General features: G+C 74.3%; 45 protein-coding genes (1 of these 45 running past the window's edge). 23 read left to right on the top strand and 22 right to left on the bottom strand.

The genetic code is table 11. The features are described from left to right. Both ABT118_RS25675 and ABT118_RS25680 read left to right on the top strand, forming a co-directional pair. A protein-coding gene (locus ABT118_RS25675; RefSeq protein ID WP_350673264.1) for a sugar transferase crosses the window boundary here: on the top strand, positions 1-289 show its final stretch. 365 nt of this gene lie to the left of the window's left edge; the window shows 289 of its 654 coding nt (coding positions 366-654); its start codon lies beyond the left edge, outside the window; its stop codon occupies positions 287-289. A gap of 52 nt (positions 290-341) precedes the next feature. Then, positions 342-950 carry an acetyltransferase gene (locus ABT118_RS25680; protein WP_350673267.1) on the top strand — a complete coding sequence of 203 codons (609 nt, stop codon included), beginning with the start codon at positions 342-344 and terminating at the stop codon, positions 948-950. Positions 951-957: 7 nt separating this feature from the next. Here the strand turns inward: ABT118_RS25680 and ABT118_RS25685 are convergent, their stop codons facing one another. Beyond that, on the bottom strand, positions 958-3714 hold the full coding sequence (locus ABT118_RS25685; RefSeq protein ID WP_350673270.1) for a tetratricopeptide repeat protein: 2757 nt from the start codon (positions 3712-3714) through the stop codon (positions 958-960). Here ABT118_RS25685 and ABT118_RS25690 point away from each other — a divergent pair. Next, on the top strand, positions 3713-4207 hold the full coding sequence (locus tag ABT118_RS25690) for an NUDIX hydrolase (protein ID WP_350673273.1): 495 nt from the start codon (positions 3713-3715) through the stop codon (positions 4205-4207). The two genes, ABT118_RS25685 and ABT118_RS25690, sit on opposite strands and share 2 nt — an antisense overlap. Before the next feature lie 7 nt (positions 4208-4214). Here ABT118_RS25690 and ABT118_RS25695 read toward each other — a convergent pair whose 3' ends face one another. Both ABT118_RS25695 and ABT118_RS25700 read right to left on the bottom strand, forming a co-directional pair. Further along, positions 4215-5144: an NAD-dependent epimerase/dehydratase family protein gene (locus ABT118_RS25695; protein WP_350673277.1), complete on the bottom strand. Its 930-nt coding sequence runs from the start codon at positions 5142-5144 to the stop codon at positions 4215-4217. A gap of 130 nt (positions 5145-5274) precedes the next feature. Continuing rightward, on the bottom strand, positions 5275-5796 hold the full coding sequence (locus ABT118_RS25700) for a PTS-dependent dihydroxyacetone kinase phosphotransferase subunit DhaM (protein ID WP_350673280.1): 522 nt from the start codon (positions 5794-5796) through the stop codon (positions 5275-5277). A gap of 269 nt (positions 5797-6065) precedes the next feature. Here ABT118_RS25700 and ABT118_RS25705 point away from each other — a divergent pair, with 269 nt between their 5' ends. The 3 genes from ABT118_RS25705 (at position 6066) to ABT118_RS25715 (ending at position 8910) form a co-directional block, all read left to right on the top strand. Beyond that, positions 6066-6305 carry a DUF397 domain-containing protein gene (locus ABT118_RS25705; RefSeq protein ID WP_350673417.1) on the top strand — a complete coding sequence of 80 codons (240 nt, stop codon included), beginning with the start codon at positions 6066-6068 and terminating at the stop codon, positions 6303-6305. Positions 6306-6972: 667 nt separating this feature from the next. After that, a complete protein-coding gene (locus tag ABT118_RS25710; RefSeq protein WP_350673285.1) occupies positions 6973-7467 on the top strand; it encodes a hypothetical protein in 495 nt (164 codons plus the stop codon). A 303-nt stretch (positions 7468-7770) separates the two neighbouring features. After that, the gene (locus ABT118_RS25715; RefSeq protein WP_350673287.1) at positions 7771-8910 is read left to right on the top strand and encodes an acyl-CoA dehydrogenase family protein; all 1140 of its coding nucleotides are present in this window, start codon (positions 7771-7773) and stop codon (positions 8908-8910) included. 33 nt (positions 8911-8943) lie between these two features. Here the strand turns inward: ABT118_RS25715 and ABT118_RS25720 are convergent, their stop codons facing one another. Next, entirely contained in the window at positions 8944-10092 is a 1149-nt protein-coding gene (locus tag ABT118_RS25720) for an aminoglycoside phosphotransferase family protein (protein ID WP_350673290.1), read from the bottom strand. A gap of 454 nt (positions 10093-10546) precedes the next feature. On the opposite strand from ABT118_RS25720, the gene ABT118_RS25725 reads away from it, so the two are divergent. After that, complete coding sequence (locus ABT118_RS25725) at positions 10547-12028, top strand: DNA-binding protein NsdB (RefSeq protein ID WP_350673293.1); 1482 nt, start codon at positions 10547-10549, stop codon at positions 12026-12028. Here ABT118_RS25725 and ABT118_RS25730 read toward each other — a convergent pair. Beyond that, complete coding sequence (locus ABT118_RS25730; protein ID WP_350673296.1) at positions 12016-12318, bottom strand: PAS domain-containing protein; 303 nt, start codon at positions 12316-12318, stop codon at positions 12016-12018. The two genes, ABT118_RS25725 and ABT118_RS25730, sit on opposite strands and share 13 nt — an antisense overlap. A 297-nt stretch (positions 12319-12615) precedes the next feature. Between ABT118_RS25730 and ABT118_RS25735 the strand changes: the two genes are divergently transcribed. Next, a complete protein-coding gene (locus ABT118_RS25735) occupies positions 12616-14031 on the top strand; it encodes a HEAT repeat domain-containing protein (RefSeq protein WP_350673298.1) in 1416 nt (471 codons plus the stop codon). Positions 14032-14125: 94 nt separating this feature from the next. Continuing rightward, entirely contained in the window at positions 14126-14872 is a 747-nt protein-coding gene (locus ABT118_RS25740) for a DUF1775 domain-containing protein (protein ID WP_350673302.1), read from the top strand. A gap of 18 nt (positions 14873-14890) precedes the next feature. On the opposite strand, the gene ABT118_RS25745 is transcribed toward ABT118_RS25740, so the two are convergent. Further along, entirely contained in the window at positions 14891-15739 is an 849-nt protein-coding gene (locus tag ABT118_RS25745) for an undecaprenyl-diphosphate phosphatase (RefSeq protein ID WP_350673422.1), read from the bottom strand. A 150-nt stretch (positions 15740-15889) separates the two neighbouring features. After that, complete coding sequence (locus ABT118_RS25750; RefSeq protein WP_350673306.1) at positions 15890-17515, bottom strand: CocE/NonD family hydrolase; 1626 nt, start codon at positions 17513-17515, stop codon at positions 15890-15892. A gap of 97 nt (positions 17516-17612) precedes the next feature. Here ABT118_RS25750 and ABT118_RS25755 point away from each other — a divergent pair, with 97 nt between their 5' ends. Genes ABT118_RS25755 through ABT118_RS25770 form a run of 4 tightly spaced genes read left to right on the top strand, consistent with a single transcriptional unit; the run spans position 17613 to position 20514 of the window. Beyond that, positions 17613-18320, top strand: a complete 708-nt coding sequence (locus ABT118_RS25755) for a TetR/AcrR family transcriptional regulator (RefSeq protein WP_350673313.1) — start codon at positions 17613-17615, stop codon at positions 18318-18320. A gap of 25 nt (positions 18321-18345) precedes the next feature. After that, entirely contained in the window at positions 18346-19221 is an 876-nt protein-coding gene (locus tag ABT118_RS25760; RefSeq protein ID WP_350673316.1) for an aldo/keto reductase, read from the top strand. Continuing rightward, complete coding sequence (locus ABT118_RS25765; protein ID WP_350673319.1) at positions 19218-20045, top strand: DUF3626 domain-containing protein; 828 nt, start codon at positions 19218-19220, stop codon at positions 20043-20045. Before ABT118_RS25760 ends, ABT118_RS25765 begins: the two co-directional genes overlap by 4 nt. Positions 20046-20088: 43 nt before the next feature. Next, positions 20089-20514, top strand: a complete 426-nt coding sequence (locus ABT118_RS25770; RefSeq protein WP_350673322.1) for an ASCH domain-containing protein — start codon at positions 20089-20091, stop codon at positions 20512-20514. A gap of 27 nt (positions 20515-20541) precedes the next feature. Here ABT118_RS25770 and ABT118_RS25775 read toward each other — a convergent pair whose 3' ends face one another. Beyond that, positions 20542-21429 carry a LysR family transcriptional regulator gene (locus tag ABT118_RS25775; RefSeq protein WP_350673325.1) on the bottom strand — a complete coding sequence of 296 codons (888 nt, stop codon included), beginning with the start codon at positions 21427-21429 and terminating at the stop codon, positions 20542-20544. Positions 21430-21528: 99 nt separating this feature from the next. On the opposite strand from ABT118_RS25775, the gene ABT118_RS25780 reads away from it, so the two are divergent. Together ABT118_RS25780 and ABT118_RS25785 are read left to right on the top strand one after the other, a co-directional pair. After that, positions 21529-21903, top strand: a complete 375-nt coding sequence (locus ABT118_RS25780) for a YybH family protein (protein ID WP_350673329.1) — start codon at positions 21529-21531, stop codon at positions 21901-21903. 65 nt (positions 21904-21968) lie between these two features. Next, a complete protein-coding gene (locus ABT118_RS25785) occupies positions 21969-22499 on the top strand; it encodes a gamma carbonic anhydrase family protein (protein ID WP_350673333.1) in 531 nt (176 codons plus the stop codon). A 7-nt stretch (positions 22500-22506) separates the two neighbouring features. Here ABT118_RS25785 and ABT118_RS25790 read toward each other — a convergent pair whose 3' ends face one another. The 4 genes from ABT118_RS25790 to ABT118_RS25805 all read right to left on the bottom strand — a co-directional run bounded on the left by ABT118_RS25790 (position 22507) and on the right by ABT118_RS25805 (position 25492). Then, a complete protein-coding gene (locus ABT118_RS25790) occupies positions 22507-23364 on the bottom strand; it encodes a 5-oxoprolinase subunit C family protein (RefSeq protein WP_350673337.1) in 858 nt (285 codons plus the stop codon). Then, positions 23361-24005, bottom strand: a complete 645-nt coding sequence (locus tag ABT118_RS25795) for a 5-oxoprolinase subunit B family protein (protein ID WP_350673342.1) — start codon at positions 24003-24005, stop codon at positions 23361-23363. The genes ABT118_RS25790 and ABT118_RS25795 overlap by 4 nt, the downstream gene beginning before the upstream one ends. Continuing rightward, complete coding sequence (locus ABT118_RS25800; RefSeq protein WP_350673344.1) at positions 24005-24769, bottom strand: LamB/YcsF family protein; 765 nt, start codon at positions 24767-24769, stop codon at positions 24005-24007. The genes ABT118_RS25795 and ABT118_RS25800 overlap by 1 nt, the downstream gene beginning before the upstream one ends. 180 nt (positions 24770-24949) lie before the next feature. Beyond that, positions 24950-25492, bottom strand: a complete 543-nt coding sequence (locus ABT118_RS25805; protein WP_350673347.1) for a hypothetical protein — start codon at positions 25490-25492, stop codon at positions 24950-24952. 162 nt (positions 25493-25654) lie between these two features. On the opposite strand from ABT118_RS25805, the gene ABT118_RS25810 reads away from it, so the two are divergent. The 4 genes from ABT118_RS25810 to ABT118_RS25825 all read left to right on the top strand — a co-directional run bounded on the left by ABT118_RS25810 (position 25655) and on the right by ABT118_RS25825 (position 33072). Next, positions 25655-27190, top strand: coding sequence for a hypothetical protein (locus ABT118_RS25810; RefSeq protein ID WP_502884668.1), 1536 nt, complete (start codon positions 25655-25657; stop codon positions 27188-27190). 192 nt (positions 27191-27382) lie between these two features. Further along, a complete protein-coding gene (locus ABT118_RS25815) occupies positions 27383-28255 on the top strand; it encodes a hypothetical protein (RefSeq protein ID WP_350673350.1) in 873 nt (290 codons plus the stop codon). A gap of 46 nt (positions 28256-28301) precedes the next feature. After that, positions 28302-32846 carry a coiled-coil domain-containing protein gene (locus ABT118_RS25820; RefSeq protein WP_350673354.1) on the top strand — a complete coding sequence of 1515 codons (4545 nt, stop codon included), beginning with the start codon at positions 28302-28304 and terminating at the stop codon, positions 32844-32846. A gap of 46 nt (positions 32847-32892) precedes the next feature. Then, entirely contained in the window at positions 32893-33072 is a 180-nt protein-coding gene (locus tag ABT118_RS25825) for a hypothetical protein (RefSeq protein ID WP_350673357.1), read from the top strand. Between the two features lie 45 nt (positions 33073-33117). On the opposite strand, the gene ABT118_RS25830 is transcribed toward ABT118_RS25825, so the two are convergent. Then, positions 33118-33447: an ArsR/SmtB family transcription factor gene (locus ABT118_RS25830; RefSeq protein WP_350673360.1), complete on the bottom strand. Its 330-nt coding sequence runs from the start codon at positions 33445-33447 to the stop codon at positions 33118-33120. A gap of 92 nt (positions 33448-33539) precedes the next feature. On the opposite strand from ABT118_RS25830, the gene ABT118_RS25835 reads away from it, so the two are divergent. Further along, positions 33540-34634: an NADH:flavin oxidoreductase/NADH oxidase gene (locus ABT118_RS25835; RefSeq protein ID WP_350673363.1), complete on the top strand. Its 1095-nt coding sequence runs from the start codon at positions 33540-33542 to the stop codon at positions 34632-34634. On the opposite strand, the gene ABT118_RS25840 is transcribed toward ABT118_RS25835, so the two are convergent. Then, positions 34610-34951, bottom strand: coding sequence for a hypothetical protein (locus ABT118_RS25840; RefSeq protein ID WP_350673366.1), 342 nt, complete (start codon positions 34949-34951; stop codon positions 34610-34612). The two genes, ABT118_RS25835 and ABT118_RS25840, sit on opposite strands and share 25 nt — an antisense overlap. A 99-nt stretch (positions 34952-35050) precedes the next feature. Next, a complete protein-coding gene (locus ABT118_RS25845; RefSeq protein WP_350673369.1) occupies positions 35051-35515 on the bottom strand; it encodes a hypothetical protein in 465 nt (154 codons plus the stop codon). Between the two features lie 399 nt (positions 35516-35914). Here ABT118_RS25845 and ABT118_RS25850 point away from each other — a divergent pair, with 399 nt between their 5' ends. Beyond that, a complete protein-coding gene (locus tag ABT118_RS25850; RefSeq protein WP_350673374.1) occupies positions 35915-44800 on the top strand; it encodes a polymorphic toxin-type HINT domain-containing protein in 8886 nt (2961 codons plus the stop codon). Between the two features lie 300 nt (positions 44801-45100). Here the strand turns inward: ABT118_RS25850 and ABT118_RS25855 are convergent, their stop codons facing one another. Next, the gene (locus ABT118_RS25855) at positions 45101-45799 is read right to left on the bottom strand and encodes a FadR/GntR family transcriptional regulator (RefSeq protein WP_350673377.1); all 699 of its coding nucleotides are present in this window, start codon (positions 45797-45799) and stop codon (positions 45101-45103) included. A gap of 112 nt (positions 45800-45911) precedes the next feature. Here ABT118_RS25855 and ABT118_RS25860 point away from each other — a divergent pair, with 112 nt between their 5' ends. Then, positions 45912-46466, top strand: coding sequence for a gluconokinase (locus tag ABT118_RS25860; RefSeq protein WP_350673383.1), 555 nt, complete (start codon positions 45912-45914; stop codon positions 46464-46466). Beyond that, positions 46463-47830, top strand: coding sequence for a GntT/GntP/DsdX family permease (locus ABT118_RS25865; RefSeq protein WP_350673385.1), 1368 nt, complete (start codon positions 46463-46465; stop codon positions 47828-47830). Before ABT118_RS25860 ends, ABT118_RS25865 begins: the two co-directional genes overlap by 4 nt. Before the next feature lie 40 nt (positions 47831-47870). Here ABT118_RS25865 and ABT118_RS25870 read toward each other — a convergent pair whose 3' ends face one another. From ABT118_RS25870 to ABT118_RS25895, 6 genes are all read right to left on the bottom strand, one after another. After that, positions 47871-48851, bottom strand: coding sequence for a hypothetical protein (locus tag ABT118_RS25870; RefSeq protein WP_350673388.1), 981 nt, complete (start codon positions 48849-48851; stop codon positions 47871-47873). Continuing rightward, positions 48848-49207 carry a PadR family transcriptional regulator gene (locus ABT118_RS25875; RefSeq protein WP_350673391.1) on the bottom strand — a complete coding sequence of 120 codons (360 nt, stop codon included), beginning with the start codon at positions 49205-49207 and terminating at the stop codon, positions 48848-48850. Before ABT118_RS25875 ends, ABT118_RS25870 begins: the two co-directional genes overlap by 4 nt. 71 nt (positions 49208-49278) lie before the next feature. Then, a complete protein-coding gene (locus tag ABT118_RS25880) occupies positions 49279-49665 on the bottom strand; it encodes a hypothetical protein (RefSeq protein WP_350673394.1) in 387 nt (128 codons plus the stop codon). 78 nt (positions 49666-49743) lie between these two features. Continuing rightward, a complete protein-coding gene (locus ABT118_RS25885) occupies positions 49744-51339 on the bottom strand; it encodes a glycerol-3-phosphate dehydrogenase/oxidase (RefSeq protein WP_350673398.1) in 1596 nt (531 codons plus the stop codon). A gap of 131 nt (positions 51340-51470) precedes the next feature. Beyond that, positions 51471-52991 carry a glycerol kinase GlpK gene (glpK, locus tag ABT118_RS25890; RefSeq protein ID WP_350673401.1) on the bottom strand — a complete coding sequence of 507 codons (1521 nt, stop codon included), beginning with the start codon at positions 52989-52991 and terminating at the stop codon, positions 51471-51473. Positions 52992-53085: 94 nt separating this feature from the next. Next, the gene (locus ABT118_RS25895; protein ID WP_350673405.1) at positions 53086-53805 is read right to left on the bottom strand and encodes an MIP/aquaporin family protein; all 720 of its coding nucleotides are present in this window, start codon (positions 53803-53805) and stop codon (positions 53086-53088) included. Positions 53806-54135 lie beyond the last annotated feature (330 nt).

Below are 54135 nucleotides of genomic sequence, written 5' to 3' on the forward strand. Positions count from 1 at the left end.
GGCGATCCGGCCCGGGCTGACCGGGTGGGCCCAGGTCAAGGGGCGCAACTCGATCAGCTGGCCGGAGCGGATCGAACTCGACCTCTGGTACATCACCAACCGGACGGCCGGACTCGACCTCCGGATCCTCCTGATGACCGCCCGTCAGCTGCTCCGCCCGGCCGGCATCACCGCCGTCGGCGGCGTCAACCCCGGCTTCCCGATCCCGGTGCCGGCGGCCACCACCACGCGTATCGTGCTGCCCCGGCAGGCCACCGGACCACGCATCCCGGTGGAGGAGGCGTCCTGACCGGCACCCGCCGGTGCCGTCGTGGGACAGGGCAATCTGAGCAGGAGTACGGATGATCTGGATCGCCGGAGCCGGCGGCGTCGGCCGGGAGGCCCTGGACACGGCGCTGGCGGCCGGTGTGCCGGTGGCCGGGTTCCTGGACGACCGGGGGCAGGGCGGGACGGTCCGCGGGCTGCCGGTCCGGGCACCGAAGGAGCTGGCGGCCGGGGAGGCGTACCTGATCGGGATCGCCGACCCGGCCGTCCGGGCCCGGCTGGCCGCGCTGCTCGACGGGCTCGGCGGCCGGGCCGCCACCCTGGTGCACCCCCGGGCGATCGTCGCGCCGGAGACGGAGCTCGGCCCGGGCTGCCTGGTGATGGGCGGCGCGTACGTCTCCAGCAGTGTCCGCCTGGGCGCGCACAGCCAGGTGCACTACAACGCCACGGTCGGTCACGACACCGTGCTGGCCGACCTGGTGACGGTCTATCCGGGCGGCAACGTCTCGGGTTCGGTGCAGGCCGGCGAGGGCGCGACGGTGGGCAGCAACGCGGTGGTGCTCCAGGGCCGCAGGCTCGGGCGGTACGCCTTCGTGGGTGCCGCCGCCGTGGTCACCCGGGACGTGCCCGACCGGACCACGGTGGTCGGCTCCCCGGCCCGTCCGATGGCCGGCCGGGGGGCCTGACCCGGGTTCAGGGGCCGCCGACCGCGCGTTCGGCCGCCCGCAGCTCGGCGACCAGGGCCTCGACCTCCGGCCGGTCCCCGGACTCCTGGTCATGCGAGTCGGCCAGACCGTCGGCGAGCGTGGTCAGGAGCGCGCGGGCGCCCGGCTGGTCGCCGAGCGCCTCCAGGCAGGCCGCCGCGGCCTGCACGACCTCGACGGCCTCCGGCAGTTCGCCCTCCGCGTGCAGGTGGGCGTGGCCCACCTGCACCAGCAGCTCGGCGTCGAGCTGCCGGAAGGCCGTACCGGCGGCACCCCGCAGCAACCGCAGGGCCCGGTCGGGTTCGCCGAGCCGCCGGAAGGCCCCGGCGAGTTGCAGCCAGGCCCGGCCGGTGAGCCGGTGGTCGCGGCTGGTCGAGGCGGCGAGTTCGGCGGCCTTCAGGACCTCGACCGCCTCCGCGGGCCGGTCCGCCGCGACCAGGGCCTCGCCGAGCCGGATGCGTACCCGGATGGTCGCCGGGGTGTGCTCGTGGTGCTCGTGGTGGTCGAGCGCCGTACGCAGGACGGTGATCGCCTCGGCCGGCCGGCCGAGGACCGTGAGCGCCTCGGCGGCGCCCAGTGCGGTCTCGTCCCGGGCCTCCCGGCCGGGCAGGGCGAGCAGCTCACGGAACTCCCGCAGGGCCTCCTCGGGCTCCCCGGAGCGGAGCAGGACCTTGGCCAGCATGGTCCTGGCGGCGGCCGACCGGCGGGGCAGGTCGAGCCCGGTGAGCAGCGTGACGGCCCGCCGGTGCGCGGCCAGGGACTCGTCGAGCCGCTCCAGGCCGGACAGGGCCTGCCCGAGGCCGGTCAGCGACCGGGCCTCGCCGAGCAGGTCCTGGTCCTCCCGGGCGGAGACGAGTGCCTCCTCGAAGCAGCCGAGCGCCTCCGCCACCCGCCGGACGTCGAGCAGGGCCGCACCGAGCGAGTTGAGCGCGTCCCGGAGCACCGGACGGAACGGCATCCCCGCCGCCACCTCCGGCACCAGCTCGGCGGTGGGCAGCTCCCGGGCGATCTCCACGGCGAGCAGGGCGTTCCCGACCGCGTACCCGATCAGGTGCCGCCGTTCGAAGTACTCCTCCAGGCCGTGGCAGAGCAGCAGCCGGAGATCCGCCGGGCCGTCACCCCGGGCCAGCCGGAAGGCCGTCGGCCAGTTGTGGTCCAGCCACTGCAGGGCCCGGGTCCTGAGCACTGCGACCGGCTGTCCGGCCCGTGGCCCGGTGGCGGTCAGGTCCCGCAGGACCGCGTGGACGGCTTCCACCCAGTACAGCGTCAGCCGGGTCAGTGCCTCCCGCGCCTCGGTGCCCTGCCCGGGGAGGCCGAGCACGAACAGCTCGGTCAGCAGCGGCAGCGACCACCTGGTCTCCGGCGAGCCGCCGCTCTCCACCAGGTGGGCCCTGACCAGGGCGCGCAGCAGCTTCCGGGCGGCCTTCTCCGAGCTCCCGTTCAGCATCGCGGCGTCGGTGATGCCCACCGGGCCGCCCGGGAGGGCCAGCAGGCGCAGCAACCGGGCCTGGTCCGGCGGCAGCTGACGGTAGGACAGCTCGATCAGCGTCCGCAGGGTCTGCTCGTCGTCGGCGATGTCGTCCAGCAGGGTGCCGAGGTCGGCCAGCTCCGCCGCCAGCTCACCCAGCGGCCGGTCCCGGTCCTGGGCGATCAGGGCACCGAGCATCCGGAGCGCCACCGGCAGGTTCTGGCAGAACCAGGTCAGTTCGGCGGCTGCCCCTGGCTCCCGCTCGAACCGGCCGTCGGGCCTGCCCAGGACGGCCCGGACGGTCAGCCGGAGCAGGTCGAGCGCGGCCGGCCCGTCCAGCGCCGCCAGCTCCAGCAGCTGTGCGCCGGACGGGGCGAAGGAGTGCCGCGAGGTGACGATCACCCGGGTCAGCCCGTCACCGGGCAGCAGCGGTTCGACCTGACCGGCGGAGGCGGCGTTGTCGAGCAGCACCAGGGTGGGCCGCCCTTCGGCCGCCCGCTCGGCCAGCAGCGAGCGGTACAGCTGGGACCGTTCGGCCTCCCCGTCGGGGAGGTCGGTGGCGGAGACGCCCAGCGCGACCAGCAGGACGCCGAGCGCCCGGACCGGGTCCAGGCTCCGGTCCGGCCGGTAGCCGTGCAGGTCCAGGAAGAGTTCACCGCCCGGGAACAGCCTCCCGGCCCGGGCCAGGTGGGCGGCCTGGAGGGCGAGTTCGGTCTTGCCGACGCCGGCCGGGCCGGTCACCAGCACCACCGAGGCGGGGTCCGGCTCCGGGGCCGGACCGGCCGGGGCGTCCGCCCCGGGCTGCTCCCACAGTGCGTGCCGGATCGGGAGCAACTGGCCGGACGGGCTGCGGACGGCGAACATCCTGAGGTCGTCCGGGATCGGTACCAGGCGCCCGTCCGGGGTGGCCAGCTCCCAGATCAGGTCGGACGCGTCCCCCTCCGGCCCGGTGGGCGGCCACGGCTCCAGTCCGTGGCGCTCCATCAGCTCCGGCAGGGTCGACCCGGGGCGCGCCGCCGGTGCCGGCGGCGGCCGGGTGTCGTCGGGGGCGAGCAGTGCCAGCAGCGCGGCCAGCTCCTCCGCCCGCCCGGCGAAGGTCCGGCTGCGGGCCGGCAGACCGGCCGCCGCGATCCGGCCGGTCTGCGGGGCGGTGACGGTGAGCCGGTCGATCCGGCCGGCCTGGATCACGTCCCGGGCGGTGACCCGGCCGTCGATCAGGTTCCGGATCCGGTCCGAGCCCGGCGGGGGTGGTTCCCCAGCACGTAGGCTCGGCTCCATGGCCATTCCTTCCTTCCTGGCGGAGCTGCGCTCCCTCGTCGGCACCCGTCCGCTCTGGCTCTCCGGCGTCGGGGCGGTGGTCCGGGACGAGCAGGGCCGGGTGCTGCTCCACCGCCGCTCCGACTCCGGCCGCTGGTCGATCGTCGGCGGCATCCTCGATCCGGGGGAGCAGCCCGCGGACGGGCTGGTCCGGGAGGTGTTCGAGGAGACCGGGCTGGTGGTGGAGCCGGAGGCGCTGACCTCGGTGACCGTCTCGCCGCAGCTGAGCTACCCGAACGGGGACCGGGCCCAGTACCTGGACCTGACCTTCCGCTGCCGCCGGGTCTCCGGCGAGGCCAGGGTGAACGACGACGAGTCGCTCGAGGTGGCCTGGTTCGCCCCGACCGAGCTGCCCGAGCTGGACGACTACGCCCGCTACCGGCTGGAGCTGGCGCTGGCCGGGAAGACCGAGACGGTGTTCTCCTTCACCCCGCCCACGGGCGACCCGGCCTGACCGGACGTCAGAGCGTCCGGAACCACTCGGCCGTCCGTTCGATCCCCTCGCGCAGCGGCACCGGCACCACCTCGGGGAACAGCTCCCGCAGCCGGGAGTTGTCGGCCTGCGAGTCGCGGACGTCGCCGGGCCTGGGGTCGACGTGCTCGGCGGACAGCGGCAGGCCGAGCACCGAGCCCAGCTCGTCGATCAGCTCCAGCAGGGTGGTCCTGGTGCCGAAGGCGAGGTTCACCGGGTCGGCGTGCACCACCCGGCGCACCACGGCCTCGCTGATCACCTGGGTGACCGTGCCGACGTAGGTGAAGTCCCGGCTCTGGCCGCCGTCCCCGTGCACGGTCAGCGGCCGCCCGGCCAGCGCCGCGTCGAGGAAGGCCGGCAGCACGGCCGCGTACGCGTGCCCGGCCGGCTGGAGCGGGCCGAACACGTTGAAGAAGCGCAGCGGCAGCACGCCCAGCCCGTAACAGTGGTGATAGGCCGCCAGGTACGCCTCGGTGGCCAGCTTGCTCACCGCGTACGGGCTCATCGGCGCCGTCCGCATGGTCTCCCGCTTGGGCAGCTCCCGGTTGGCCCCGTAGACCGAGGACGAGGACGCCGCCACCAGGTAGCCGACGCCCGCCCGGCGGGCCGCCTCCAGCACCTCCAGGGTGCCGGTGGCGTTGGCGTGGTGACTGGCCAGCGGATCGGCCACCGAGCGCGGCACCGAGGGCAGCGCGGCCAGGTGCACCACCGCGTCGGCGCCGGCGAACGCGGTGTCCAGCAGGGCCGGGTCCAGGATGGTGCCCTCGTACAGGGCGACGTCCAGTCCGGCCAGGTTGGCCTTGCTGCCGGTGCTCAGATTGTCGACCACACCCACCTGGTCGACCTCCGGCCGGGCCAGCAGGGCCCGGGCGAGATTGGCTCCGATGAAACCGGCTCCGCCGGTCACGACCACTCGCATGTTGCAGCTCCCCCCACCGTCGGCCCGCGGCCTCCCCGCCCCGGGCGCACTGCGCGGAATGCTATCGGCGCGACCGGCACCGATGTGTGCATCCGGTGAACTCCGCTGCGCCGTGGGGCGGAACCCGCCGTCAGAGCTTGCGCTGGCGGTACATCTCCTCGGCCGCGTCCAGTACCGCCGCCAGGTCCCCGCCCGCGCCGGCGGTGGCGATCGCGGCCACCGCACCCTCCACGAACGGGGCGTCGGCCAGCCGGACCGGGAAGGGCAGGCCGTGCTCGTCCGCGTCGGCCAGCAGCGCCCGGACGGTGTCGACCGCGCTGCCCAGGTCGGCCAGCACCGCGACCCCGTGCCCCTGGTCCACCCGGCGGGCCGCCGCGGCCACCAGGACCGCGCTGGTCCCGAGCCCGTCCGCCAGGCTGCCCCCGGTGGCGGCCACCGGCGCCGGGTCCTCGCTCCGGGTCAGCCCGACCGCGAGCGCGGCCACCGCCTCGGCCAGCCGCTGGCTGTGCGACACCAGCACCACACCGACCCGCCCGAGCCCGGCCGGCCTGGGATGCCGCGGCAGCCCGGGCTCCGGTTCGTCGGGATGCGGCGCGGAGGGGGCGTGTGAGATCGGAATCACATCGGCCCGGGGGTCCTCCCGGCGTGCCATGACTGCTCCTCGGGGCCGATGGGACAGGTGATCTGACGGATCGTGGGACAACACTCTCGCAGTCGTACCCGGGTCGCGACCGGATCCACCCCCGGGTGGGTCGGACCAGCCACTAGCACAGCGACTGTCGGCCAGGAGGGGGAACGGCCGGATCGGCACCGGTCGGAGCGGGGATCGCGGCAAGCGCTTCCGCGTCGGGACGGGCTGGATACGCTGGGGTTTCGTTCGACAGGGAGGAAGCACCAGTGGCGGCCGACAGCGGTACCGGCGTGGCGGGCGGGAGCGGGGCGGGGGCCCCGGGGCACGGCCCCAAGCCGATCCTGGACCTGACCGGGGCGGAGTGGCTCTCCAGCAGCCAGGGCGGCGGCGAGGTGCAGATCGCCTTCGTCGGGGAGTACATCGCGATGCGGGACGGGCGCGAGCCGGAGGGGCCGGTGCTGGTCTTCACCCCGGCCGAGTGGCGGGCCTTCGTCCTGGGCGCGCGGGACGGCGAGTTCGACCCGGTCTGACGGGGACTCCGTCACCTGATCGACACGGTCAGATCATCGGAAAGAAATCTGATGGCCCGATAGTCGTTGACTGTTCGACAAGAAACGGCCCACAGTTAGAAGCAGACAGACGCCGTGCCCAACGCCCCCACGCGTCCAGGCACGGCGCCTGCTGTACGGTCCGGGCACAAGTGCCGGACCTCCTCCCGAGGTAGAACCCCGGACGCACCTGGGTGCGCCGTCGCCGGGAGGCGTGGCCCCGGTTCCGAGAGCGACTCGGACGCCGGTGCCGGGTTGCCCGAGGATCCGCACGCCCCCACGCGGCGGTGTCCCGGGCAGGTTCGCGAGCTGCGACGGGCCGGGGCCCCGCGAACCTGGTCTATGGGTGTTGTGTGTCGTACTGGTGGTGCTGCTCTGCTTGACGCTACTCGACGGTCGACGGACAGCGGAAAGTGCATGAGCAGGTGGCGCAGGTGTGTCGCACGACGATGTGCAGTGAGGGAACGCGCACGCGGGCGCGCTGCGACAACACCGCCCCCCGGTGGATCGAACCCACAGCGGCTGTCGTGCTGAACCGAACGTAGCCCGGACGGTTGCTCAGAGTCAACATTGGTCTCTGAGCGTGGATCTCGCCCCGGCCACCCACCCGCCCCGTGAGCAGGGCGTGACCGCACCGTACGATGGTGTCATGTCATTTCTCCGCCGCCGTTCCGGCTCGCCCGCGGGACCGGACTTCGACGTGCTCGCGATGGATCCGGGCGATTGGCCGGGCGACTTCGGCGCCATGATGATGAGCGGCCCCGACGGCTCCTGTCAGGGCATCTTCCTCCGGTACGACCTGTTCGGCGGCCGCGGCCCCGCGATGTTCATCGGCAACCTGCCCGAGGGATCGCCGGCCCGGGACACCGAGGACGGGGTGCCGTTCGAGATCCGCCAACTGCTCACCGCGCTGGAGCACGAGGAGCCGGTCGAGTTCGTCTCGGCCGAGGACTTCCCGGTCATGCTCGGGGACGACCTGCTGATCGTCCGCAAGGTCAAGATCAGCGAGGAGCGGGTGTTCTGCGCCCAGTTCGGCCGCAGCGACGGCGTCCAGGTCACCATCGCGTCCTGGGACCGGCCGATCGCGGACGACCTCTACCAACTGCTCAAGCCGCTCCCGGCGGACATGTTCCAGCAGGGCTGATTCCCGGCGGTCCGACCAGGTCTCCGGGGCCTGCTTGACGGTGACGATCAACGCTTCGTACAGTCACCAGCATGTCGTGTCGCCGCCTGCTGCTCACGCGCCGCAGCTATCTCGACCTGCGGCGCACCGCGAGCGCGGCGTGTCCGGGCTGCTGAGGGGGAAAACTCTCCCCCGGCGGCCCGCCTCCGGCTGATTCAAGCCGTTCTCACGAGGTCCGCCGCCTACGGTTCCGCGCACCCCTTCCGCCGTGCGCCCGCCCGCAGTTCGCCGTGCACCACGCTGCCGCCCGGAGGCATCCGCACCATGACCGTCACTGATGGCACCTCACCCGTCGCGGACGCCCTCGCCCGACTGCCCCGAGTGGTCGACCTGCTCGCCGCCAGAGCCGAGGAGCACGACCGGGACGCCACCTTCCCGTACCAGGGCATCGAGGCCGTGCACGAGGCCGGGCTGCTCACCCTGACCATCGGTCAGCGCTACGGCGGTCCCAGCGCGGGCCTGCCGGACCTGGTCCGGCTGCTCGGCCAACTCGGGCGCGGCGACGCCTCGGTGGCGGTGCTGACCGCGTTCACCCTGCTTCAGCACGCCGAGCAGGCCCGCAACGGCGGCTGGCCGGCCGCGGTGTACCGCCGGCTGCTGACCGAATCCCGCCGGGGCCCGGCCCTGGTCAACACCCTGCGCGCGGAGCCCGGCGGCCGGCTCGCCACGGTGGCCCGCTGGGACGGCACCGGCTGGCGGCTGAGCGGCCGGAAGACGTTCTGCGCCGGCGCCGAGGCACTGGCCTGGCTGGCGGTCTGGGCCCGGACCGACGAAACGATTCCGCGGGCCGGGCTGTTCCTGGTCCGCGGCGACAGCCCCGGCATCGAACTCGATCCGGTCTGGGACCAGTTGGGCCTGCGGGCGAGCGCCGGGCACGACGTGCTGCTGACCGATGTCGCGGTGCCCGCGGACGCCGTGATCGGGCTCGGCCGCCCGGCCGCGGAGGAGTCGCCCGCCGAGCGGCTGGACCGCGCCTGGCGTGAACTCGCCCTCTCCGCCGTGCACCTGGGCGTGGCCCGGGCCGCCCAGGAGTGGCTGGTGCGCTTCCTCGGCCAGCGGACTCCGGCCAATCTGACCGAGCCACTGGCCACCGTGCCCCGGTACCGCTCGGCGGTGGCCGAGATCGAGGTCTCGCTGATCGGGGCCGAGGAACTGCTGCACGGCCTGGCCGCGCGGGTGGACCGGGGCGACCAGGCGGCGGCCGGGCGGTCGGGGGCGGCGCAGCTGCTGATCAACCGCACCGCCACCGCCGCCGTCCAACAGGCCGTCACCCTCACCGGCAACCCCGGCCTCAGCCGCCGCCACCCGCTGGAGCGCTACCTCCGCGACGTCCTCGGCGGACGCACGCACCTGGCCCCGGAGGACCTGGTGCTCGACGCGGTCGCCGACGCCGCCCTGGGGTGACGCACCCGGTCCGGGGGGCGCCGACGACGGGCCCTAGCGGGTGCCGACGGCGGTGCGGACCGCGCGGCGGGCGAGGGCGGCGTCGTCGTAGAGGCGGCGGATCATGATGCGCTGCTCCTCGCCGGCGCCCGGCACGTCGTGCAGGCGGATCTCCCGCATCAGCACCAGGACCAGGTTGACCAGGAACGCGTCCCGGGCCACCGTGCCGCCGGACTGGGCGAGTTGGCTGATCTGGCGACGGGCGGCGGAGTCCCCGGAGAGGACGCTCCAGAGCACCGCCAGGTCGTACCCGGGCAGGTACCAGCCGGTCTGCTCCCAGTCGACCAGGACCGGTCCCGAGGGAGCGAGCAGGATGTTGCCGAGCAGCGCGTCGCCGTGGCAGAGCTGGAGCGGGCTGCCGGCCAGGCCGTGCAGCAGGGCCCGCAGGTCGCCCGCGTCCCGGTCGGTGAGCTGCCCGACCGAGTGGAACCGGGCGATCTCGGTCTGGTAGTCGAGCGGCTTGCCGAACACGTCGGTCGGCGGCCGCCAGAGGTTGAGCGACCGGATCGAGCCGAGCACGGCCCGCAGCTCGCCGGGGGTCGGCGCGCTCACCGGGTGGCGCTCGCGGGCGGCCTGACGGCCCGGCACCCGCTCCATCACCAGCACGCAGCGGTCGTGGTCGGCGGCCACCAGCCGGGGCAGCCGGACCGGCGGACGGTGCCGGACGAAGGCCCGGTAGACCGAGACCTCGTGGTGGAAGCGCTCGATCAACTGCTCGGCGTGCTCGCTCCGGAGCGCCTGCGGGGCCAGGCACTTGGCGACCACGGGCGACCGGCCGATGGTGCCGGCGATCAGGATGTGTCGGCTGCCTTCCCGCAGGACCTGGCGGGGAAGGAAGCCAGGGCATATCCGCGCGATGTTGGCGAGCACGGCCCGTACGGCGGGGGTCTGGAGGGCGGCCGGGTCGAGCCGGTCGGCGGTGGCGGCCTCCAGGGCGCGGCCGCGGAAGAGCCGGTCGCCGCCGATGCCGTTGCGGGCGGCGAGCTGGTCGGCCTGGCGGGGGAGCAGGCCGCGGCCGGCGGCGAGCGCCCGGGGGTCGCGGAGGGGGGCCTGACCCTGGCCGGGGCGACCGCCGGCTGCGGTGGGGGGGCGCAGCGCGGTGCGGGGCTGGGTGGGGGTGCCGGTGGTCGCTGAGGAGTACATGGGCTGGTGAGGGTCCCTTCCTGGCCGGCGGCTGGCCTCTGCCGGTGTCTGCTGCGGACTGCTCCGGCGGCGGATGTGTGCACCTGCTCGGTGCACCGCCGGGGCCTGAGGGGGTGGAGTACAGGCGCCGGGCACGGAACTCGAGTGGCCGTCACGGCCGCACCCTGGGGAATGCGGTCCGTGCGCCTGCCCTGGCCATGCCCGGCGCCTGTGCGCCACCCTGCCGCGCCACCCCCTCGGATGAGGCCCCGGGAAGTCCGTTGACCGGCTCCCAGGGCAGTCCCTGGGCCGTTTTCGGGCTTCCCGACCCGGAGTCGGGGTGGCGCATCTCTACCTGACACCCGGTCAGCACTGGTGCACCATGTGGCGGACCCTGGCGAAGCGTGGCGAATGGTCGCGCGGCACATGCCAGCGCACTAGGGTCGGACGCAGCCGAGGAACCTGGGGGCTTCACGTGAGCAAGGGGCCGAACGCCAGATTCGCCGACCTCTTCGCCCTGACCGGTTGGTCCAAGGGCGAGTTGGCGAGGCTGGTGAACCGGCGCGGTGCGGCGATGGGCCAGCAGCAGCTGTCCACCGACACCTCGCGGGTGCGGCGCTGGATCGAGCAGGGGGAGATCCCCCGCGACCCGGTGCCGAGACTGCTGGCCGCCGTGTTCACCGAGCGGCTCGGCCGTGTCGTCACCACTGAGGACCTCGGTCTGGAACGACACCGGCCCACCAGGTCCGGCAGCACGCCGTCAGCAGAACCCTGGGAGCCGGATCGGACGGCTGAAGTCCTCACCGAGTTCACGAGAATGGACCTCATGCTGAACCGACGCGGACTGGTGGGCGCGGGTAGCGCGCTCACCGCGGGTGCCCTCATCAGCGACAACCTCTACGACTGGATGCGCGGCGCCGACGTGGCGCTGGCCGCCGAACGGCCCGGCCCCCGGCGGGTGGTCACCCAGGGCGGGCCCCGGCCGGTGGTCGACGTCTACGAGCCCGGCCCGGTGGGCGCGGAGGAAGTGACCGCGCTGGAGCGGTCGGTGGAGGTGTTCCGGGCCTGGGACGCCTCCCGCGGCGGCGGCCTGCAGCGCAAGGCGGTGGTCGGCCAGTTGAACGAGGTCGGCGGGCTGCTCACGCACGACCTGCGGCCCGAGGTGAAGCAGCGGCTCTGGACGGTGGCCGCCAACCTGGCGGTGCTGGCCGGCTGGATGTCGCACGACGTGGGCCTGGAGCCCACCGCGCAGCGGTACTTCGTGATCGCCGCGCAGGCGGCCAGAGAGGCCGACGACCGGCCGAGAGCCGGCGAGGCGATCTCCCGGGCGGCCCGGCAGATGCTCCATCTCGGCCGCGCCGACGACGCGTTGGAGCTGATGCAGCTGGCCAGGGCCAGCAGCGGCGACCGGATGCTGCCGCAGACCAGGGCGATGCTGCACACCGTGGAGGCCTGGGCGCAGGCCGCACTCGGCCGGGCGGAGGCCACCCGCCGGGTGCTCGGCGAGGCCGAGGAGCTGTTCGTGCAGCAGAGCGACCTGGCGGTGCCGACCTGGATGGCCACCTTCAACGAGGCCGAGCTGCACGGGATGCAGGCGCTGGTCTACCGGACGCTGGCCGAGCACGACCCGGGCGCGGCCCGGCTGGCCGAGCGGCACGCCCAGCAGGCGATGGACCTGCGGGCCACCACCGGCCGGGAGCGCTCCAGCCTGCTGGACGAGATCACCCTGGCCTCGGTGTACTGGCTGTCCGGTGAGCCGGAGGGCGCGCTGACGCACGCCAAGCTGGCGCTGAACTCGATCGGCCAGACCTCTTCGACCAGGACCTGGGACCGGCTGCGCGAGATGTACCGGCTGTCCGGCCGCTACCAGGGGGTGCCGGCGGTGGCCGAGCTGCGGGCGGAGATCCACGCGGTGCTCCCGCCGCCCCGTTGGAGCACCGACACTCAGCCGAGCTGACGGAGTGACATCCGCAGGGCGGTGACCCGGCCGTCCTGGTCGAGCAGGGGCTCACCGGTGACCTGGACCCGGCGCGGCTCGTCCCCGGGCCGTTCGATCGGCACCAGGCCGGATTCGGCCTGCCCGCGCAGCAGCGCGGCGGCGACCACCCGGCGGAGCGCGGGCCGGTCGGCCCGGAGCAGCTGGTCGAGGCTGAGCGGGCCGAGCCCCGGATCGCGGCCGAGCAGCCGGTACACGCCGGGCTGCCAGCTGACCTGGTCGGTGTGCAGGTCCCAGTGCGCGGTGCTCATCGCGGCCCCTCACGACGGTGCGGGTAAGGAGGACGCCCGGGGCGGGCGGCGGTGGACCGACTCTGCCACGACGGTGCGGCGGGTGTGAGGGGTTCCGGCATTTCCTTCACGGGATTTCCACTGGCATATGCGGACATGGGGTCCGAACAGGGGCCTGAAAGGTCCTGTGTGCGTAAGGGGCGCCCAGGCGGTAACCTTCGGTGATTCCGGCGCCCGGGCGCCCTTGCAGGAGCCATCAGACCCCCCGGCGGCGGAAATCCCGTTGCCACTACGACCGCCGCAACGGATGCTGACGTCATGTTCGAGCCAGTGATAGCGCCCAGTGCCAGCCTCCTCGGCCTCCTTCAGCGAGGTCGCGGTGACGGGCAGTTGCATGCGCTGGCGGCCGACCGGCACGAGGCGATCGCCGCCTTGGACGAGTGCGTGACCCACGACCCCCGGGTCGACTGGCAGGTCGAGAACCGCTCCCTTTACTACGCCCGCCTCTTCATGGAGCTTGAGGCACCGCTCAGCGGGCTCGAACAGCACCTGCACAGCGCCGAGGACGTGTTCGAGCCGGACGAGGCCCGCACCGGGCTGGCCCTGGCCGTGCTCGGGCACCTGGCCGCCTACGGCCGCCGGGACGCGCTCGACCTGCTGCGCGGCTACGTCGCGGTCGGCACCAACTGGGCCTGGGCCCTGGACGAGCTGGCCCTGCGCGACGACGACCGGTCACTGCTCTCGCTCGCCCCCTCGGTGCTGGCCCGCTTCGCGGCCGACCCGCAGGGCGACGCCGAGCTCCGGGCCGCGATCAGAGCCGCGTACGAGCCCAGGCCGTGGCGCCTGTGGGCCGCGCATCACCCCCGGGTGGCCACCGCGAGCGAGCAGTCACCGTTCGACCTGTGGCAGCGGCAGCTGAACCGGGGCGGCGTCACCCCCGGCTGGAGCACCGCCGACGTGCTGGCCTGGGCCGACCAGGCCGAGCCCGGCGGCTCCGCCGAGCGCCGCTCGGCCGCCGCCGCCCGCTGTCTGGCCGCCGTGGTGCGCCCCGAGGACCGCGAGACGGTGCTGGAGGCGGCCCGGACGGGCTCGCCCGGCGCCCGCACCGCCGCCCTGCGCTACCTGGTGGACCAGCAGGACCCGGAGGTCGCCGATCTGATCGAGGCCGCCGCCGCCGACATCGACGAGCGGGTGGTCGACGCGGCCCTGTCCGTGCTCGGCCGGATGCGCGGCCCCGCCGCCCTCGCGCACGCCCGCCGCTGGGCCGATCCGGCCACCGGCGGCGCCGACAGCGCGCTCGGCGAGGCCGCCGTCCAGCTGCTCGCCGACGCGGGCGACCCGGCCGACGGGCCGCTGGTGACCGACGGGCTGCGCCAGTGGATCTCGGTCCGCGGCGTGACCGGTGCGGGCCTGGGCACGCTGGTCGACGGCGTGGGGCGGCTGGCCGCCGCCGGAGCCGTCCCCGCCCTGCGCCACGTCTACGGCGAGGCGGTCTCCTCCGAACTCCGCGGCCGCGCCGCCCGCGCGCTGGCCGTGACGGACCCGTACTTCGCCCGCAGCATCGCGGTCGAGAGCCTCTGGGACTGCGAGGAGGCCACCCGCGAGCTGGCCGCCCGCCACGTCGCCACCACCGGCGACGTCCGGGTGCTGGAGCGCCTGCGCCGGCTGGCCGCGGACCCGGCCGAGGAGGCCGAGGTGCACGCGATCATCCGCGGCCGCCTGACCGGGCACTGACCCCGGCCGGCTGCGCCGTTCCCCGCCGGGGCGGCGGGGCGGCTGGCATGATGGACGGGCCTCTGACCGCCCGCGCCTGGGAGTCCCGCCGCCGATGAACCGTTACCGCTCGCTCGCCCGTGCCGCCACCCCGATAGCCGCCCTGGCCGGGGTGGTGCTGCTCGGCGGCCCCGCCCTCGCGCACACCGGGGTCACCTCCCAGCAGGCCCAGGCCCTGGCGGTGGACGCCGTGCTGGCGTTCAAGGCGGCGGGGGAGTCGGACACCGCCGGGATCGACGAGGTGCAGGTGGTGCTCCCGGCCGGGATCGCCCCGGCCGACGTGAGCCTGGTGAAGGCGCCCGAGGGCTGGACCTTCAAGCCGGGCGCGGAGGGGTTCACGGTGGCCGGGCCCGGTCTGGCCCCGGGGAAGAACGCCGAGTACCAGGTGAAGGTGCGTCAGCTGCCGGACGCCCCGCAGGTGGTGTTCAAGACCCTGGTGATGTACACCGACGCGCAGGTGGACCGCTGGATCGAGGTCCCGCAGGGCGGCAGCGAGCCGAAGAACCCGGCCCCGGTGCTCAAGCTGGCCAAGGCCGCCCCCGGCGCCACCCCGCTGGCGGCGGCGATCCCGTCGCCCACGCCGTCCCCGACGCCCTCGGTGGCGGCACCCTCGGCCTCGGCCTCGGCCTCGGCCTCGGCCTCGCCGGCTCCGGCGTCCAGCAGCCCGGCCCCGCTGCTCGCGGTGGAGACGTCCGGCGACCAGGGCGGCGGCAGCGGCCCGGTGGTCATCGGCGTGGTGGCCGTCCTGCTGGTCGCGGTCGGCGGAGTGGTCTGGTGGCGCCGCCGCTCGGCCGGGAGCTGACCGGCGGCGCCACCTCGGTCACTTCGCCGGGACGACGCCCGCGTCCGGTGCCAGCACGCCGGCGGTCACCAGGCCGATGATCACGATGCCGAGCAGCACCCGGTAGATCACGAACGGCATGAAGCTGTGACTGGAGATGTACTTCAGGAACCAGGCGATGGCCGCGTAGCCGACCACGAAGGCGATCACGGTGGCGAGGATCGTCGGCCCCCAGGCCGGGGCCGGCCCCTCGCCGATCTTGAACAGCTCCAGCACGCCGGAGGCCAGCACGGCCGGGATGGCGAGCAGGAAGGAGTACCGCGCCGCCGCCTCCCGGCTGTAGCCGAGCAGCAGACCCGCGCTGATCGTGCCGCCCGAGCGGGACACGCCGGGGATCAGCGCCAGTGACTGCGCCAGCCCGTACGCGATGGCGTGCGGCAGGGTGAGCTCGCTGATCGGCTTGGCGTGCCGGACCGCCCGGGTACGGTCGGCGACCGCCAGGATCACGCCGAACAGGATCAGGGTGGTGCCGATCACCCGGAGGTCGCGCAGGGTGGTCTCGATGGTGTCCTGGAAGAGCGCTCCGAAGATGCCGATCGGGAGCGTGCCCAGGATGACGAACCAGCCCAGCCGGGCGTTCGGGTCGCTGCGCCGCTCGCGCTTGAACAGCGCGACCACCCAGGCCGAGACGATCGCCGCGATGTCCTTCCGGAAGTAGATCAACACCGCCGTCTCGGTACCCAGCTGGGTCACCGCGGTGAAGGCCGCCCCCGGGTCCTGCCAGCCCGCCAGGGCGGAGAAGACCCGCAGGTGGGCGGAGGAGGAGACCGGGAGGAACTCGGTGAGACCCTGCACGAGGCCGAGCACGGCGGCGTGGAACCAGTCGATCACCGGGCACCCGCCGCGGTTATCTGGGGGAGGGCGCGCATCGGCTCAGATCCTCTTCTGTTCATGGATGGTGCGGAGCGCGCCGCCCCGTTCCCGCACCGGCCGCTGCCGGGCGCGGGGTGTCGTCCGGCGCGGCTAGATGATAAGGGGTCAAGGTGTACGGCCGCTGTCCCGGGTGCCGAGCACCGCGGGCTGGTGGACGGTGATCCGGGCCGGCTCCAGCCGGGTCGCGGTCGGGAACGGCTCGCCGGTGCCGGGATTGAGGGCGTAGCGCGGGTGCGGGGCGCCGCTCAGCTGGACCCTCAGCCGGTGTCCGATGGCGAAGGTGTGGGCGGTGGGGTCGAGTTCGAGCGTGACGGTGGCCGGGTCGATGCCGGTGGGGGAGAGCCGACGGATGCCGTCGGCGATGTTGACCGAGCGTCCGCGCGGGTCGACGTCGCAGAGCCGGACGAACAGGTCGGCGTGATCCGAGTCCACGGTCAGGTCGAGCCGGGGCGCCCCGAGCAGCCGCAGCGGCGCGGTGAGCGGTTCGCCGTCGAAGGTCAGCACGTCGGGGTGGGCCTCGCGACGGTTGTTCCGGCGTGGCCCGGCCTGGTCCGAGAGCAGCGCGCCGCCGGTCGAGGGGGTCGGGTCGGACGGATCGCACCGGAAGGTCACCGGCCCGGCGGCCGCCGGGTGTTCGACGGTGAGCGCGCCGTCCGCCAAGTACCAGTGCCGGGTCGGCCCGGCGGCCGGCCAGTCGGGGAGGTCCTGCCACTGCCCGTCGGTGTGCACCCGGACCGGGGTCGGCCGCAGCCCCGAGGGGTCGTCGGTGAGGTGGGCCCGTAGCCAGGCCAGGGTCTCGCGGTGCACGTCCGCCCACCCCGGCCCGAGGGCGGAGGTGTGCGTCCAGGGGCCGACCAGCAGCGAGGCCGGAGTCGCCGAGCCGCGCAGCCGCTCCCACTGCCGCAGGGTCTGGCCGAGGCAGACGTCCGACCAGCCGGTGATCAGCGCGGTCGGCACGGTGGAGTGCTCGGTGCCCGGGCCCAGGTCGGCGCCGGCCCAGAAGGGGTCGTCGGCCGCCGGACGGTCCATCGCCTCCTCCAGGTACGGCACCCGCCCGCCGGTCCCGGCGGTGTACGCCTCGCGCAGCGGCAGGCCGGTGGTGGCCCGGCGCAGGTTGCGCCGGAGCCGGAGCGAGGCGCCGAGCAGGGCGCCGACGCCGCGCTGGAAGTGCTCCAGGCCGACGGTGGCGACCAGCGCGTTCTCCAGGTTGAAGACGCCGCCGGACCAGAAGAAGGCGTGCGGGTCGTGGATCGCGTTCAGCAGCACCATGGCGCGGAGCTCCGGCGGACGCTCTGCGGCCAGCGCCCACTGCGCGTACCCCAGGTAGCTCGGGCCGACGGTGCCCAGCACGCCGGTGAACCACGGCTGCCCGCGCAGCCACTCCAACGTGGCCAGGCCGTCCGCCCGTTCGTGCCGCCAGAGGGCGGACTCCCCGCCGGACCCGGCGGTGCCCCGGCAGCTCTGCAGCACCACGTTGAACCCCTGCTCGGCGAGCGCCAACCCGTACATCGGGGCCCACGGGAAGCCCCGGCCGTAGGGCGAGCGGAGCAGCACGGTGGGGAACCGGCCCGGGCCGAGCGGGAAGTACCGGTCCGTCAGCAGGGGGCTGCCGTCGGCGGCGGGCACCGTCAGGCCGGGTCGGTGGCCGACCTCGTACCGCCGGGGCGGCAGGCCGCGCAGGGTGCGGCGGAGCAGGCGGGCAGTGCGGGGCGGGCGCTGGCGACTGGTCACGGGGTCCTCCGGATGCTATTCCCGTACATAGTACGAGAATAGCAAGTGCTTGGATGGGGACAACAGGGGGAGCGGGTGACGGAGGAGAGGCACGGCGGTGAGCAGCGAGATCGACCCCGAGCGGCTCTGGCTGACGGCGGATCAGCCCCGGCTGGGGCGGCGGCCCCGGCACAGCCGGGACGAGATCACCGCGGAGGCGGTGGCGCTCGCCGATGCCGAGGGGCTGCCCGCCGTCACCATGCGGGCCGTCGCGGCCCGGCTCGGCGTCGGGACGATGTCGCTCTACAGCTACGTGCCCGACAAGGACACCCTGGTGGAGCTGATGATCGATCTGGCCGGGGGCGACCTCCCGCTGCCGGCCGCCCCCTCCGGCGACCTCGCCGCCGACCTGCGCGGCCTGGCCGAGGTCCAGCGGGCCCTGATGCGGCGTCACCCCTGGCTGCCCGCCGCACTGCCGCTGCGCCGCACCATCGGTCCGCGTGCGCTGACCGCCCTGGAGTACGCGCTCGCGGTGCTGGAGCCGACCGGTCTGCCCGGCGCCGCCCGGCTGGAGATCTTCTCGCTGCTCACCGGGTTCGTGGCCAGCCATGTCTCGTACGAACTCGCCCAGCAGCAGGCGGTGGAGCGTTCCACCCGGAGCGCGGCCGAGTTCGGGGCGGCCCAGTTCCGCTACCTCGCCGCGATGGCCGGCACCGGGCGCTACCCCCGGCTGGCCGGAGCGCTGGCCGAACCGCCGGCCCCCGCCGATCCCGAGGCGACCTTCGACCGCCTGCTCGGGCGGCTGATCGAAGGCCTGTTGCCATGATCATGATCTGTGGCATCATCCCCGGATGATCACTGCAGCGGCTTCCGGCACCTGGACCCTCGGCGACCTGACCGTGCACCGGCTCGGCTTCGGCGCGATGCGGCTGACCGGCAGCGCCGCCTTCGACCTCGGCGCACCCAGCAACCGGGAGCGCTCGATCGCGGTGCTCCGGCGGGCCGTCGAGCTGGGGGTCGACCACATCGACACCGCCGCGTTCTACTTCTCCTCGCTGCGCTCGGCCAACGAGCTGATCAACACCGCGCTCGCCCCCTACGCCGACGACCTGGTGATCACCACCAAGGTCGGCCCCGGGCGCGGCCCGTCCGGCGACTGGCTGGACTGGGCCCGGCCCGACCAGCTGCGCGGCCAGGTCGAGGAGAACCTGCGCCAGCTCGGCCGGGACCACCTCGACGTGGTGAACCTGCGGATGTACGGCCGGGACCCGCTCGCCGAGCACTTCGGCGCCCTGGCCGAGCTGCGGACCGCCGGTCTGATCCGCCACCTCGGCCTCTCCAACGCCGACACCGCCCAGCTCGCTGAGGCGCAGACCATCGCACCGGTGGTCTGCGTGCAGAACCGGTACGGCCTCGGCGCCACCCCCGCCCAGCAGGACGTGCTGCGCCGCTGCGGGGAGCAGGGCATCGCCTTCGTCCCGTTCTTCGCGATCGCGGGTGAGGGCAAGGAGAGCGGCGTGGGCGGCACCGACAGCCCCGAGCTGCTCGCGGTGGCCGCCGCGCACGGCGCCTCCCCGGCCCAGGTCAGGCTCGCCTGGACGCTGGCCCAGGGCGGGCACGTGCTCGCCATCCCCGGCACCGGCAACCCCGACCACCTGGTGGAGAACGTCGCGGCCGGCGCCCTCCGGCTGTCGCCCGCCGACCTGGCCGCCCTGGCGGACCGGTGACCGCCGCGGCGCAGTCGGCGCTCCGTCACATCGCGGCCCGGGCCACCGGCGGCCCGGTCGCCCCCGGCCTGCGGGTGACGCTGAACTTCCACCCGGACCGGGCATCGGCGACCGGCCGCCCGATCCTGCGCGGGCTGGCCGAGGACGGCGGCTACCACTCCCAGTTCGTCACCGGCACGGGCAACGGCGGCCTGACCGCCCACCCCGGCGGCGACCGCTGGCACTGGGAGAGCCGGATCTTCGGCGGTGCCTACGACGCCGCGCCCGCCGGACTGCGCCCGGTCTACGGTGCGCTGAACTTCCGTCACCGGCCGGGCGGCGCCGCCCCGAGGTTCGGCTCCGCGCACTTCCGGCTGACCACCGAGGCGCTGGCCAGGACCACCTTCTGCTATCCGGACAGCTTCCTGGAGCCCACCGACTTCGGCACCGCCGAGCGGATGTCGCTGATCGAGCTGGCCGAGGCGGACGAGCAGGACCTGCTGGACGACTACGTCGAGGCCCATGTGCACGGCGGCGTCCGGCTGGACCGCGATGTGGAGGCGCTGGTGCTGGACCCGAGCTTCCGGGGCACCGCCGTCGAGGCCGACGCGGCCGCGCTGCCCTGCCCGGTCGAGTGGCACCCCGGGTACCGGCTCCCGGTGTCCGAGCTGCGCCGCCACCCCGGCTACCGGGGCGCGCGGTACGTCGAGCTCGGCGCCGCGATCGCCGAGGACGGCCGGCTCGACCCCCGGGTGCTCGGGGCGGCGGTCGCCGCCGGGGAGCACGATCCGCAGGACCTCAAGAAGGTCTGGCACTACCTGGCCCGGTTCGGTACGGCGGGCTGAAAAGCCCGGGACTCCGCCGGCGGTGGCCGGTAGCCTGCGCGGCATGGATCCCGACGCCCTGCCCACGATGGAGTTCGGCTTTCCCGGACCGCTGCGCGACCGACTGGTGGCCGCGGTCCTGGCCGGCACCAAGACCACCACCTCCGGGCTGGTGGCCGGGTACGAGTACGACGGCGAGCCGCTGCCGGTGGCCGGTCTGCGGCTGGCGGTGCCGGATTCGGCGGGCCGCCGGGTGGCGGTGATCGAGCTGACCGAGGTCCGGGTGGTCCGGCTGGCCGAGGTCGACCTCAGGCACGCGGTGGACGAGGGCGAGGGCGACGAGTCGGTGGCCCAGTGGCGGGCCACCCACGAGGAGTTCTGGCACGGCCCCGAGATCCGGGCCGAGCTCGGCGCCGACTTCACGGTGGACGACGACACCCTGATCGCGGCCCAGCGCTTCCGGGTGCTGGCGGTGGAGCCGGGGCACTGACCCCCCGTCACCCGGCCTGACCCCCCGTCATCCGCCCTGGCCGCCGAAGGCCCGTCGGCCGTGCACCAGCAGCTCCCGGAGCGCGGGGTTGCGGGTGTCCCGCCAGACCAGGGCGAGCAGCGCGGGCGTGTCGACGTCGTCGATGCCGACCGGGGTGAGCCGGTCGCGGTAGTGCGCGGCCATCGAGGCGCTGAGCACCGCGACGCCGAGCCCGCGGGCGGCCAGGTCGACGATCGCGTCCGTGGCGCCGGCCTGCAGGGCGATCCGGGGTTCGAGGCCCTGCCCGGCGCAGGCCCGGTCCAGCACCGCGCGCAGGCCGGTGCCGGGCGGCATGCAGATGACCGGGTGGGCGAGCAGCTGGCGGAGCGTCACGCCGCTCCGGCCGGCCAGCGGATGCCCCGGTGGGACGGCGGCGACCAGCCGTTCGCTGATCACGGTGAACGCCTCCAGCCCGGCCGGGGTGGTGGCCGCGGCGCCGATCAGGGCGAGGTCGAGGGCGCCGGAGTGGACTCCCGCCACCAGCCGGTCCGAATCGTCCTCCTGCAGCGAGAGCTGGACCCCGGGGTGCGCCCGGTGGAAGTCGGCCAGCGCCTCGAACAGCGGGGCGACGGTGCAGCCGACCACCATGCCGACGGTCAGCCGGCCCCGGATCAGCTCGGTCACCTCACCGACCGCCTGCCCCACCGCCGCGGCGGCGGCCAGCGCGGCCCGGGCGTGTTCGAGCGCGGCCTTGCCCGCGACGGTCAGCGTGGCGGTGCGGGTGGACCGGTCGAACAGCTCGGCGCCCAGCTCGCGTTCGAGCTGCCGGATCTGCGCGCTGACGCCGGACTGGCTGATGTGCACCCGCTCGGCGGCCCGGGTGAAGTTCCGCTCCTCGGCGACCGCGACGAAGTACTCCAGCTGTCTCAGTTCCATGACCCGAGATTCTAGTTCTGATCGGAACCAGCTGTTGGACTTGTCGAACGGGCCGGGCCAAGCTGGAGGCACACCAGCACGGGACACCCGGAGGAAGCCATGACGGACTACCAGACGTACGAGAAGGCCATGCGACCCGAGGACCTCACCCGGTTCTTCGTCGAGCGCTCCAACGCCGGTGACGCGGCCGGGGTGGCGGCGCTGTACGAGGAGGACGCGGTGATGGCGTACCCGCCCGGCAGCCTGACGGTGGGTCGGGAGGCGATCCGCGAGCTGTGGGCCGGAGTGCTGGCCCACCGGCCCCGGTTCGACCCGGAGCCGCCGCTGCCCACCCTGGTCAGCGACGGCATCGCGCTGACCTCCACCCCGCCCGCCGACGGGACCGGCGCCCGGGCCCAGGTGGTCCGACGGCAGCCCGACGGCAGCTGGCTCCGGCTGCTGGACCAGCCCGAGTTCGCCGCCCCCACCGCCTGAGTGCCGGTCAACCGCCTTGGTACGGTGACCCGGAACCCCATCCGGACGAACCGACGGAGAAGCCCATGGCAGAGCCCCTGATCGCGGCGGTGGCCGACCGCGAGCCGAAGGTCGACCCGACCGCGTTCGTCGCCGCCAACGCGGTGGTGGTCGGGTCGGTCACCCTCGGCCCCGGCGCGAGCGTCTGGTACGGCGCGGTGCTGCGGGGCGATGCCGAGTCGATCACGGTCGGCGCGGACACCAACATCCAGGACAACTGCACGGTGCACGCCGACCTCGGCTTCCCGGCGGTGCTCGGCGAGCGGATCTCGGTCGGCCACAACGCGGTGCTGCACGGCTGCACGGTGGAGGACGACGTCCTGGTCGGGATGAGCGCCACGGTGCTCAACGGTGCCCGGATCGGCGCCGGTTCGCTGGTGGCGGCCGGTGCGGTGGTGCCGCAGGGCATGCAGGTCCCGCCCGGCTCGCTGGTGGCGGGGGTGCCCGCCAAGGTGAAGCGCGAGCTCACCGAGGACGAGCGCTCCGGCATCAAGGCCAACGGCCAGGGCTACCTGCTGCTGGCCCAGGCGCACGCCACCGGGCTCGACCCGCGCTGACCGGGCGTCAGCGGCCGAGCGGTACGAACCTGACCGGTGTGCCCGGCCGGGCCTGGGCGGCGGCGGCCAGATCGGCGACCGGGACGACACCGACCACCGGATAGCCGCCGGTGGTGGGGTGGTCGGCGAGGAAGACCACCGGGAGCCCGTCCGGCGGGACCTGCACGGCGCCCAGCACCATGCCCTCGCTGGGCAGTTCGCCCGTCCTGGAGCGGGGGAGCGGCAGGCCCTCGGTGCGCAGCGCGATCCGGTTGCTCGCGGCCGCGACCAGGTAGCGGGCGCGGGCCAGCAGGGTGCGGGCCGCCGGGGCGAACCAGTCCTGGTGCGGGCCCGGGTGCAGCCGGAGCACCAGCTCCGCCGGGGGCGCGGGCAGTGGGACCAGTTCGGCCCGGACGGCACCGGCGGTGTCCCCGACGGGCAGCAGCCGGCCGGCCGTCAGCGGGGCCGGGCCGAGGCCGGAGAGCAGGTCGGCGGAGCGGCTGCCCAATACGGGCGGGACCGCGATGCCGCCCGCCACCGCGAGGTAGCTGCGGACGCCGTGGGTGGCCGGGCCGAGCTCCAGCACCGCACCGTCCGGTACCGGCACCGCCGCGCCCCAGGCCACCGGCCGCCCGTCGAGCCGGACAGCGCAGGGCGCCCCGGTGACGGCGGCCAGCAGCGGGCCGACCGCGCGCAGGGCGACGCCGCCGAGGGTGGTCTCCAGCGCGGCGGTCCCGGCCGGGTTGCCGACCAGGCGGTTGGCGGCCACCAGCGCGGGCCCGTCCAGCGCCCCGGCCCGGGGCACCCCGAGGTGGGCCACCCCGCGCCGCCCCAGGTCCTGAACGGTCGTCAGCGGACCGGGCCGCAGCACCAGCAGCCCGGTCACGCCGCCGCCAGCGGTCCGGCCGCGCCCGCCGCCAGCGGCACGAAGCGGACCCGGACCCCCGGCGCGAGCAGGGCGGCGGGTTCGCGACCGGTGTCCCAGAGCGGCAGCGCGGTCCGCCCGAGCAGTTGCCAGCCGCCGGGCGAGGAGCGCGGGTAGACCCCGGTGTACGGACCGGCCAGTGCCACCGACCCGGCCGGGACGGAGCTGCGCGGGGTGGCCCGGCGCGGCACCTCGTACGGGGCGGGCAGTCCGGTCAGGTACCCGAAGCCGGGGGCGAAGCCGCAGAACGCGACCCGGTACTCGAACGAGCAGTGCAGCCGGACCGCCTCCGGGGCGGTGCACCCCCAGAGCGCGGCGACCTCGGCCAGGTCGGCGCCGTCGTAGACGGTGGGCACCTCGATCAGCGGGCCGTCGGCGGGCGGGTGCGGCGGCAGCTGCCAGCCGGTCAGCAGCTGCCGGGTGCGGGCCGGGTCGGCGAGGCCGTCGAGCAGGACGGTCCGGGCGGCGGGCACGATCTCGGTGACGGCCGGGAGTTCGTCCCGCCGGGCGAGCAGGGCGGCGTAGAGCGCGGCGACGGTCTCGCCGTCGGCCGCCCGCACCAGCAGTGCGTCGGCACCGACCTGGCGGAACGTCAGCTCCATCAGACGAAGGCCTCGACCCGTACCCCGGCGGAGGCCAGCGCCCCCCGGACCCGCCAGGCGAGCTGGGCCGCGCCCGGGGTGTCGCCGTGTACGCAGAGCGAGCGGGCCTCGACCGCGACCGGTTCGCCGCCGACGGCGGTGACCAGGCCGTCCCGGGCGATGCCGACCGCGCGGGCGATCACCGACTCGGGGTCGTGCACCACGGCCTCGGGGTCGCGGCGGGGCACCAGGGTGCCCGCCCAGGTGTAGGCCCGGTCCGCGAACGCCTCGGTGACCACCGGGAGTCCGACGCCCTCGGCCACCGCGAGCAGCCGGGAGCCCGGCAGCCCGAGCACCGGCAGCGGGCCGTCGCAGACCGCACCCGCCCGGAGCACGCCCGCGACCACGGCCTCGGCCTGCTCGGAGTCGGTGACCACCTTGTTGTAGAGGGCACCGTGCGGTTTGACGTAGGAGACCCGGGAGCCGGCCGCCCGGGCGAACACCTGGAGGGCGCCGATCTGGTAGGCGATCTCGTCCGCCAGCTCCTCCGGCGGGACGTCCATCGCCCGGCGGCCGAAACCCGCCAGATCGCGGTAGGAGACCTGGGCACCGATCCGGACCCCGCGCTCGGCGGCCAGGGCGCAGACCTTGCGCATGGTGGAGGGGTCGCCGGCATGGAAGCCGCAGGCCACGTTGGCGCTGGTGACCACGGAGAGCAGGGCCTCGTCGTCGGTCAGGGTCCAGCGCCCGAACCCCTCGCCGAGGTCCGCATTGAGATCGATCACCGATTCGGCCACACCAACGCCCGCCTCCCGCGCCCGGCATCCGTCGCCGTCTGTTGGGGGTGATCGTAGGGCCTGCGCGCGGGCGCGTGTGCACGTGACCCGAGCCCGGAGCGCGCACCCTCGGGTGCGCGCTCCCTCACATGGCGGAACGTTTCGTCCCTCGACCCGGTCGCGGGCCGGTCAGGCCGCCAGGGCCTGCGGTGTCCCGCGCAGCGCCTCGGCCCGCTCCAGCTTCCGGATGCCGCGCAGCACGATCAGCAGCGGGACGACCCCGATCACCCCGAACGACATGTCGACGAATCGCCACACCAGCGGAATCCCCCGGAGCGGCCCGCAGATCAGCGCCAGCGGGATGATCGCGGCGCAGGCGGTCATCGCCCACTGGATCACCCAGACGTTGCGCACCGGGTCCCGGTACGGACCCCAGAAGGCGATCGCGATCACCAGGTGGGCGAAGGCCAGCCAGTCGGTGCCGTACGCCAGGAAGGGGTAGCGGACGTTGGTGTCGGCGATCCCGTCCCGGACCCGCTCGGCCCAGGCGGCGGCGGCCGGGAAGTGCTCGGCGAGCGGCGACCCGTCCACCAGCCCGACCAGCCAGCGGGTCTCGGCCTCCAGCGGAAAGGCCGTCAGGCCGCTGAGCACCAGGCAGACGATGAAGATCCCGATCCACCGGCGGACCCGGCGCAGCACGGCGGCCTCGGCGGTCCTCTGATCCTCGGTCATGTCCCAAACCCCCATACGGGTAGTGCGGATCGGGTTCACTGCCCCGACCTGCGCAGGACTGACTCTAGAACGAAGAACTGAACATGTTCAACTCTGCTTCGGAAAGGCGGACAACGGGGTCGTTTCGGACTCTGTCGGGGTGAACCCCTAACCTTGACCTCCGTGACCGCCATCGCAGACCAGCCCACCGAGCAGACGCTCCGGCCGCCCGCCCCCGGCGCCGCCCGGCCCGCGCCGGGCCCGGCCGCCGACGAGGGGCTGGCCCGCCGGCTCAAGGCGCTGGCCTGCACCGCCCCGCTGCACGACCTGGAGAACCGCAAGGTCAACCTGGCCGGCGAGTACAGCTCGTACGCGATGGCCGAGGTCGGCCTCGCCGTGATCGACCTGGTCACGCTCAACATGGACTTCGACACCGGGGCCGACCGCGACATAGTGCTCGGCCGCCTGCTCTCCCGGGTCGCCGCGCAGAACCCGGCCCGCCCGACCGCCGAGCACGAGCGGGTCGGCCGCTGGGTGCTCGAGTCGCTGATCAACGTCGGCAGCGTGGACCGGGGCTTCCGCGCCGTCTACGGCACCTTCGGCTCCGACGGCTCGTACGTCCGGCGCGACTACGACTTCAAGCTGATCGAGGAGGTGCCGGGCCCGGACGGCGGCGTCTACCTGCGCACCACCGACGAGGCGGTCAACGTCCTGGTCGGCGCGCTCGACACCGACGTGACGTCGGCTCAGATCGCCGCCGAGGTGAAGCTGGAGGTCCTGATCAGCCGGGGCCGCCTCGCCGACGCCCAGCTCGCGGCCGAGCAGGCCCGCTACCGCACGGTCCAGTACGCCGAGACGCTGCGCCGCGCCCTGGACGCGACCCGGCGCAACGTCCGCGCGGTGGACTGGATGCAGGCCGTCCCCGACCTGATCGACGAGGCGCTCGACCACATCGCCGACCGCTACCGGCACGAGAACGCGATCCTCACCAACATCCGCAAGGCCCGCGACGAGTCCGAGGACCCGGAGCAGAAGCGCCGCGCCGCTGAGCTGGTCGACATCGTCAAGGACTGCATCCGGCGCCACACCCAGCTGCAGACCCGCCTGCTGGAGGCCGGGCCGCTGTTCCGGGCCGAGCAGGACCGGCAGGCCTTCGCCGCACCGACCGCGCGCAGCGGCGTCGACCTGTACGGGCAGCTGCTCGCCCCGCTGCTGGAGCTGCCGGTCGGTCAGGCGATCGGGCCCACCGACGCGTTCTTCGCCCGGGGCATCGGGCTCCGCACCCCGGTCTCGGTCCGGGTCGCCGACCTGGTCGACCTGCTGCTCACCCCGCCGGTCGAGCGCGAGCACCTCGGCGCCGAGCTGCCCGACCCCGACCTGGTCGCCACACCCGACGACAGCCGCTTCTCCGAGGCCCAGCTGGAGCGCGCGCTGGAGCTGCTCGACCTCCCGCCGGACGCGCCGCGGCGCCTGTCCGGCCTGCTGGCCGAGGCCCGCCGCGGCGACCCGGAGCTGCCGTACCTGGTCGCCCTGCTCGCCGTCCACGCGGCCAGCCCGCCGGTCGGGACGGCGTACCGTCAGGGCGAGGAGCGGCTGCTCTTCGCGGTGGACGACGGCACCCGGCTGGACGACCCGGAGTTCGGCGGGGCCGACCTGATCGTGGGCAGCGCCCTGCTCGACGCCGCCGGCATGGCGGCGGACCGCAAGGACGCGAGCTGATATGCGTGTCGGGTCATACCAACAGGGGCGCGGGGAACTGCGCGCTTCGGCAGGCAACCCGTCCCGCAGGCTCTCCCGGAGAGCACGTGGCACCGTCCCGCCGTCGCGGAGCGGCCGCACCGTTGCCTTCCGCCCCGCGCAGTTCCCCGCGCCCCTGATCTCGCGTCACCGTCTTTGCAAGGAGCACCACTCGTGAGCACCGATACCTGGGAGCCCGAGGCCGAGCCGCAGGCGACCGTCGCGGCCGCGATCACCCCCGCCGACGTGGCGGACGCCGCGCGGCTGGTGTCGTTCGGCCTGCAGGCGAAGCTGCTCCCGGCCCGGGACGCGGAGTACGCCGAGCTGATCCGCCGTCACCGCGAGGACCCGGCGTTCGCCCGGCTCGCCGACGCGGTGGCCACCGGCATGGGCCTGGTGGTGCTGGAGGTGTCCCCCCGCGCGGGCATGGCCGTGGCGGCCGACGAGGACTCGGTCTTCGCGGTCCGGATGGGCGACTACTCGCGCCGGGCCGCCGGTGAGACCACCGACCGCTTCCTGCACGGCCTGGCGCACCTGGCCACCGCCGCGATGGCGTTCCCCCGCCCCGAGGACCTGGCCGACGACGGCTACCTGGGCCGGATCACCGTCAACGGCATCGACGCCTTCGTCCGGCAGGCCTGCCGCCGGCTGGAGGAGCGGGCCGAGGCGGCGGGCACCAACACCGACCCGGCCACCGACGCCCCCGGGCTGGAGGCAGCCTGGCGGGTCTGGGCCCGCCGCTCCGCCACCGGCGCCACCAAGGACGCCCGCCGCCTCTCCGGCTCGACCATCGGGATCGTCTCCAAGGCGGTGCTGTTCCTGGTCGACTCCGGCTTCCTGCAGAAGACCTCGGACGACGCCGGCGGCACCTACCGCACCACCGCCCGCTACCAGCTCCAGATCCGCGACCTGGCGAGCAGCGCCGCAATGGCCGAGCTGATCGACCTGGGCGTGGTCGCGATCAGCGACGGCACCGCCACCCTGCTGCCCGCCGACCACAGCGAGGACCTGGTCGCCGACGCCGGCCTGCCGTTCCACTCCCTCTAGCCCGAACCTGCCCCGACCCGAACCGCCTTCTGGAGAACCGCCGCACATGTACGAGCTCAACCGGGTCCGCCTGTACTCGATCGGACCGGCCGGTGCACGCTACGCCGACACGGTGCTCGACCTGCGCGGAGTCGGTGAGCCGGTGGCCGAGCCGAGGCCGCAGCAGATCGGCCTGTTCGGCGAGGAGCCGGAGGGCCCGCAGCGCCGCCCGGCCCCGGCCGGGGTGCTGTTCCTGGAGAACGGCGGCGGCAAGTCCGTCCTGCTGAAGCTGATCTTCTCGGTGATGCTGCCGGGCCACCGCAACACGCTCGGCGGCGCCAGCTCCGGCGTGCTGCGCAAGTTCCTGCTCGCGGACGACTGCGGCCACGTCGCGCTGGAGTGGCAGCACACCGTCACCGGCGAGCTGATCGTGGTCGGCAAGGTGAGCGAGTGGAGGGGCCGTCAGGTCTCCTCCGACCCGCGCAGGTTCGCCGAGACCTGGTACTCGTTCCGCCCCGGCGACGGCCTGACCCTGGACGCGCTGCCGGTCGCCGAGCGGGTCCCGCTCGCCGGGGACCAGCGGGTCCGGGGCCGGCGCCGCACCATGAAGGGCTTCCGGGACGCGCTGACCGAGGCGGGCAAGGCGTACCCCGGCCTGGACCTGGTGTTCGAGGACGGCCACGACCGGTGGACCGAGCACCTCGCCGACCTCGGCCTGGACCCGGAACTCTTCCGCTACCAGCGCGAGATGAACGCGGACGAGGGCGAGGCGGCCGGCCTCTTCGCGGTCAAGCACGACTCCGACTTCACCGACCTGCTGCTGCGCGCCGTCACCGACACCCGGGACACCGACGGCCTGGCCGACCTGGTGCACGGCTTCGCCGCCAAGCTCGGCCGCCGGTCCGAGCTGACCGCCGAGCGGGACTTCACGGCCGGCTCGGTCGAGCTGCTGCAGCGGATCGTGGACGCCACCACGGCGCGCGAGTCCGTCCGCGAGCTGCACCGCACCGCCGAACGCCGTACCCGCAGGCTGGCGCACTCGCTCGCCGCCCGGGGCAGCGCCGAGCGCGAGCGCGGCCACGACCTGGCGATCGAGGTGGCCGCCGCCGCGAGCGCCGTCACCGCCGCCGAGTCCGACCGGACCAGGCACTCGCTGATCACCGCCGAGCTGACCCACCGTCACGCCACCCTCGGCCTGGCCGCCGCCACCACCGAGGCCGCCGCGCTCCGCCGCGAGCTGACCGAGGCCCGTACGCTGCACTCCGCCTGGCAGGCCGCCGAGGCGGTGCTGCGCCACCGCGCCGCCGCCGACCGGGTGGCCCGGGTCGCGGTCGCGATCCGGGAGGCCGAGCTGGACGCCGCCCCCGCGCTGGCCGCCCGGGCCCGCGCCGCCGGGGCGCTGGCCCGCGCACTGGAGAGCGCCGCCGGGGCCGCCGAGGCCAGGGCGGACCAGGAGGAGCTGCGCGCCGGGGAGTTGCAGGCCGACGGCGCCGCCGCCCAGGCCGAGGCCACCGCCGCCGCGACCGCCGCGCAGAAGGCCCGCTCCGAGGAGGGCCACCTGGGCCAGCGCCTGGCCGAGGTCGAGCAGGAGACCAGGGCCGCCGTCGAGGCGGGCTGGATCGACGCCGACACCGATGAGCCGGACCCGGCCCGCGCCGCCCTGCACGCCGCCGACGCGGAGCAGGCCGCCACCGCCGCGCTGGAGCAGTCCCGCGCCGCCGCCGAGCAGGCCGCCGCCCGGGCCCGGGAGACCGGCGCCGCCGAGGCCAGGGCCGAGCTGGCCGCCGCCCGGGCCAGCGACGCGTACCAGAACGCCCACCGCGCCCTGTCGGCCGAGCAGCGCACCGCCGCCGCCCTGGCCGCCGAGCCCCGGCTGGCCGAGCTGCTCGGCCTGACGCCGCATCAGGGCGAGGACGAGGAGGGCGGGCTGACGCCCACCCTGCTGGACGCGAACGCCGAGGCACTGCGCGAGCAGCTGGACGCGGCCGTCGGCAGCGCCGAGCGCACCCTGTTCGACCTGCGCACCGCCGCCGCCGACGACTCCCGGATCCTGGCCGCGCTCGGCGACGGCGGCCTGCTGCCGCCCGGCCCCGACGTGCTGGCCACGGTCGAGTTCCTCGGCGAGCACGGCATCCCGGCGCTGCCCGGCTGGCGCTACCTGGCCCAGTCGGTCGACCCGGCCGACCACGAGGCGATCCTGGCCGCCCGCCCCGAGCTGGTCGACGGCGTGGTGGTCACCGACCCGCAGTCGCTCGACCGGGCCCGGGAGGCGCTCCAGGCCGCCGCCCTGCTGCCGCGCTCCACCGTCGCGGTCGGCACCGCCGCCGCGCTGATCGCGCCGATCGGGGCCGAGCCGCCGTTCTTCCTGGTGCCGCCGAACCCCGCGATGCACAACGAGGGCGCGGCCGACGACGAGCGCCGCCAGCTGCGCACCCGGGCCACCGCCCGGGAGGAGCACATCCGTGAGCTGGCCGCCCGGCTCGGCGGCGACCGGGCGCTGAACGCCCGGCTCGCCTCCTGGCACCAGCAGTGCCCGCCCGGCACCCTGACCGAGCTGACCGGGGCCACCCTGGCCGCCGCGGACCGGGCCGAGACCGCCGCCGCCGAGCTGGCCACCCTGCGGGCCGCGCACACCGAGGCCGAGGCCGACCAGCTGGCCGCCGCCACCGCGCACGAGGAGCGCCGGGAGGCCGCCCAGCGCACCCGCCGCCGGGCCGACGCGCTGGCCGGCCTCGCCTTCCGGCTGCGCGAGCGCGGCACCTGGACCCGCCGCCGCCGCGAGCTGGCCGAGGACGCCGCCGAGTGCGACCGCCGCCAGGCCGTCTGCGCCGAGCGGGCCCGCACCTGCGACGAGGACCGCCGGGCCGCCCAGCGCGCCGCCGACGACGCCCGCCGCACCGTCCGTACGCTCCGGGCCGAGCGCTCCGAGCTGTCCGCCGTCGCCGAGGCCGAGGAGCCCGCGGAGGCCCCGGCCTCGCTGCCCGCACTCCGCGAGGCGTACCGGGCCGCCGCCCAGCTGTACGAGAAGGTCGGCGTCGGTGCCGACCTGCGGGCCGAGCAGGCCAGGGCCGAGGGCGACGAGGCCGCCTCCGCCACCGAGCTGGACCGGCTCAGCAACAAGGTCCGGCTGCGCGCCGAGGAGCTGCTGGCCAGCCCGGACGGCGCCGACGGCCCGGCCCGGCAGGCCGCCGCCGCCCGGGCCGAGGAGCTGGTCGCCACCATCGAGGCCCGCTCCGCCACCGCCTCCGAGCAGCTCGGCCGGCTGCGCGGCGAGGCCGAGCGCTCCGCCCCCGCCAGCGGCGAGGCGCACACCGAGCTGCCCGAGGACCTGGTCCCGACCGACCCGGAGCACGCCCAGCTGCTGCTGCGCACCGCCACCTCCCGGCTGGCCGAGCGCCGCGAGCTGGTGGAGAACGCCCGGATCGCGCACAGCGACCTGCAGCGCACCCTGGACACCGCGCAGAGCGCCGCCGCCGACTTCGACGAGAGCGCCGCCCAGCTCCGCGACGGCCTGCGCGACCACCACCCGGAGGAGAACGAGCAGCCCGCCGAGCCCTACCTCGGCCCGCTCGCCGAGGCCCGGAGCGCCGCCGCCGAGTCCCGCCGCACCCTGCGGACCGCCTCCACCGAGCTGACCGCCGCCGAACTCGCCGTCCGGGACGCCTCCGACGCGCTGGTCCGGCACGCCAACGCGGTCCGCTACGAGGCCGTCCGGACCCCGGCGCGGCAGCAGATCCGCGAGCTGCCCGCCGCCGCCCTGCCCGACCACGCCGCCGCCTGGGCCACCGCCTTCGCCCCCCGACTCCGGGTGCTCACCGACGAGTTGGCTCAGCTGGAGCGCAACCGGGGCTCGATCGTGGACCGGTTGCGCGGACTGGTGGAGAGCTCGCTCGCCACCCTGCGCGCGGCCCAGCGGCTGTCCCGGCTGCCCGAGGGCCTGGGGGAGTGGTCCGGCCAGGAGTTCCTCCGGATCCGGTTCGAGGACCCGGACCACGCGCTGCTGGTCGAGCGGCTCGGCGAGGTGATCGACGAGGCCACCCGCTCGGCCGTCCGGAAGAACTCCGACCTGCGCCGTGACGGCATGTCACTGCTGCTGCGCGGGGTGGCCGCCGCGATCGGTCCGAAGGGCGTCTCGGTCGAGATCCTCAAGCCCGACGCGGTGCTGCGGGCCGAGCGGGTGAGCGTCGGTCAGATGTCCGACGTGTTCTCCGGCGGCCAGCTGCTCACCGCCGCGATCGCGCTGTACTGCACCATGGCGGCGCTGCGGGCCAACGACCGGGGCCAGTCCCAGCTGCGGCACGCCGGCACGCTGTTCCTGGACAACCCGATCGGCCGGGCCAACGCGACCTACCTGCTGGAGCTCCAGCGGGCGGTGGCGGACGCGCTCGGTGTGCAGCTGATCTACACCACCGGCCTCTTCGACACCACGGCGCTGGCCGAGTTCCCGCTGGTGATCCGGCTGCGCAACGACGCCGACCTGCGGGCGGGCCTGAAGTACATCTCGGTCGAGGAGCACCTGCGCCCCGGCCTGCCCGCCCCGCAGGACCCGGACGGGCCGGCCATCCACGGCGAGATCACCGCGACCCGGATGTTCAAGCGGCCCGTCGACTGACCCGCGTCACTCGGGGGTCCGCCGGTTTTGGTGCGATGCTTGACGTGTGTTCGAGGAAGAGCTCCGTGAGCAGCTGGCCCAGGCCCGCCTCGCGCTGGCCGCGGCCCGCGAGGCGGGCGACGACGACGGCGTCGAGGCCTACCGGGGCCGGGTCACCGCCCTGATCAGGATCGCCGGGCACCACGGCATCGACCTGCCCCACACCGAGGACGAGGACGGGGACTGACCCGGCGCCCCCGCCCACGCGTCCGACCGCCCAGGGTGGCCGGCGTCAGGACACCGGCTGCTCGGTGCGGTGCGCCCGCAGGATGCTGGTGAGCAGCCCGGGGAAGAGCTGGTCGAGCTCCTCGGCGCGCAGGCAGCTCATCCGGGACGTGCCGCGGCGGTGCTGGCGGATCACCCCGGCCGTGCGGAGCACCTTGAAGTGGTGCGTGCTGGTCGACTTGGTGACGGGGAGGGCGAACGCCTGACAGGCCATCTCGTGCGTGCCGTCGGCGAGTTCGGCCGCGATCCGGAGCCGGACCGGGTCGGCCAGCGCGTGCAGGACGGCGGTCAGTCTGATCTCCGTCAGGGCGGGTTCGGGCAGTCGGGTCTCGGTCACATCCATATGGTACGAGAATCATCGTAGTTTGACAGCTGCCGTACTACGAGAGTTACCGTACAAGCCCCGATGTGCCGTCCGAGGAGTCTGCCGTGAGTGCCCTGTTCGAGCCGATCACCCTGCGCGAGCTGACCGTTCCCAACCGGATCTGGCTGGCGCCGATGTGCATGTACTCCGCTGCGCCCGACGGCCCCGGGGCCGGGGCGGCGACCGACTTCCACCTGGCCCACCTGGGGGCCAGGGCGGCCGGCGGTGCGGGGCTGGTGATGACCGAGGCGACCGCCGTCCGGGCCGACGGCCGGATTTCGCCGTGGGACCTCGGGCTCTGGAACGACCGCCAGCAGCAGGAGCTGGCCCGGATCGCCGCCCTGGTGAAGTCGCACGGCGCCGTCCCGGCGGTCCAGCTCGCCCACGCGGGCCGCAAGGCCGCCACCGACCGGCCTTGGCTGGGCGGGAAGCCGCTGCCGATCGGGGCGGGCGGCTGGCAGCCGGTCGGTGCGTCACCGGTCGCGTTCGGCGAGGACCACCCGGTGCCGGACGAGCTGACGGTGCGGGAGATCCAGGACGTGGTGCGGGCGTTCGCCGACGCGGCCGGGCGGGCGCTGGCGGCCGGGTTCGAGGCGGTGGAGGTCCATGGTGCGCACGGCTACCTGATCCACTCGTTCCTCTCGCCGCACTCCAACCACCGCACCGACGGGTACGGCGGCGACTTCGCCGGCCGCAGCCGGTTCGCGCTGGAGGTGGTGGCGGCGGTCCGGGAGGTGTGGCCGCAGGAGCTGCCGCTGCTCTACCGCGTCTCCGCCACCGACTGGCTGGAAGGGGTGCCGAGTTGGACGGTCGAGGACACCGTCCGGCTGGCCAAGGAGCTGCACGCGGCCGGGGTGGACCTGCTGGACGCCTCCTCGGCCGGGATCGACCCGAAGGCGAAGATCCCGGTCGCCCCCGGCTTCCAGGTGCCGTTCGCGGCCCGGGTGCGCACGGAGGCGGGCCTGCCCACCAGCGCGGTCGGCCTGATCACCGAACCCGCCCAGGCGGAGCGGATCGTGGCGAGCGGTCAGGCGGACGTGGTGTCGCTGGGCCGGGAGCTGCTGCGGGACGCGTACTGGCCGCAGCGCGCCGCCGCCGAGCTCGGCGCGGAGCCGCGCTGGCCGGTCCAGTACGGCTACACCCTGCGCAGTCGGGGCTGATCCACCGGGGCGGCGGCGCCCGGCCGGTCGGCCCGGCGCCGCTCCCGGCTGCCCGTCATCGGGTTGGCCGAGTTCGGTCCGCGCCGCTGCTGGGCGGCGATCTGACGTGAGATCAGGATCTCCAGCAGGCACCAGACGGTGCCGAACACCCCGACCGCCGTGGCCATCAGCGCCGGGGTGATCAGCCAACTGCGGGCGTACGAGGCCAGGGTGGCCACGATCAGGCTGATCAGCGTGCAGGAGAAGAACATCCACGCCCGTACGGCGGCGGCCCGGACCCGGTCCGGCAGGCGGCGGCGACGGCGTGCAGCGGGCATGGGCAACAACCCCCGGGGCGTACGTGAGCAGAGCGTCCGTACCCAGCCTGCCCGCTCCGCGTCCGCCCATTCGGACCGGTTGCCGCCACCCGGCCGGAGCTACTCGGTGGCCGCGCAGGCGCTCAGGGCCGCGATGGCGGACTGGACCTGGGCGGGGAGGGCCTTCAGGTCGGGGCTCTGGTTGGTCTTCGCGCTCTCGGCCAGCCTGCCGTAGACCTCGCCGAGCTGCTTGGCCGCCTGCTTGGCCTCGGGGTTCCTGATCCGGTCCGAGTCGGCGGCGAACTGCTGGGCGAAGCTCGCCAGGGTGGCGGTGGCCTTCGCCCGGTCCGCCGCCTCGGCGGTCAGCTTCTGGCCGGCGTCGGTGATGTGCTGCATGGCGTCCCGGCACGGTCCGCCCTTCCCGAGGCCGCCGCGGTCGATCGGGCCCGAACTCGACCCGGCCGCCGCGGCCGCCTTTTTGCCGGCCTCGTCCGCGTCGGCCGAGGAGCAGCCGGCCAGCCCGAGCAGTGCGGTGACGGCAATGGCGGCCGCAGCCGCCGAGCGGCCCGAAATCTGCTTGTTCATCTGCGAGTTGTCCCCCGTGCTGAAGCGTGAATCCGGCGTAGTCGATCACAGCGTGAGACGGACTGTCAACAGTCTTCGGACGGCTGGCTGTTCGATCGTGATCAAGCTGGTGAGCTGCGGTGACACATGTTGCCCAGCGGTAACTTGTTCGGATAGTTTGCGCTCGCTTCAAGATCACATCGGTGTCTCCGACTGGGGGGAGAGACTCCAACGGGCTTTTACGGTACGTGTACTGACTCGCTGTGGTGCAGGCGTGTCCGCCGTGAGCAATCCCCCCGGGCCGGGGCTCACGGAAGGCGAACTGTGTCCTCGCAACAAGCGGGAGTAATACGGGGAGCATCGCGTACGGTCGTTTTTGCGGCCGCACTCGCGATGACATCCTCCTTGGTGGGAACAACGGTGGGGACGGCCCAGGCGGCCGTTCGGGCGGGGGTGAGAGCGGACGCCGCCCCGCCGGCCGGCTCCGAGGCCGAACTGGACGCCCGGATCAAGGTCATGGACGCGGCGGCGGACGACCGGCGGGCCCGGGCGATCCTGGCCAACACCATGCACGCGGGCGGTCCCGCGATGAAGAGCGGGGCGGGCACGCTGCTGGCGGGCAGCGACCTGGGCCCCTGGCCCGGCTGGTCGCTGTACTTCGGCTCGTCCTCGGCCGACAACGTGATCAACAGCAAGGGCGACCGCAGTTCCGGCCCCACCCTGGGTGAGGGCATCGGCGCGGTCAAGCAGTCGGCCCAGGCCACGATGGCCAACGGCCAGCTGCACGTGGGCCTGCTGACCACGGACGGCAAGCTCTACGACAAGGTCCGGTTCCCGAACGGCGACTGGTCGGTCCCGATCGCGATCAGCAGCGACGCGCACACCACGGCGTTCACCCAGGCCGCCCTGCCCGGCGGGGAGCTGCACTTCACCCTGCTCGCCGACGACGGCACGGTCCGGGACTACGTCTACAACCCCGGCGACTACCCGGGCTATTCGATGGGCGGCAGCGGGGCGGACCGTACGGTCCGGTTCGACTCGCTCCCCGGCAAGGTCAAGGGCCTGGCCTCGGCCGGTCTGCCCAACGGCGAGCTGCACCTCGAACTGCTCACCGCCGACGGCAAGGTGTGGACGAACGTCCTCAAGTCCGGCAAGTGGAGCGGCAGTACGGCCGCCGACAGCGGTGCCACCCCGAGCACGGCCCTCTCGGTCGCCGCGACCGCCAACGGCGACGTCCGGCTCCAGCTGCTCGGCAGCGACAAGAAGGTCCGGGAGAAGACCCGGAAGACCGACGGAAGCTGGACCGCGCTCAGTACGGTGGACGCCACCGGCAACGCCAAGGGCCTCGCGGCAGTCGCGGTGCCGAACGCGCTGCCGCACGTCGCGGTGCTGACCACCACCGGTACCGTCAGCGACTTCGCGCTCCAGGCCAACAACACCTGGGTCAAGTCGGCGGTCGCCGGTGCTCCGGTCGCCACCGGCGTCTCGGCCGGGGCCTCAGGCACCGGCGAGGTCCAGCTGGAGCTGACGGCCGCCGACGGCCGGGTCTGGAACACCGCCCGTACGGGCACCGGCGCCTGGAGCGCCCCGTTCGTGGTGGACGGTGCGCGCGGCAGGCTCAAGGACATCCAGCTGGCCGGCGCCCCCAACGGTGACCTGCACACCGTGACGCTGGCCGAGGACGGCACGGTCTGGGACCAGATCCGCCGGGCCAACACCAACAGCTGGGAGACCAGTTGGGTCGGCGTGATGACCGGGACCGTCCTGGTGGACGGCTCGAAGCAGGCCCGCGCCGTCACGGTGGCCGTCACCCCCAACGGGGAGGTGCACCTGCTGACGCTCGGCAACGACAGTGTCGTCCGTGACATCGTCCGGGCAGGCAACGGTAGTTGGGCCGCCCCGGTCACCGTCGACGCGACCGGTACGGCCCGCGGCCTGGCCGCCGCTGCCGCGCCCAACGGCGAGGTCAACCTGGCCGTGCTCCGGGCCGACGGCACCGTGCAGCACGCCGTCCGGGCCGCCGCCGGCAGCTGGCGCACCGCCGCGGTGGCCACCCCGCCGGCCAAGGGGGTGGCGATCGCCGCCGTCCCGAACGGCGAGGTCCACCTCGGCGTGCTCGGCAACGACGCCAAGGCCTGGGCCACCAGCCGCCGCACCGACGGCAGTTGGACCGCCCCGGTGGTCGCGTACGCCGACCACCCGGTCCGGCAGGTCTCGGCCGTCGGCTCACCGGCGGGCGAGGTGCACCTGGTCTCGCTCGACACCGACGGGACCAGCTGGGACACCATCCGCCGCACCGACGGCAGCTGGTTCCGCGACCCGGCCCAGATCGGCCTGGTCGACCGGACCGTCACCAGCGTCTCCACGGCCGCTGTGCCCGCCGGTGACCTGCATGTCAACCAGTTCGTCGGGACCCGGGTGGTCGGGGCCGGGGTACAGGACGAGAGCCGGGCCGGCGCCGACGACGACGCGCGCACCTCGCGTGACCTGGGCCTGCAGAAGTACCTGGAGCCCTACGCCACCGCGAGCAACACCAAGCTGCCGCAGTACGACACCGACGTCACCGACTTCATGTCGGCGTCCGGTGTCCGGGCCCGCAACCAGATGGCCCTGCAGAGCCTGCCCCCGCCGGTCCGGGCGAGCCCGGCCGCGCAGGCCAAGGTGGACGAGATCACCCGGGAGCTGGTCGCCGAGGCCGGTGCCCAGGACCCCTGGGGCCTGCTCACCATGCTCGGCGCCTCGACCAAGGAGGGCTCGGCCGACGACGTCCGCCGGTTCATCCAGTACCACGGCCTGCCGCAGACGGCCCCGGTCAAGGGCACCCCGGAGTTCCGGATCGAGGTCGAGTCGCTCAAGGCCCGCTGGGCCAGTGGCGACGTCTCCAACCCGACCGACTGGAAGAAGGTCCTGGTCGAGGCCGAGGAGGTGGCCTCGGCCGAGTGGCTCGCCGAGCTGGCCGGCCAGGCCCAGCCCCGGGCCGACATCCTGAAGGCCGAGCTGGACGCGCTGACCGCGCTGCAGAGCGGCTCGGAGGCGATGCACCAGGCGCTCGGCTACGGCTGGTCGGCCGGTCAGATCCTCAAGTGGCAGGCCAACCCGACGCAGCGTCAGAACCAGGCCAACCCGCGGACCGACGCCCAGGCCACCGCGGACCTGGCGCTGGTCAAGGGCCTGGTGACCGCTCAGGCCGCCGTGGCCCGCAAGGCCGCCAACGACGCCAAGGCCGCCGCCGACAAGGTCGGCCCGGCCCTCGCCGCCGGTGACCGGACCGCCGACGAGAACGGCCTGCCGCGCGGCCGGGGTCTGCTGTACGCCGTGCAGTCCGCCCAGGTGACCAGGGCCGCCGCCGCAGCTGCGCTGGCCACCGCGAACGCACTCGACACCGCGGTCGCCGCCACCAGCGCGAGCGTCGCCGACAGCGCGGCCGTGCTGGCCAATGCGCAGGCCCAGGCCGCCGCCGCCCGGGCGCAGTTCCAGCGCCAGTCCGCCGAGGAGAGCGCCACCCGGGCCGCCGACCTCGCGGCCGGTGCGAAGGCCAAGGCCGACGCGGCCGCGGCCGCGGCCACCAACGTGGCCACCGCGAAGGCCCAGGTCGTCCAGGCCGAGGCCGACGCGGCCGCCGCACTGGAGCGGGGCAAGGCCGCCGCCGCCAAGGCCGCCACCGAGCGGCAGAACGCCGCCAAGGCCAAGGCCGACGCGGAGACCCGGCGCGGCAGCGCCAAGAAGGCGCTGGACGAGGCGCTGGACAAGAACAAGGCCGCCGACGAGCGGCACCAGCAGTCGCAGAGCGCCAACACCGACGCGGTCCGCAAGGCCACCGCCGCCAAGGAGGCCGAGGCCAGGGCCGCCACCTTCCGCAACACCGCCGCCGTCGCGCAGCGGCAGCAGGACGTGGCGGCCGCCAACGCCCAGGCGCTGGCCGCCGCAGCGGTGGCGGCCCAGGGCACCGCGGCCGCCGAGGAGGCCAGGGCCGCCGCCCAGCAGGCTGCCGCGGCAGCCACCCAGGCCGCCACCGAGGCCGGCCAGGCCGCGACGAAGGCCGGCACCGCCACCGAGGCGTCCGTCGCCGCGCGGGAGGAGGCCGCGAAGTCCGGCGCCGCAGCGGCCCGGGCCACCGCCTGGGCCGCCGACGCCCAGACCAACGCCCTGATCGCGTACTCCACCGCGATGGCGGCGGAGGCCGCAGCGGCCACCGCGATCGACAACTCCGAGGCCGCCGCCAAGAAGGCGGCGGAGGCTTCCGCCTCCGCCGCCCAGGCGTCCCAGGAGTCGCTCCGGGCCGCCTCGGCCGCCGTCGCCGCCAAGCAGGCGGTCGACCAGGCGGTCGATGCGACCGGAGTTGCAGCCGGTCAGGCGTACGCGGCCGGGCAGGCCGCCGACCAGGCCAGGGCCGCCGCCGCGCTGGTGACCGCCCCGGTCGAGCAGGCGATCACGCTCGGCGCGCCGTTCGCCCGCAACGACTCCTCCGCCGGGCTGGCCGTACTGGCCTCCCAGGGCGCCCGGACGATGGCGGAGCAGCAGTCCGCGGTGGCCGGCGCCGTCGCGGCCCAGGCCGCGGCCCAGTCGGCTGCGGCCAAGGCCGCCGCCGAGCGGGCCACCGGTGACGGCAAGGCCGCTGCGGAGGCTGCGGCCAAGGCGGCGGCATCCGCCGCCGCGGCGGACGCGTCCGCCGCAGCGGCGCAGAAGTCCGCGGCCAAGGCAGCGGCGGACTCCGCCGCGACCAAGGCCTCCGCCGCCAGGACCGCCGCCCTGGACGCGCAGGCCCGGGCCCAGGCCCAGGCCGCCGCGAAGTCCGCCCAGGACGCGCTGGCCGACTCCCAGGCCGCCGGCGCAGCCGCGACCGAGGCGGAGAAGGACGCCGTGACGGCCGCTCAGGCGGCCAAGGACGCCGACACCACCGCGAAGAACGCGCGCGGCACGGCGGACCGGGCGGCCGAGGCCGCGACGGCGGCGGAGAAGTCCGCCGCCAGTGCCAAGGCCGACTCGGCGAAGGCCGAGGAGTCCGCCAAGGCGGCCGAGGAGCAACTGCGCCGGGACGAGGCCGCGCTCGCCGCGCAGCTCGCCGCCGCGCAGGCCGCCGCCCAGGCCAGGCACGACCTGGACGCCCGGCAGGCGGTCATGGACACCCAGGCCCGGCTGCGTACCGGCCGGGCCAACCTCGCCTACCTGTTCCAGGTGGGCGGCGTCGCCTCCAAGACCCTGGCCACCGCCCGGCTCGCCGGACCCGGCCAGGTCAACCCGCCGCTCTTCTTCGACCAGGGCCTCTACGACGCCTGGGAGGCCGACGTCGCGGCGGCCAACGGCCGGATGAACGGCATCTGGAGCCGCGAGGAGGAGCGCAACAACACCGTCTGGAAGTACTTCACCTCGGACTTCGGCAACCGCGAGCCCGAGTACGACACCGCCGTGCTCAAGGAGCTCTCGGCCGGCGGGGTGTACAAGCAGGTCAGCCAGGCGGCCGGCTACGGCTGGGCGGTCAACCCGCCCCAGGCGTCGCAGGAGTCGATGGACCGGGTCGCGCAGATCCTCAAGGAGAAGCAGGCCCAGGGAGACCCGTACAACCTCTGGACGATCATGCTGTTCGCGCCGAAGACGCGCGGATCGGCCGACGACGTCCGGCGGTTCATCCAGTTCCAGGGCTTCCCGACGGTCGCCCCTGCGGCGGGCAGCGCCGAGTTCCGGCGTGAGGTCGAGAGCCTGAAGACCCGCTGGTCCAGCGGCGACCCGGGCAACCCGGTGGACCCGTACCGGGTGCTGGTGGAGGTCGAGGAGACCGCCTCGGCCGAGTGGGAGGCGGAGTACGCCGCCCAGGCCGGGCAGCGCACCGCGATCGCCAACGCCGAGATCCAGGCGCTGACGGCGCTGCAGTCCAGCGCGGTCGCCATGCACGACGCACTGGGCAACGCGTGGGTCGCCAAGAACCTGATGGAGACCCAGGCCCGGCCGAAGACCGGCTGGTTCACGCCGGCCCAGATCACCGCGGACCTGAACCAGGTCAAGCAGCGGGTGGACGCCCTCGCGCTGACGGCCGATCAGAACGCGGTGAACGCCAAGGCCGCCGTGGGCAAGGCCGACGCGGCCGTGGCCGCGGCGCAGCAGACCGCCGCGGCGCAGGGCACCCCGGTCGCCCGGGGCCTGTCCTACGCCAACCAGTCGGCCCAGGTCACCAAGTCCGCCAGTGCGGCCGCCCAGGCCACCGCACTGGCGCTGCGCACCGCCGTCGCCGCCGCCAACGCGACGGTGGCCGACAGCGGAGCCCTGCTGGCCAACGCCAGCGCCCAGGCCCACGCCGCCCGGGCCGCCTTCCTGCGCCAGACCGCGCAGGACAGCGCCCAGCAGGCGGAGGCCGACGCGGTCGCCGCCGAGGCCAAGGCCAAGGCAGCCGCCGACGCGGCCGCCGTGGTGGCGCAGGACAAGGCCAGGATCGCTCCGCTGGAGGCCGGTTCGCAGAAGGCCGCGGCGGACGCCAAGGCCGCTGCCGCGACCGCCGACAAGGAGCGGCAGAACGCCGCCGCCTCCCGCCAGGTGGCCGAGCAGGAGCGGGCCAAGGCCGCGACGGCCACCGCCGACGCACTGAAGCAGGCCGACGCCGCCGCGACCGAGGAGACCAGGGCGGCGGGCGACGCCCGGACCGCCGACGAGGGAGAGGCCAAGGCCAAGCAGGCCGAGAAGGACGCGGGGGCCGCCAGGGAGCGGTCCGAGACCGCGCGCAAGGAGATGGACGCGGCCCGCGCCAGGTCCGCCGCCGCCGACGCCGAGGAGGCCGCCAAGCGCGGCACCAGCGGCGCCGACGCCGCCGCGGCCGCGGCGAAGGACGCCCGCCAGGCGGCCAACCGGGCGATGGACGCCGCAGTGAAGGCCGACGAGGACGCCGACGCGGCCTCCGCTGCCGCCGTGGCAGCCCGCGCGGCGGCCACGGTCAGCTGGGCGGCGGCCGCCAAGTCCGAGTCGGCGGCCAGGACCGCCCGGTCGGCGGCGGCCAAGACCCAGGCCAACTCCGCCCAGGGGCACTACCTGGCGGCCGAGGCGATCATGCAGGCCGGTATCGCCAAGGAGAACTCCGACGCGGCCACCGCCCTCGCCAAGTCGGCGGCGAAGAACGCGGCTGACGCCAAGTCAGCGGCCGACGCCGCCAAGCAGGAGGCCGCCGGCGCCGTCGCCGACGCCTCCACCGCCTCCGGCCAGGCGTACGCCGCCTCGCAGCAGGCGGAGATCGCCCGGGACACCGCCAACGCGGTGACCGCCCCGGCGGACCAGGCGATCGAACTCGGCATCGCCTTCGCGGCCACCAGCGCCACCGCCGGACTCTCGGTCGTGGTCGCGGGAACCGCCAAGACCCTGGCCGAGCAGTCGGCCCAGGTCGCGGAGATGCGCGCGGCCGAGGCCGAGGCCTTCGCCAAGGCGGCCCAGGGCGCGGCCGACCGCGCCCTCGGCGAGGCCAAGCTCGCCGCCCAGGCGGCGGCGGACGCGGCGAAGTCGGCGGCCAAGGGCTCCCGGGCCGCGGCCGAGGCGCTCAAGTCGGCCAACCGGGCCGCCGCCGACGCGAAGGACGTCCAGGCGGTCTCCCAACGGCTCGACGACCTCAACGCCCAGGCCCAGGCGGACTCCTGGAAGGCCGAGGAGTCGGCCCGCCAGGCCAGGGTCGAGGCGACGGCGGCCAGTTCGGCGGCCGACGCGAGCGAGAAGGACGCGACGAAGGCCCGGACGGCGGCCGACCAGGCCAAGCAGTCCGCCGCCAACGCCGGCCACTTCGCCACGGCAGCCGAGGCCTCGGCCACGTCGGCCAGGAAGGCTTCGGACAACGCCAACGCCGATGCGGTGAAGGCCCGGCAGATCGCGGAAGCATCCGCACAGCTGGACCGGAACCCGCCGCCGCCCACGATGCCCGCCTACGACGACGAGCTGCCCGGTCTGCTCATCGAGCCGGTGGACATCCAGGGCACGGGCTACGCGACCGACCAGTGCAAGATCAACCCCGGAAACCTGCGCTACTGCAAGCTGCCGGCCCGGGTCCACCTGACCGGCCGGGCGATGGCCTTCATGGTGACCTGCGACATCGCCAACGCCACGGCGGCCGCCTGCATGGCGACCGGCAAGTACCAGAAGGAGTTCATCGAGTCCTACCCCGTCGACTTCGAGACCGACCACGTCTTCGACCTCGACATGGTGGCGATCGACTGGCAGTTCACCAAGGCGCTGGCCTACGGCCTGATCAGTGACTTCATCGGCTGTGCGAGGAACCTCTCGTTCAAGAACGCCGACTGCTACTGGGCCGCCGCGAGTCTGCTGCTGCCGCCGGCCCTGAAGGTCGCGGCGCGTGCCGCCGCGACCCTGAGGTACGCGATCCTGATCGGCGACATGGTCGGCATGGAGGTGGCGTTCAACCTCGTGGTCCAGTCGGCCAGGACGGCGGCGATCGACGCGGCGACCTTCGCCAAGCTCCGGTCGGCGTTCAGCGTCGCCAGGTTCCGGTTCAGCTGCAAGCCCAAGCCGATGCACAGCTTCGTCGCCGGGACACACGTCCTGATGGCGGACGGCGGGTCCAGGCCGATCGAGGAGATCCGGGTCGGTGACCTGGTCGAGAACGCCGCACCCGGTGGGGGTCCTGAGCAGCACCGGGTCGAGCGGACCTACGTCACCACGACCGACACCGCGTTCACCGATCTGACGGTCAGTGGGCCCGACGGCCCGAAGACCGTCACCGGTACCCAGAACCACCCGTACTACGACCTGACCCGCGGTGCCTTCGTGGATGCCGCCGAGCTCGCCGTCGGCGACCGGCTGCAGACCGACGACTACACCGTGGCGACGGTCCAGGCGGTGCGCAACTACACCGCCGCCATGGTCACCTACGACCTGACAGTCCAGGCGCAGCACACCTACTACGTGCTCGCGGGCCGTACTCCGGTGCTGGTGCACAACTCCGGTGAGGGCGATGCGCTCACCGCGCTCGAGCAGCAGATCTCGGACGAGGCCAAGGCCATCTTCAGCTCGCCCGAGTTCGCGTCGATCAGGGCCGGACACGCAGCCGGTGAGGTCGCGGAGATCTCCGTCCGCGGGGTTACCGTGATGTACGAGCCGGGGCTGCCCAGTTCGGGCTTCACGATGTTCGGCGAGCGCGGGTTCGTCATGGGACCGGAGGCGTTCGTGAGCGAGTCGGAGGCGGCCAAGACGGTGCTGCACGAGATGCACCGGATCACCACCTCGGAGGTGGCCGGCGGTGTCACCGGCGAGCTGGCTGCCGACGAGACCAAGGCCGCGTTCAACTTCGCGAACAAGGCGTTCCTGGGCTGGGGGTGTGGGTGAGATGGACCGGCGTGAGTGGATCGCGGCGGTGTCGTCCGTCCTGCGGAGTCCGACCTCGGCCCCGGAGTGCCCCAACTGTCGTCAAGGCGTCCTCGTCGTCGACTACCTCGGGTCCGCAGGTCCCGGTGGACCCGCGCACGAGGCGCGGGTGCACTGCACCCGGTGCGATGCCGAGGCGTGGGTCAGGAATCCACCTGCTCGGCCTGTGAGTCCTGACGGCCCGTAGGCCGCAGGGAAGTCACCCAGCTGTACCAGTCAGTGCACATCCGACGGCCCGCCGGTTCATCCGGCGGGCCGTCGTCATGAGCCCAGCGTCGCGTCCAGTTCGGCGAGCGCGCCCTGGACGATGGTGCGCATGGCCTGCTCGGCCGCGTCGGCCTGGCCGGTGCAGATCGCGTCGGCCACCTCGCGGTGCAACTTCACCGCGTACGGCTCGGGTTGGTGCGGCATCAGCTGGTGCTCGGTGCGGCCGGTGAGGACCGCGCCGACGGTGTCGCCGAGGTGGGCGAACATCTCGTTGCCGGAGGCGCGCAGGATGGTCGCGTGGAAGGCGATGTCGTGCCGGAGGAAGGTGGCCAGGTCGGCGGCGCGCGCGGTGACCGTCAGTTCGACCGCCAGCGCGCCGAGTTCACGCCGCTGGTCGTCGGTGGCGTGCACGGCGGCCAGGGCGGCGGCGGCCGGCTCGACCGCCACCCGGAGCGAGCCGAGCGAGCGGAGCTGGGCGGAGCGGTCGGCACCGGCCAGCCGCCAGCGGATCACCAGCGGGTCGAACACGTCCCAGCCGCTCTTGGGCTGGACGGTGATGCCGACCCGGCGGCGGGAGGCGACCATCCGCATCGACTCCAGGATCCGGATCGCCTCCCGGACCACCGTCCGGGACACCCCGTACCTCGCCTCCAGCTCCTCGCCGCGCAGCACCGCGCCCTCCGGGATCTCACCGGAGGCGATGGCCGGACCGAGGTCCGCGAGCAGTCGGCCGGGCAGGCCCTGGATCTCCATCGGGTCAGGATATCTTCGCCACATATGTATGACGATTAGGTTTCGCTCTCTTGAATAAGTCATACCTTTGCGGCAGGGTCGGACCCGACCGGCCAGAACAGGAGCACCAGCCATGGGTCTCAGCGTCGAGAACCAACCGCCCACCCTCGTGGTGATGGGCGTCTCGGGCGTCGGCAAGACCACCGTCGCCCGGCTGCTGGCCGAGCGGCTCGGCCTCCCGTACGCGGAGGCGGACGAGTTCCACCCGCCCGCCAACATCGCCAAGATGGCGGCCGGCACCCCCCTCGACGACCTGGACCGGCAGCCCTGGCTGCTCGCCCTGGCCGACTGGCTCGGCGGACAGGTCCGCGACGGAGCCGGGGGAGTGGTGGCCTGCTCGGCCCTCAAGCGCCGCTACCGCGACACCCTGCGGAGCCAGGCCCCGGCCACCCGCTTCCTGCACCTGACCGGGGACCAGGCCCTGATCCGGGCCCGACTGGCCGAGCGCAGCGGGCACTTCATGCCCGCCACGCTGCTCGACTCCCAGTACGCCGCCCTCGAACCGCTGCAGCCGGACGAGCCGGGCGCCGAGCTGGACGTGGCCCACAGCCCGTCCGAGCTCGCCGACCGGGCCGTGCTGCTGTTCGCCCCCTCCCACCCGCGCCCCGTCAACGGAGACTTCGCGTGACCACCCTGACCGCTGCCCTGCCCCACACCGACAGCGACGGTGTCCTGCTGCTCGCGGTGCTGCTCAGCATCGGCGTGATCGTGCTGCTGATCACCCGGCTGAAGCTGCACCCCTTCCTGGCCCTGACCCTCGGCTCCGGCGTGCTGGCCGCCGTCGCGGGCGCGCCGTTCGACAAGCTGCTCAGCAGCTTCTCCACCGGCTTCGGCTCCACCGTCGCCGGCGTCGGCCTGCTGATCGGCCTGGGCGCGATGCTCGGCAAGCTGCTCGCCGACTCCGGCGGCGCCGACATCGTCGCCGACACCGTGCTGCGCCGCTCCAGCAAGCGGATGCTGCCGTGGTCGATGGCGCTGATCGCCGCGGTGCTCGGGCTGCCGCTGTTCTTCGAGGTCGGCGTGGTGCTGCTGATCCCGATCGTGCTGCTGGTCGCCCGGCGCGGGAACGTGCCGGTGATGCGCCTGGGCATCCCCGCGCTGGCCGGACTCTCCGTCCTGCACGGCCTGGTGCCCCCGCACCCGGGCCCGCTGGTCGCGGTCGACGCGCTGAAGGCCGACCTCGGCGTCACCCTCGCGCTCGGCCTGCTGATCGCCGTCCCCACCCTGATCGTCGCGGGCCCGCTGTTCGCCCGCTTCGCCGAGCGCTGGGTCGGCCCGCTCACCCTGCCGCCGGAGGCCGAACGCCCGGAGCGCGGCGAGTGCACCCCGGGCTTCGCGGCCGTGCTGGCCACCATCCTGCTGCCGGTGGTCCTGATGCTCGGCAAGGCCCTCGCCGATGTCGTGATCGACAACCCGAAGGCCGGCGTGCAGCGGGTGATGGACTTCATCGGTTCGCCGCTGATCGCCCTGCTCGCCGCGACCCTGCTGGCGATGTTCACCCTCGGCCGCGCGGCCGGCTTCACCAAGGCCCGGATCTCCACCACGGTCGAGAAGTCGCTCGCCCCGATCGCGGGCATCGTCTTCATCGTCGGCGCGGGCGGCGGCTTCAAGCAGACCCTGATCGACGTCGGCGTCGGGAACGCCGTCAGCGAGTGGTCCGCCAAGTGGCACATCTCCGCACTGCTGCTCGGCTGGCTGATCGCCGTACTGATCCGCCTGGCCACCGGCTCCGCGACGGTCGCCACCATCACCGCCGCCGGCATCGTCGCCCCGCTGGCCGCCGACCTCTCCACCACCCACGCCGCCCTGCTGGTGCTCGCGATCGGGGCCGGTTCGCTGTTCTTCTCGCACGTCAACGACGCGGGCTTCTGGCTGGTCAAGGAGTACTTCGGGATGACGGTCGGTCAGACCCTGAAGTCCTGGTCGGTGATGGAGACCCTGATCTCGGTCACCGCCATCGCGCTGATCCTCCCGCTCAGCCTGATCATCTAGCGCCGCAAGCAGCACCAGCAGCGCAAGCGGTGCACCCGGGTCACGGCGTCGGATCGGGCCGGGTGCGCCGTCGGCTGCGGAGCAGCAGGCCGCCGGCGGTGGCCGCCACCAGCAGGGCGAGGACCACACCGCCGTTGCGGAGCAGGTCGTGGGCGTCGACCGGGACGCTCCGGTAGAGCGGCGGGGCCACCATGACCGTCCAGGGCAGTACGGCCAGCGCGACGCCGGCGGCCGCCAGGCGGTCGGTGTCCGGATTCCCGAGCTGCACCAGGTAGGCGAGCGCCAGCACCAGGGCCGGGCAGGCGGTGGAGGTGTCGAGCGCGGCCTGGGTGAGCGGCGTGAACAGGACGTCGGCGTAGTCCTCCGGCCAGGCGCCGATCCACAGCACGGCGACGGTGCTCAGCGGCAGCGCGATGGTGACGGCGGAGGCCATGGTCCAGGAACGGCCCCGCCGGGAGGTGTCGACGGCGTCCGGCGGTGCGATCAGCACCAGGACGGCCAGGACGACCCAGAGGCCGAACAGCTCGGTGGCCCGGGCGAACCCGGCTGCCGGATGGACCTGCGCCACCGCGGCGACGCCGATCCGGGCCGCGAGCGCCACCAGGACCAGGGCCCGGGCCGCACCTTGGCGGCGCAGGGCCACGCACAGCAGGGCGAGCACCCAGGGGACGGTCTGTACCGCGTCCACCGCGGCCGTGGCCGTGCCGACGGAGGAGCGGGTGAGGAGCCCGGTCAGCAGCTGGACCAGGGCCAGGGCGGCTCCGCCGGCCAGCAGGAACGGCGCGGCTCCGGCCGTGATCCTGCCCCCGGGGTCGCGCGAGCTCAGCCGGGTGCGCAGCCGCAGGGCGTGGGCGGCGAGGGCGGCCCACTCACGCAGCGCGGTACGCCGGTCGGCGTGCTCGACCGCGTCGGCGAAGACGGCGGTGATCTCCTCGCCGTGCGCGGCCCGGTATCCGGCCGGGTAGAGCCCGTTCAGGGGAAGCCGCAGCAGTGCGGCAGCGGGGAAGCGTGCGTCGCTCATGCCGTCCCCGCAATGGTCCGGAGGGCCGGCCGGAGGCTGCCCAGGGCGAGCCGCCGCTCGGCCTCGGCCACGCCTGCGCGCAGCCGCTCGGTCTCCTCGGTCAGTGTGTGGCGGCCCTGTTCGGTCAGCGCGTAGCTGCGCCGGAGCCGTCCGGCCACCACCTCCTCGCGGTCGATCCGGATCAGCCCCTGCTGGAGCAGGCGGTCCAGGGCCGTGTAGAGGGTGCCGGTGAGCATCTTGGTCCGGCCGCCGGTGATCGCCAGGATCTCCTGGACGATCGCGTAGCCGTGCCTGGGCGCGTCGGCGAGTGCGGTGAGCACCAGCCGCGTGGGTTCCTGCAGTTGAGGATGTGCCATGCCCTGACGATAGATCAGCGGCTTGTATATGTCGATGGTCTACCTATGGAGAAATGCCGGCGGCCCGGTGCCTAGCCGCCGGGTACCCAGCCCCGTCGGCGTCCGCGCCCGGCGCGGGCCGTCGGGCGGGCTGCGGCCGCCTCCGTGACGATGCCGAGCCGGACCCGCCGCTCCAGCCGACCGGTCACGTACCTGCCGAGCGGGATGTCCGGTTGCTTGCGCCAGGTCTGCGGCCGCACCCCCGCCAGCCGCTCCGCCACCGCGGCCGCGAGCTCCGGCTCGGCCGGGCCGCGCAGGACGGCGAGGCCGACCCGCGGGGCGCGCCGGTTGGCGCTATTCACGGCCTGCTTGTTGCGGCGGATGTTCCGGCGGGAGCTCTTGTCGTTCTCCCCGTACCAGTTGCGACGGTCCTTCAGATAGCTGAGCCGCTTCTTCTCCTGCGGCGACCTCTGCACCACGCGAATCGCCCCCTTCCCGCGCCGATGCTAGGCACCGACGGGGAAGGAGGCGAACGGTTTTGCGGGTCGGTCAGCGGCCTACTTGGCGGCGCGCTCCGCCAGGAAGGCCTCGACCTGCTGCTTGATCTCCGGGGTGTCGAGCCCGCGGACCGTCATGGTGGTGCGGCGGCGCAGCACGTCGTCGGCGGTGTACGCCCACTCGTTGTCGGCGGCGTACGCGACCTGGGCCCAGACGTCGGGGCCGTCGGCGTGGATCGGCTCGCCCAGCTCGGGGTGCTGGTCGATCAGGTGCGCGATCTCGAACGACAGCGTGCCGTAGTGCGAGGCCAGGTGCTTGGCCACCAGCGGCTCCATCCGGGAGCCGGGCTCGCGGTCCACCAGCAGGCGGTGGGCGACCGCGTTCGGCGCGCCGACGCCGGGGAGCGGGACGGTGGCCGGGATCGGCGACATGTCCTCGCGCAGGCCGGTGCCGGGAACGTGGGCGAGCTTCTCCAGCACGGTGCGGCCGATGTGACGGTACGTGGTCCACTTGCCGCCGGCCACCGAGAGCATGCCGCCCCGGCCCTCGGTCACCACGGTCTCGCGCTTGGCGGCCGAGGTCTCGCCGGGGCCGCCGGGCAGCACCCGCAGGCCGGCGAAGGCGTACGTGATCAGGTCGCGGTCGAGGTGCTCGTCGCGGATCGCGTGGCCGGCCTCGCCCATGATCTGGTCGATGTCAGCCTCGGTGGCGCGGACGTCCTGCGGGTCGCCGGTGTACTCCTCGTCGGTGGTGCCGAGCAGGACGTGGTCCTCCCACGGGATCGCGAACGAGACCCGGTACTTGTCGATCGGGATGGTGAGCGCGGCCCGCCACGGGGTGCGGCGCTTGACCACCACGTGGGCGCCCTTGGAGAGGCGGATCGACGGGGCGGAGCCCGCGTCCTCCATCTTCCGCAGGTGGTCGACCCAGGGGCCGGTGGCGTTGAGCACCAGCCGGGCGCTGACGCCGAACTCGGATCCGTCCAGCCGGTCCTTCAGCTCGGCACCGCTCACTCGGCCACCCGTGAACCGGAGGCCCGTCACCTCGGCGTGGTTGAGCACCACGGCGCCCGCCTCGACGGCCGCGCGGACGGTCATCACGGCGACCCGGGAGTCGTTCATCTGGTGGTCGCCGTAGACCGCGACCGAGCGCAGGCCCTCGGTGCGCAGCGCGGGCACCTGCTGCGCGGCGTGCGCGGCGGTGGAGACCCGGCCCATGCCGTCCCGGAAGGCGGAGAGCGCGGAGTAGAGGAAGACGCCGGCGCCGAGCTTGGTGGCGCCGTGCGGGCCGCCCTTGTAGACCGGCACGAAGAAGGTCAGCGGGTTGACCAGGTGCGGGGCCACGTCGGTGGAGAGCACCCGGCGCTCCTTGTGGTTCTCCGCGACCAGCTTGACCGCGCCGGTCTGCAGGTAGCGCAGCCCGCCGTGGACCAGCTTGGAGGAGGCGCTGGAGGTGGCGCCGGCGAAGTCGCCCGCGTCCACCATGGCGACCTTGAGCCCCGACTGGGCCGCCGTCCAGGCGGTGGCGGTGCCGAGGATGCCGCCGCCGATGACCAGCAGGTCGTAGGTGGCCTTGCCGAGCAGCTCACGGGTCTCGGCGCGGGAGGCGGTGCGGCCGTTGGTGTAGCCGGCGCCCAGGGTCGGGATGGAAGCCATGGTGTGTGTTGCGGCGCTCGGTGCGGGCGGGCGCCGCGTCTCCTCTCGATGGTGCGGTGCTGCGGCCTCTGAGAGGCCGTCAAACGGCGTTGGCCGGTCGGGGCCGCTGCGGGCCCCGACCGGCGTGACGGTCAGCTCTCCTCGTCCTCCTCCACCCAACCCATGGTGCGCTCCACGGCCTTGAGCCACTTCTTGTACTCGCGCTCGCGGGTGGCCTCGTCCATCCGGGGGGTCCACTCGGCGGCGCGGTGCCAGTTGGCCCGCAGGGTCTCCAGGTCGGGCCAGAAGCCCACCGCCAGACCGGCCGCGTACGCTGCGCCGAGCGCGGTGGTCTCGGCCACGTACGGGCGCTCGACCGGGGCGTTCAGCACGTCCGCGATGTTCTGCATCAGCAGGTTGTTGGAGGTCATGCCGCCGTCGACCTTGAGCGCGGTCAGCTCGACGCCGGAGTCCTTCTGCATGGCGTCGACCACCTCGCGGGTCTGCCAGGCGGTGGCCTCCAGCACGGCGCGGGCCAGGTGGCCCTTGGTGACGTACCGGGTCAGACCGGCGATCACGCCGCGGGCGTCGGAGCGCCAGTACGGGGCGAACAGGCCGGAGAAGGCCGGCACGAAGTAGGCGCCGCCGTTGTCCTCGACGGTGGAGGCCAGGGTCTCGATCTCGGCCGCGGTGGAGATGATGCCGAGCTGGTCGCGGAGCCACTGCACCAGCGAGCCGGTGACCGCGATCGAGCCCTCCAGGGCGTAGACCGGCTTCTGGTCGCCGATCCGGTAGCCGACCGTGGTCAGCAGGCCGTGGTACGAGTTGACGATCTGTTCGCCGGTGTTCAGCAGCAGGAAGGTGCCGGTGCCGTAGGTCGACTTGGCCTCGCCGGGGGAGAAGCAGGTCTGGCCGAACAGCGCGGCCTGCTGGTCGCCGAGCGCGGCGGCGACCGGCACGCCCTCCAGGGTGCCGACCGCGTGGCCGTAGACCTCGGCGGAGGAGCGGATCTCCGGCAGCACCTGGAGCGGCACGCCCATCGACTCGGCGATCTTCTCGTCCCAGGCCAGGGTGGAGAGGTTCATCAGCATGGTGCGGCTGGCGTTGGTCACGTCGGTGACGTGCTTGCCGCCGTTGACGCCGCCGGTGAGGTTCCAGATCACCCAGGTGTCCATGGTGCCGAACAGGATGTCGCCGGCCTCGGCGCGCTCGCGCAGGCCCTCGACGTTGTCCAGCAGCCAGCGGATCTTCGGGCCGGCGAAGTAGCTGGCCAGCGGGAGGCCGGTCTCGCGGCGGAAGCGGTCCTGGCCGACGTTGCGGCCGAGCTCGCGGCAGAGCGCCTCGGTCCGGGTGTCCTGCCAGACCAGCGCGTTGTGCACGGGCTGGCCGGTGTTCCTGTCCCACAGGACGGTGGTCTCGCGCTGGTTGGTGATGCCGATCGCGCGGATGTCGTCCTTGGTCAGGCCGGCCTTCTCCAGCGCGCCCGCGACCACGGACTGGACCCGGGTCCAGATCTCGGCGGCGTCGTGCTCGACGTAGCCGGGCTGCGGGAAGATCTGGCTGTGCTCCTGCTGGTCGACGGCGACGATCCGGCCGTCGGCGCCGAAGATGATGCAGCGGCTCGACGTGGTGCCCTGGTCGATCGCGGCGATGAAGTTGCCAGTGGAGGTCATGAGGGTCCTCGGCTCGAATGGGGGTTCAGGGAGAGGGTTGGGCCTGACCTTGGGTCAGTCCCCGTGCTCGGGTGCGGGGCAAACCAACGGGCGGTCAGAACGCCAGGTGGTAGAAGCCGCCGGCGAGCAGGCCGCCGACGATCGGGCCGGCCACCGGGATCCAGGCGTACGACCAGTCGGAGCCGCCCTTGTTCGGGATCGGCAGCAGCGCGTGCACGATGCGCGGGCCGAGGTCGCGGGCCGGGTTGATGGCGTAGCCGGTCGGGCCGCCGAGCGAGAGGCCGATGCTCACCACGGTGAAGGCGACGATCAGGATGCCGGTGCCGGAGAGGCCGAGACCCGTGGTGAGGCCCTGGGTGAGGATGGCCAGGCAGAGCACGAAGGTGCCGATGATCTCGGTGAGCAGGTTCTGCACCGGGTTCCGGACCTCGGGGCCGGTGGCGAAGATGCCGAGGGTGGGCTCCTCGTTCGCCTGGAACTGGCCGAGGTAGGTGACCCAGACCAGCGCCGCGCCGATCAGCGCGCCGAGCAGCTGGGAGCCGAGGTAGAGCGGGACCTTGCCCCACTCGCCGGTGTCGGCGGCGATGGCGAGGGTGACGGCCGGGTTCAGGTGGGCACCCGACTTCGGGGCGGACATGTAGGCGGCGACCATCACCGCGAAGCCCCAGCCGAAGGTGATCGCCAGCCAGCCGGCGTTGAGGGCCTTGGACTTCTTCAGCGTGACGGCGGCGCAGACGCCGCCGCCGAGGAGTATCAGCGCGGCGGTGCCGAGGGTTTCGCCGACAAAGATGTCGCCGTTGGAGAACGCGGACACTAAGGACTCCTTCGTCCGTGACCGGAGCAGGTGGGGGAGGGCGGCGCTTCCCGTCCCGGGGTTGCGCCGTGACGGTGGCGTTCCGTTTGCTCCGGACACCGTTCGACAATGTCGACCGTCATGCGGAAGCTTCCCCCCGGTGTTGCCTTCGCGTCAAGGCCGGGTGACCTACCTGTGACCCATCACTCGGCGTGATGGTCCGGTGGCGCCGAAATTAGCACCCGTATCCCGCAGAATCCGGACAAAACACAGCGGCGGGGGGGGGGGGGGGGCCCCCCCCGGGGGGGGGGGGGGGGCCCCAGGGGCGGAGAGGGGGGGGGGGGGCCGGGG

Source organism: Kitasatospora sp. NPDC002040 (genome assembly GCF_040296785.1).
Classification (GTDB): domain Bacteria; phylum Actinomycetota; class Actinomycetes; order Streptomycetales; family Streptomycetaceae; genus Kitasatospora.

Bases quoted from the DNA above. Each gene is read 5' to 3' on its own strand.
- ABT118_RS25735 (WP_350673298.1), top strand. From the start codon at position 12,616: ATGTTCGAGCCAGTGATAGCGCCCAGTGCCAGCCTCCTCGGCCTCCTT.
- ABT118_RS25795 (WP_350673342.1), bottom strand. From the start codon at position 24,005: ATGGAGCTGACGTTCCGCCAGGTCGGTGCCGACGCACTGCTGGTGCGG.
- ABT118_RS25690 (WP_350673273.1), top strand. From the start codon at position 3,713: ATGGCCATTCCTTCCTTCCTGGCGGAGCTGCGCTCCCTCGTCGGCACC.
- ABT118_RS25685 (WP_350673270.1), bottom strand. From the start codon at position 3,714: ATGGAGCCGAGCCTACGTGCTGGGGAACCACCCCCGCCGGGCTCGGAC.
- ABT118_RS25720 (WP_350673290.1), bottom strand. From the start codon at position 10,092: ATGTACTCCTCAGCGACCACCGGCACCCCCACCCAGCCCCGCACCGCG.
- ABT118_RS25680 (WP_350673267.1), top strand. From the start codon at position 342: ATGATCTGGATCGCCGGAGCCGGCGGCGTCGGCCGGGAGGCCCTGGAC.
- ABT118_RS25785 (WP_350673333.1), top strand. From the start codon at position 21,969: ATGGCAGAGCCCCTGATCGCGGCGGTGGCCGACCGCGAGCCGAAGGTC.
- ABT118_RS25730 (WP_350673296.1), bottom strand. From the start codon at position 12,318: ATGAGCACCGCGCACTGGGACCTGCACACCGACCAGGTCAGCTGGCAG.
- ABT118_RS25700 (WP_350673280.1), bottom strand. From the start codon at position 5,796: ATGGCACGCCGGGAGGACCCCCGGGCCGATGTGATTCCGATCTCACAC.
- ABT118_RS25860 (WP_350673383.1), top strand. From the start codon at position 45,912: ATGGGTCTCAGCGTCGAGAACCAACCGCCCACCCTCGTGGTGATGGGC.
- ABT118_RS25740 (WP_350673302.1), top strand. From the start codon at position 14,126: ATGAACCGTTACCGCTCGCTCGCCCGTGCCGCCACCCCGATAGCCGCC.
- ABT118_RS25840 (WP_350673366.1), bottom strand. From the start codon at position 34,951: ATGCCCGCTGCACGCCGTCGCCGCCGCCTGCCGGACCGGGTCCGGGCC.
- ABT118_RS25885 (WP_350673398.1), bottom strand. From the start codon at position 51,339: ATGGCTTCCATCCCGACCCTGGGCGCCGGCTACACCAACGGCCGCACC.
- ABT118_RS25780 (WP_350673329.1), top strand. From the start codon at position 21,529: ATGACGGACTACCAGACGTACGAGAAGGCCATGCGACCCGAGGACCTC.
- ABT118_RS25710 (WP_350673285.1), top strand. From the start codon at position 6,973: ATGTCATTTCTCCGCCGCCGTTCCGGCTCGCCCGCGGGACCGGACTTC.
- ABT118_RS25875 (WP_350673391.1), bottom strand. From the start codon at position 49,207: ATGGCACATCCTCAACTGCAGGAACCCACGCGGCTGGTGCTCACCGCA.
- ABT118_RS25870 (WP_350673388.1), bottom strand. From the start codon at position 48,851: ATGAGCGACGCACGCTTCCCCGCTGCCGCACTGCTGCGGCTTCCCCTG.
- ABT118_RS25845 (WP_350673369.1), bottom strand. From the start codon at position 35,515: ATGAACAAGCAGATTTCGGGCCGCTCGGCGGCTGCGGCCGCCATTGCC.
- ABT118_RS25695 (WP_350673277.1), bottom strand. From the start codon at position 5,144: ATGCGAGTGGTCGTGACCGGCGGAGCCGGTTTCATCGGAGCCAATCTC.
- ABT118_RS25715 (WP_350673287.1), top strand. From the start codon at position 7,771: ATGACCGTCACTGATGGCACCTCACCCGTCGCGGACGCCCTCGCCCGA.
- ABT118_RS25855 (WP_350673377.1), bottom strand. From the start codon at position 45,799: ATGGAGATCCAGGGCCTGCCCGGCCGACTGCTCGCGGACCTCGGTCCG.
- ABT118_RS25820 (WP_350673354.1), top strand. From the start codon at position 28,302: ATGTACGAGCTCAACCGGGTCCGCCTGTACTCGATCGGACCGGCCGGT.
- glpK (WP_350673401.1), bottom strand. From the start codon at position 52,991: ATGACCTCCACTGGCAACTTCATCGCCGCGATCGACCAGGGCACCACG.
- ABT118_RS25775 (WP_350673325.1), bottom strand. From the start codon at position 21,429: ATGGAACTGAGACAGCTGGAGTACTTCGTCGCGGTCGCCGAGGAGCGG.
- ABT118_RS25770 (WP_350673322.1), top strand. From the start codon at position 20,089: ATGGATCCCGACGCCCTGCCCACGATGGAGTTCGGCTTTCCCGGACCG.
- ABT118_RS25805 (WP_350673347.1), bottom strand. From the start codon at position 25,492: ATGACCGAGGATCAGAGGACCGCCGAGGCCGCCGTGCTGCGCCGGGTC.
- ABT118_RS25760 (WP_350673316.1), top strand. From the start codon at position 18,346: ATGATCACTGCAGCGGCTTCCGGCACCTGGACCCTCGGCGACCTGACC.